General features: G+C 53.4%; 54 protein-coding genes and 2 tRNA genes (2 of these 56 only partly in view). 31 read left to right on the plus strand and 25 right to left on the minus strand.

The genetic code is table 11. From position 1 onward, the window contains the following. Positions 1 to 484, plus strand: the 3' portion of a protein-coding gene (gene hda, locus QT230_RS15230) for a DnaA regulatory inactivator Hda (protein ID WP_308322832.1). It extends 224 nt beyond the left edge of the window; only the last 484 of its 708 coding nucleotides appear in the window; its start codon lies beyond the left edge, outside the window; it ends in the stop codon at positions 482 to 484. A gap of 127 nt (positions 485 to 611) precedes the next feature. On the opposite strand, the gene QT230_RS15235 is transcribed toward hda, so the two are convergent. Further along, a complete protein-coding gene (locus QT230_RS15235) occupies positions 612 to 986 on the minus strand; it encodes a phasin family protein (RefSeq protein WP_308322833.1) in 375 nt (124 codons plus the stop codon). Between the two features lie 233 nt (positions 987 to 1219). Between QT230_RS15235 and QT230_RS15240 the strand changes: the two genes are divergently transcribed. After that, positions 1220 to 2596 (plus strand): class II fumarate hydratase, encoded by a 1377-nt coding sequence (locus QT230_RS15240; protein WP_308322834.1) that lies wholly within the window; start codon positions 1220 to 1222, stop codon positions 2594 to 2596. 25 nt (positions 2597 to 2621) lie between these two features. On the opposite strand, the gene QT230_RS15245 is transcribed toward QT230_RS15240, so the two are convergent. Continuing rightward, positions 2622 to 3692 (minus strand): endonuclease/exonuclease/phosphatase family protein, encoded by a 1071-nt coding sequence (locus tag QT230_RS15245; protein ID WP_308322835.1) that lies wholly within the window; start codon positions 3690 to 3692, stop codon positions 2622 to 2624. A gap of 202 nt (positions 3693 to 3894) precedes the next feature. Here QT230_RS15245 and QT230_RS15250 point away from each other — a divergent pair. Beyond that, positions 3895 to 3971, plus strand: a tRNA-Val gene (locus QT230_RS15250). Positions 3972 to 3995: 24 nt separating this feature from the next. Next, positions 3996 to 4072: transfer RNA gene (locus QT230_RS15255), tRNA-Val, on the plus strand. A gap of 66 nt (positions 4073 to 4138) precedes the next feature. Here the strand turns inward: QT230_RS15255 and QT230_RS15260 are convergent. The 4 genes from QT230_RS15260 to QT230_RS15275 all read right to left on the minus strand — a co-directional run bounded on the left by QT230_RS15260 (position 4139) and on the right by QT230_RS15275 (position 7320). Then, positions 4139 to 4612: a GAF domain-containing protein gene (locus QT230_RS15260; protein ID WP_308322836.1), complete on the minus strand. Its 474-nt coding sequence runs from the start codon at positions 4610 to 4612 to the stop codon at positions 4139 to 4141. A gap of 118 nt (positions 4613 to 4730) precedes the next feature. Then, a complete protein-coding gene (locus QT230_RS15265) occupies positions 4731 to 5522 on the minus strand; it encodes a MetQ/NlpA family ABC transporter substrate-binding protein (RefSeq protein ID WP_008956223.1) in 792 nt (263 codons plus the stop codon). A 105-nt stretch (positions 5523 to 5627) separates the two neighbouring features. Beyond that, positions 5628 to 6281: a methionine ABC transporter permease gene (locus QT230_RS15270; protein ID WP_308322837.1), complete on the minus strand. Its 654-nt coding sequence runs from the start codon at positions 6279 to 6281 to the stop codon at positions 5628 to 5630. Further along, positions 6262 to 7320: a methionine ABC transporter ATP-binding protein gene (locus QT230_RS15275; protein ID WP_308322838.1), complete on the minus strand. Its 1059-nt coding sequence runs from the start codon at positions 7318 to 7320 to the stop codon at positions 6262 to 6264. Before QT230_RS15275 ends, QT230_RS15270 begins: the two co-directional genes overlap by 20 nt. A 315-nt stretch (positions 7321 to 7635) precedes the next feature. Between QT230_RS15275 and QT230_RS15280 the strand changes: the two genes are divergently transcribed. The 10 genes from QT230_RS15280 to moaE all read left to right on the plus strand — a co-directional run bounded on the left by QT230_RS15280 (position 7636) and on the right by moaE (position 15567). Further along, entirely contained in the window at positions 7636 to 8265 is a 630-nt protein-coding gene (locus QT230_RS15280) for a riboflavin synthase subunit alpha (protein WP_308322840.1), read from the plus strand. 237 nt (positions 8266 to 8502) lie between these two features. Then, a complete protein-coding gene (locus tag QT230_RS15285; RefSeq protein ID WP_308322842.1) occupies positions 8503 to 9801 on the plus strand; it encodes an NCS2 family permease in 1299 nt (432 codons plus the stop codon). 54 nt (positions 9802 to 9855) lie between these two features. Continuing rightward, positions 9856 to 10401: an adenine phosphoribosyltransferase gene (locus tag QT230_RS15290; protein WP_308322843.1), complete on the plus strand. Its 546-nt coding sequence runs from the start codon at positions 9856 to 9858 to the stop codon at positions 10399 to 10401. A 6-nt stretch (positions 10402 to 10407) separates the two neighbouring features. Continuing rightward, entirely contained in the window at positions 10408 to 10887 is a 480-nt protein-coding gene (gene gpt / locus QT230_RS15295; protein ID WP_308322844.1) for a xanthine phosphoribosyltransferase, read from the plus strand. Between the two features lie 2 nt (positions 10888 to 10889). Beyond that, the gene (gene ung, locus QT230_RS15300) at positions 10890 to 11573 is read left to right on the plus strand and encodes a uracil-DNA glycosylase (RefSeq protein WP_308322845.1); all 684 of its coding nucleotides are present in this window, start codon (positions 10890 to 10892) and stop codon (positions 11571 to 11573) included. A 95-nt stretch (positions 11574 to 11668) separates the two neighbouring features. Continuing rightward, the gene (gene upp / locus QT230_RS15305; protein ID WP_308322847.1) at positions 11669 to 12298 is read left to right on the plus strand and encodes a uracil phosphoribosyltransferase; all 630 of its coding nucleotides are present in this window, start codon (positions 11669 to 11671) and stop codon (positions 12296 to 12298) included. 86 nt (positions 12299 to 12384) lie between these two features. Continuing rightward, positions 12385 to 13617 (plus strand): uracil-xanthine permease family protein, encoded by a 1233-nt coding sequence (locus QT230_RS15310; protein ID WP_308322848.1) that lies wholly within the window; start codon positions 12385 to 12387, stop codon positions 13615 to 13617. Between the two features lie 62 nt (positions 13618 to 13679). Then, positions 13680 to 14237 carry a molybdopterin-guanine dinucleotide biosynthesis protein B gene (gene mobB, locus QT230_RS15315; protein WP_308322849.1) on the plus strand — a complete coding sequence of 186 codons (558 nt, stop codon included), beginning with the start codon at positions 13680 to 13682 and terminating at the stop codon, positions 14235 to 14237. Positions 14238 to 14293: 56 nt separating this feature from the next. Then, complete coding sequence (gene moaC, locus QT230_RS15320) at positions 14294 to 15091, plus strand: cyclic pyranopterin monophosphate synthase MoaC (protein ID WP_308322850.1); 798 nt, start codon at positions 14294 to 14296, stop codon at positions 15089 to 15091. A gap of 14 nt (positions 15092 to 15105) precedes the next feature. Next, positions 15106 to 15567: a molybdopterin synthase catalytic subunit MoaE gene (moaE, locus tag QT230_RS15325; protein WP_308322894.1), complete on the plus strand. Its 462-nt coding sequence runs from the start codon at positions 15106 to 15108 to the stop codon at positions 15565 to 15567. 5 nt (positions 15568 to 15572) lie between these two features. Here the strand turns inward: moaE and QT230_RS15330 are convergent, their stop codons facing one another. Continuing rightward, complete coding sequence (locus QT230_RS15330; RefSeq protein ID WP_308322895.1) at positions 15573 to 17183, minus strand: ribonuclease J; 1611 nt, start codon at positions 17181 to 17183, stop codon at positions 15573 to 15575. Between the two features lie 300 nt (positions 17184 to 17483). Here QT230_RS15330 and purU point away from each other — a divergent pair, with 300 nt between their 5' ends. Then, positions 17484 to 18338, plus strand: a complete 855-nt coding sequence (gene purU / locus QT230_RS15335) for a formyltetrahydrofolate deformylase (RefSeq protein ID WP_308322851.1) — start codon at positions 17484 to 17486, stop codon at positions 18336 to 18338. Between the two features lie 24 nt (positions 18339 to 18362). Further along, positions 18363 to 19034 (plus strand): energy-coupling factor ABC transporter permease, encoded by a 672-nt coding sequence (locus QT230_RS15340; RefSeq protein WP_308322852.1) that lies wholly within the window; start codon positions 18363 to 18365, stop codon positions 19032 to 19034. A gap of 9 nt (positions 19035 to 19043) precedes the next feature. On the opposite strand, the gene lexA is transcribed toward QT230_RS15340, so the two are convergent. Then, the gene (lexA, locus tag QT230_RS15345; RefSeq protein WP_308322853.1) at positions 19044 to 19721 is read right to left on the minus strand and encodes a transcriptional repressor LexA; all 678 of its coding nucleotides are present in this window, start codon (positions 19719 to 19721) and stop codon (positions 19044 to 19046) included. 267 nt (positions 19722 to 19988) lie between these two features. Here lexA and QT230_RS15350 point away from each other — a divergent pair, with 267 nt between their 5' ends. The 4 genes from QT230_RS15350 to QT230_RS15365 all read left to right on the plus strand — a co-directional run bounded on the left by QT230_RS15350 (position 19989) and on the right by QT230_RS15365 (position 22937). Then, complete coding sequence (locus QT230_RS15350; protein WP_308322854.1) at positions 19989 to 20681, plus strand: TetR/AcrR family transcriptional regulator; 693 nt, start codon at positions 19989 to 19991, stop codon at positions 20679 to 20681. Next, the gene (locus QT230_RS15355; RefSeq protein WP_308322855.1) at positions 20659 to 21195 is read left to right on the plus strand and encodes a L,D-transpeptidase; all 537 of its coding nucleotides are present in this window, start codon (positions 20659 to 20661) and stop codon (positions 21193 to 21195) included. Before QT230_RS15350 ends, QT230_RS15355 begins: the two co-directional genes overlap by 23 nt. Positions 21196 to 21278: 83 nt before the next feature. Then, positions 21279 to 22289, plus strand: coding sequence for a beta-N-acetylhexosaminidase (nagZ, locus tag QT230_RS15360; RefSeq protein ID WP_308322856.1), 1011 nt, complete (start codon positions 21279 to 21281; stop codon positions 22287 to 22289). A 69-nt stretch (positions 22290 to 22358) separates the two neighbouring features. Further along, on the plus strand, positions 22359 to 22937 hold the full coding sequence (locus QT230_RS15365) for a hypoxanthine-guanine phosphoribosyltransferase (protein ID WP_308322857.1): 579 nt from the start codon (positions 22359 to 22361) through the stop codon (positions 22935 to 22937). A gap of 27 nt (positions 22938 to 22964) precedes the next feature. On the opposite strand, the gene QT230_RS15370 is transcribed toward QT230_RS15365, so the two are convergent. Then, a complete protein-coding gene (locus QT230_RS15370) occupies positions 22965 to 23798 on the minus strand; it encodes a pyruvate, water dikinase regulatory protein (protein ID WP_308322858.1) in 834 nt (277 codons plus the stop codon). A gap of 327 nt (positions 23799 to 24125) precedes the next feature. On the opposite strand from QT230_RS15370, the gene ppsA reads away from it, so the two are divergent. After that, positions 24126 to 26501, plus strand: coding sequence for a phosphoenolpyruvate synthase (gene ppsA, locus QT230_RS15375; RefSeq protein ID WP_308322860.1), 2376 nt, complete (start codon positions 24126 to 24128; stop codon positions 26499 to 26501). Positions 26502 to 26640: 139 nt separating this feature from the next. Next, positions 26641 to 28431: a gamma-glutamyltransferase gene (ggt, locus tag QT230_RS15380; RefSeq protein ID WP_308322896.1), complete on the plus strand. Its 1791-nt coding sequence runs from the start codon at positions 26641 to 26643 to the stop codon at positions 28429 to 28431. Between the two features lie 7 nt (positions 28432 to 28438). Here ggt and QT230_RS15385 read toward each other — a convergent pair whose 3' ends face one another. The 3 genes from QT230_RS15385 to acnB form a co-directional block, all read right to left on the minus strand. Then, positions 28439 to 30382: a glycerophosphodiester phosphodiesterase family protein gene (locus tag QT230_RS15385; RefSeq protein ID WP_308322861.1), complete on the minus strand. Its 1944-nt coding sequence runs from the start codon at positions 30380 to 30382 to the stop codon at positions 28439 to 28441. A 42-nt stretch (positions 30383 to 30424) separates the two neighbouring features. Continuing rightward, positions 30425 to 30922, minus strand: a complete 498-nt coding sequence (rraA, locus tag QT230_RS15390) for a ribonuclease E activity regulator RraA (protein WP_374694473.1) — start codon at positions 30920 to 30922, stop codon at positions 30425 to 30427. Between the two features lie 184 nt (positions 30923 to 31106). Next, entirely contained in the window at positions 31107 to 33710 is a 2604-nt protein-coding gene (gene acnB, locus QT230_RS15395; RefSeq protein WP_308322863.1) for a bifunctional aconitate hydratase 2/2-methylisocitrate dehydratase, read from the minus strand. Between the two features lie 588 nt (positions 33711 to 34298). Between acnB and QT230_RS15400 the strand changes: the two genes are divergently transcribed. Both QT230_RS15400 and QT230_RS15405 read left to right on the plus strand, forming a co-directional pair. After that, entirely contained in the window at positions 34299 to 34949 is a 651-nt protein-coding gene (locus tag QT230_RS15400; protein WP_308322897.1) for a tRNA-(ms[2]io[6]A)-hydroxylase, read from the plus strand. A 27-nt stretch (positions 34950 to 34976) separates the two neighbouring features. After that, positions 34977 to 38873, plus strand: coding sequence for an AAA family ATPase (locus QT230_RS15405; protein ID WP_308322864.1), 3897 nt, complete (start codon positions 34977 to 34979; stop codon positions 38871 to 38873). A 3-nt stretch (positions 38874 to 38876) separates the two neighbouring features. Here the strand turns inward: QT230_RS15405 and QT230_RS15410 are convergent, their stop codons facing one another. The 4 genes from QT230_RS15410 to queC are packed head-to-tail and all read right to left on the minus strand — an operon-like array spanning position 38877 to position 41357. Further along, positions 38877 to 39134, minus strand: a complete 258-nt coding sequence (locus tag QT230_RS15410) for a YkgJ family cysteine cluster protein (RefSeq protein ID WP_308322865.1) — start codon at positions 39132 to 39134, stop codon at positions 38877 to 38879. Beyond that, on the minus strand, positions 39131 to 40000 hold the full coding sequence (locus tag QT230_RS15415; RefSeq protein ID WP_308322866.1) for a 6-carboxytetrahydropterin synthase: 870 nt from the start codon (positions 39998 to 40000) through the stop codon (positions 39131 to 39133). Before QT230_RS15415 ends, QT230_RS15410 begins: the two co-directional genes overlap by 4 nt. Continuing rightward, positions 40000 to 40644, minus strand: a complete 645-nt coding sequence (gene queE, locus QT230_RS15420; RefSeq protein WP_308322867.1) for a 7-carboxy-7-deazaguanine synthase — start codon at positions 40642 to 40644, stop codon at positions 40000 to 40002. Before queE ends, QT230_RS15415 begins: the two co-directional genes overlap by 1 nt. Further along, positions 40644 to 41357, minus strand: coding sequence for a 7-cyano-7-deazaguanine synthase QueC (gene queC, locus QT230_RS15425; protein ID WP_308322868.1), 714 nt, complete (start codon positions 41355 to 41357; stop codon positions 40644 to 40646). The genes queE and queC overlap by 1 nt, the downstream gene beginning before the upstream one ends. Before the next feature lie 221 nt (positions 41358 to 41578). Between queC and QT230_RS15430 the strand changes: the two genes are divergently transcribed. After that, positions 41579 to 42004 carry an SRPBCC family protein gene (locus QT230_RS15430; protein WP_308322870.1) on the plus strand — a complete coding sequence of 142 codons (426 nt, stop codon included), beginning with the start codon at positions 41579 to 41581 and terminating at the stop codon, positions 42002 to 42004. Continuing rightward, entirely contained in the window at positions 42005 to 42670 is a 666-nt protein-coding gene (locus QT230_RS15435) for a VTT domain-containing protein (protein ID WP_308322871.1), read from the plus strand. It abuts the gene before it with no gap. A gap of 13 nt (positions 42671 to 42683) precedes the next feature. Here the strand turns inward: QT230_RS15435 and QT230_RS15440 are convergent, their stop codons facing one another. From QT230_RS15440 to QT230_RS15480, 9 genes are all read right to left on the minus strand, one after another. After that, entirely contained in the window at positions 42684 to 42923 is a 240-nt protein-coding gene (locus QT230_RS15440; RefSeq protein WP_308322872.1) for a DUF2789 domain-containing protein, read from the minus strand. Between the two features lie 87 nt (positions 42924 to 43010). After that, positions 43011 to 44081, minus strand: coding sequence for an asparaginase (locus QT230_RS15445; protein WP_308322873.1), 1071 nt, complete (start codon positions 44079 to 44081; stop codon positions 43011 to 43013). A 45-nt stretch (positions 44082 to 44126) separates the two neighbouring features. Then, the gene (locus QT230_RS15450; protein ID WP_308322874.1) at positions 44127 to 45338 is read right to left on the minus strand and encodes an MFS transporter; all 1212 of its coding nucleotides are present in this window, start codon (positions 45336 to 45338) and stop codon (positions 44127 to 44129) included. A gap of 25 nt (positions 45339 to 45363) precedes the next feature. Then, the gene (locus tag QT230_RS15455) at positions 45364 to 45867 is read right to left on the minus strand and encodes a hypothetical protein (RefSeq protein WP_308322875.1); all 504 of its coding nucleotides are present in this window, start codon (positions 45865 to 45867) and stop codon (positions 45364 to 45366) included. A 107-nt stretch (positions 45868 to 45974) separates the two neighbouring features. Continuing rightward, positions 45975 to 47231 carry a DEAD/DEAH box helicase gene (locus QT230_RS15460; RefSeq protein ID WP_308322876.1) on the minus strand — a complete coding sequence of 419 codons (1257 nt, stop codon included), beginning with the start codon at positions 47229 to 47231 and terminating at the stop codon, positions 45975 to 45977. A gap of 280 nt (positions 47232 to 47511) precedes the next feature. Then, a complete protein-coding gene (locus QT230_RS15465; protein WP_308322877.1) occupies positions 47512 to 47994 on the minus strand; it encodes a helix-hairpin-helix domain-containing protein in 483 nt (160 codons plus the stop codon). A gap of 69 nt (positions 47995 to 48063) precedes the next feature. Further along, the gene (locus QT230_RS15470) at positions 48064 to 48666 is read right to left on the minus strand and encodes an ABC-type transport auxiliary lipoprotein family protein (protein ID WP_308322879.1); all 603 of its coding nucleotides are present in this window, start codon (positions 48664 to 48666) and stop codon (positions 48064 to 48066) included. Positions 48667 to 48730: 64 nt separating this feature from the next. After that, positions 48731 to 50461, minus strand: coding sequence for an intermembrane transport protein PqiB (pqiB, locus tag QT230_RS15475; protein ID WP_308322880.1), 1731 nt, complete (start codon positions 50459 to 50461; stop codon positions 48731 to 48733). After that, positions 50454 to 51824 (minus strand): PqiA/YebS family transporter subunit, encoded by a 1371-nt coding sequence (locus QT230_RS15480; RefSeq protein WP_374694475.1) that lies wholly within the window; start codon positions 51822 to 51824, stop codon positions 50454 to 50456. The genes pqiB and QT230_RS15480 overlap by 8 nt, the downstream gene beginning before the upstream one ends. 348 nt (positions 51825 to 52172) lie before the next feature. Between QT230_RS15480 and QT230_RS15485 the strand changes: the two genes are divergently transcribed. From QT230_RS15485 to cydC, 5 genes are all read left to right on the plus strand, one after another. After that, a complete protein-coding gene (locus tag QT230_RS15485) occupies positions 52173 to 53150 on the plus strand; it encodes a calcium/sodium antiporter (protein WP_308322882.1) in 978 nt (325 codons plus the stop codon). Between the two features lie 235 nt (positions 53151 to 53385). Next, complete coding sequence (locus QT230_RS15490) at positions 53386 to 54801, plus strand: cytochrome ubiquinol oxidase subunit I (protein WP_308322883.1); 1416 nt, start codon at positions 53386 to 53388, stop codon at positions 54799 to 54801. A gap of 2 nt (positions 54802 to 54803) precedes the next feature. After that, a complete protein-coding gene (gene cydB / locus QT230_RS15495) occupies positions 54804 to 55805 on the plus strand; it encodes a cytochrome d ubiquinol oxidase subunit II (RefSeq protein WP_308322885.1) in 1002 nt (333 codons plus the stop codon). A gap of 4 nt (positions 55806 to 55809) precedes the next feature. Further along, positions 55810 to 57483 carry a thiol reductant ABC exporter subunit CydD gene (gene cydD, locus QT230_RS15500; RefSeq protein ID WP_308322899.1) on the plus strand — a complete coding sequence of 558 codons (1674 nt, stop codon included), beginning with the start codon at positions 55810 to 55812 and terminating at the stop codon, positions 57481 to 57483. Then, positions 57480 to 57671, plus strand: partial view of a thiol reductant ABC exporter subunit CydC gene (gene cydC, locus QT230_RS15505; RefSeq protein WP_308322886.1) — the beginning only. The gene runs 1521 nt beyond the window's last position; only the first 192 of its 1713 coding nucleotides appear in the window; its start codon is at positions 57480 to 57482; the stop codon falls past the right edge of the window. The genes cydD and cydC overlap by 4 nt, the downstream gene beginning before the upstream one ends.

Below are 57671 nucleotides of genomic sequence, written 5' to 3' on the forward strand. Positions count from 1 at the left end.
TGCACTTTATTTACCCTTGGCCGATTTGGGCCACTTTCCGCCGCTAATGCTGGAAGATATCGAGCGTCTGGATCTTGTCGCCATTGATGATCTGGAGTGTGTAATAGGGCGTAAGCGCTGGGAAGAGGCGCTGTTTCACGCTTTTAACCGGCTCAGAGATGCTGGCAAGAAGTTAGTGATTGTATCTAGCGTACCCCCACGGCAATTAGATGTGGTGTTGGCCGATTTAGCCTCGCGCTTAACGTGGGGCGTTACTTTTCACGTCCATCCTTTAGATGACGACGATGAACGTCTAGCGGCTCTTAAATTACGAGCCAGCGTGCGGGGTTTGCAGTTACCGGATGATGTGGGGCGCTATATTTTGCATCGAGGTCCGCGCGAGTTAGGTGAATTGTGCCGCGCGGTAGAAACCCTAGATAAAGCCTCGCTAACTGCTAAGCGGAAACTGACCATTCCGTTTGTGAAATCTGCCCTTAATTGGTAACGCTGGTTATGCGGCATCCCATTGTTAAGCAGTACAGGGTTAAGAAGCACAGACGCTAAAATGCCACCGTGGCTAGGGCCAACGGTGGCATTTTGTACTACTTACCAGCTTACCCATTCAGTAGCGGTTAAGCAGTTTTGCTCATCTTGCTAGCGGCTGTTTGCGCCTGCTTGACGTTATCTTCAGTAATTTTCTGGCTTTTTTGAATAAAGTCTTGCTGTAGTGAAACGACTTTATCCGCATCGCCTTTGGCGCGCTCAGCCAGCTCTTTAGCGACTTTCTGTTGACCTTCCATGTAGCTGCGAAGACCTTCAGCGTCTTTCACTTCCATCATTTGACGCATTTGCGCAATGCCGGTATCAACGTAGGCTTTGCTAGCATCCATTTGAGCGTTGATCATTTTTTCGCTGTAATCAATGCTCAATGCCATGTAGGCGCGTACGGGTGCCATGAACATATTGTCAAACTGCTGAGTCATTTCGTTAGTATTTAAAGTGCGCATCGTCATACCCTCCAGGGTTTCGTCTTGCCAAAAGCAGCTATCCTGAGGTTGGCGCTGCTTATTAATGAGTTAGCTTTTTAAGCTATCTTGCGGTGCAGCATAGCAAGTCTTTTTGTGCAGCGCAACATTTTCGTTTAGTGCATTGTAATGGCGGTGGTTAACACCCATAACGAACGATATGGCGGTGCTGATCTCAAAGCCTTAACAGCCGCATTTTCAGAGGAGAGCAAGCAATGGCAACACGTATGGAACGCGACAGCATGGGTGAGCTAGCAGTACCTGAGGATGCGCTTTACGGAGCGCAGACGCAGCGGGCAATTAATAACTTTCCTGTTTCTCATTCGCCCATGCCCCCGGCCTTTATACACGCGGTTGCTCGTATCAAACTAGCGGCCGCGCGTGCCAATCAAGCGTTAGGAGAGCTCGATAGTGCGCGGGGTGAAGCTATTCAAAAAGCCGCCCGTGAAGTACTAACCGGCAAATACGACCAGCACTTCCCCATCGACGTATTTCAAACCGGTTCAGGCACCTCGACCAATATGAACGTTAATGAGGTATTGGCGACCTTAGCAAGCAGGGAGGGTGTAGACGTAACACCCAACGATCACGTCAATATGGGGCAGTCGAGTAATGATGTGATACCTACGGCAATTCATCTGTCAGCGGCCATCGCAGTGCATGAATCGCTGCGCCCAGCCCTTGTTCACCTGCGAGATACGGTTGATCAGCGTGCTAGCGAGCTAAGCCATGTGGTCAAAACAGGCCGCACACACTTAATGGACGCCATGCCGCTGCGAATGGATCAAGAGTTGGGCGCCTGGTCGAGCCAATTGAGCCAAGCGATTGAACGCTTCGATAGCACCATGAAAAGGCTTTGCCGTATAGCGCAGGGTGGAACGGCTGTAGGCACCGGTATAAATGCGCCCGCCGGATTTGCCGAGCGGGTGGCTCAAGAGCTAAGTGAGCAGACAGGGTTGATGTTCACTCCTAACGATAGTTTTTTTGCCAGCCTCTCTTCACAAGATGCCGCCGTAGAGCTTTCAGGGCAGTTAAAAGGTTTGGCGTGCGTGATTATGAAAATTGCCAATGACCTGCGCTGGATGAACTCGGGTCCGCTGGCTGGGTTGGGGGAGATAGAGCTTGAGGCGCTTCAGCCCGGCAGCTCTATTATGCCTGGAAAAGTGAATCCGGTTATCCCCGAGTCGGCTGCTCAGTCGGCTGCGCAAGTCATTGGCTTGGATACGGCGATTACCGTTGCCGGGCAAAGCGGCAATTTTCAATTGAACGTGATGCTGCCCTTGGTGGCGTCCAATTTATTGACATCGATTAGTTTGATGAGCAATACCTCAAGGCTGCTTGCAGATAGGGCGATTGCGACCTTTAAGGTGCGGGAGGATAACCTAAAAGGCCCGCTCGCTAAGAACCCCATTTTGGTCACGGCGCTAAATGGCGTCATTGGTTATAACGCTGCTGCCACCATTGCTAAAGAGGCCTATCAAGCAGGACGACCCATTATCGATGTCGCGGAGGAGAAGACCGAGCTTGATCGGGAAACGTTAGAGCGGCTACTCGATCCAGCCGTGTTAACCAAGGGAGGCATACCTGAGTAACGCGGCGAGGTCAGATAGTTGGCGCTTAGGTTTCTTGCTGCTCGGTTTTGCCTTCCTGAATCGTTTCGCTAGCCTCGCTACGCTCCTCGGCATCGGCTTCGGGCGTTTCATGCTCGTCTTTGCGCGAGGGGCGATAGCATAAGGTGGCCAAAATAGGGAAATGATCAGAGCCGAAATAGTTGAGCCGCTGCATGCCCACCAGGGTGAAGTGTTCGGTCACAAAGATGTGGTCCAGAGGCCAGCGCAACATGGGGTATTTGGCATGAAAGGTACTGTACAAGCCTCGCCCTTGACGAGGATCAAGCATACCGCCGATTCGGCAAAATAGCCGCGTAGTACGTGACCAGGCCACGTCATTGAGATCCCCGGCCACCAGCGTCGGCTGAGGGTCCTCGTGAATTTTTTTGCCCACCAATAACAGTTCGGCATCACGCCAAAGAGATTTCTCACTCTCACTGGGAGCCGGCGGGCGGGGATGAAGCGCATAAAAACGAATACTTTCACCGTTGGCAAGCGTTACCCGGGTATGGATGGACGGGATATCATCCTGAATTAGCCACTCCACCGAGGTGTCCGTTAGTTCCAAATGTGAGTAGAGATGCATGCCGTAAAGATTGTCTAACGGGATTTTAACGCTATTGGGCCACTGCTCAGCCAGGGCGGGATCTAACTGGCCTTGCCACCACTGATCAGACTCAAGCGTCAGCACGATGTCCGGCTTGTGCTGCTTGATCATATCGATCAGCGGCTGTGACTGGCGGTTGGGGGTTAGCACATTGGCAATAAGCAGCGTGATGGTTTTATTTGGGTCGTTACTCTCGGCGGACTGAACCTGTACCGGCCACAGCCGTGTCCAGGGCAGAATGTAATAGCATTGAATGATTAACGTGATGCCTGCGGCGAGAAAAGCGCTCCATAGCCATGGGCCAGGCTCGACAAAGATGGCCGTGAGCACCCCGGTGATTAGCGCCAAGCTAGCGATTTGTAGGCGTGGAAATTCAAAACTGCGAATCCACCACCAGTGTAATTCGATGCGCGCAATGATCGTCGCTAACAGTAGTGCAATGGCTATGCATCCTAGCAAAATGCCCAGCATGGCTTATCTCCCTATAGATACCACCAAAACAGTGAAGCGCTTAGACTAGCGCTATAAGGATATAAGTGTCGAATTACCCGGCAATTTATAATCGTGTAGTTTCGCTAGCGAGAGAGGGTTTGCAAAGGAAAATAGCTTGCAATTCAGTGATGAGGGCGTAAAATACGCATCCGTTGCTAGGCATGCTTGCGAATAAAGAAATAGGACCATAGCTCAGTTGGTTAGAGCGCCACGTTGACATCGTGGAGGTCGGCGGTTCAAATCCGCCTGGTCCTACCAGCCTTTAAGACAACACCTCTTTTTAGGACCATAGCTCAGTTGGTTAGAGCGCCACGTTGACATCGTGGAGGTCGGCGGTTCAAATCCGCCTGGTCCTACCAGCTGTTATCAAAAACACCTCGGGTATTGCTGCCCGGGGTGTTTTTGTGTGGGGATTATTAAGATGCTCATCTAGAAGCAGGCAGATCGGTTTGTGCAATAAAAGTTGCCACCAACGATTCAATACCGGCTTGATCTTGTTCTGTGAAGCGCGATTGAAGAGGGCTATCCAAGTCGAGAACCCCCCATAAATAGCCATTCACCACGATTGGAACCACCAGTTCGGAGCGGGAATTGGCATCACAGGCAATGTGGTCGGCCACGGCATGTACATCGTCTACTCGCTGGGTGGTTTGCTGACGCGCTGCGGCGCCGCATACGCCTTTACTAAAGGGAATAGGGTGGCAGGCAGGTTGCCCCTGGAATGGCCCTAAGCCCAGCATCTCTGGCTGGCGCTGAAGATAAAAACCGACCCAGTTGAGGTCGCTAATCTGCTGGTGAATAAAAGCGCAGGTTTGGGCGCTGTTAGTCAGCCAGTCCCGCGTGTCGAGTAGCGCTTCGAGCTGTCGATTGAGGAGGAGATAGTCAACACTGGTTTGCATGGGATGCTCCGTTTCTACTAACGCAACAGGCCGACACTTTTGCATGGCAGTTACCTATGCGTGTCGGCCTGATGTTATTTAAGTATAGCTACTTCTAAGTTATAGCTACTTCGCGGTATTACTCGGTCCAACCAGGAACGGCGGCACCTTTGAACAGTTCTTCGGCTTTTTCAATCACTTCGTCGCGCTGATAAGCGTCGACCAACTGGCGAATCTCTTCGCGCTCTTCATCACCACCACGCACGGCGATCAGGTTGACGTAAGGGGACTCGGGACCCTCTTTGATCAACGCATCATCCAGACTTAAGCCTGCTGGCTGCGCGAATGTATTGTTGATGAACGCCATGTCGACATCGGGCAGTACGCGAGGAAGTTGAGCCGCTTCAATTTCGCGGAAGCGGAAGTCGCGAGGGTTTTCAGCGATGTCGATAGGGGTGGATTCGAGAAATTCGGGATCGTTAAGGGTGATCAGGCCCTCGTTGTGCATCAAAATCAGCGCACGACCTTCGTTGGAAGGGTCGTTGGGTAGGGCGATTTGGGCACCGTCGGGCAGATCGTCAATGCTGTCGTATTTCTCGGAGTAGGCACCAATCGGGTAAACGAAGGTGTAGCCAGCAATGGCTAAGTCGTAGCCACGGTCTTCAACCATCGACTGCAAGTAGGGTTCATGCTGATAAGCGTTGGCGTCTAGGCTGCCATCGGCCAGGGCGGCATTAGGGGTGACGTAATCGGTAAACTCTATGATTTCGACATCCAGATCGTACTCTTCTTTAGCGATACGCGCCGCGACTTCCATTACTTCGGTTTCTGGGCCCGCCACGGTGCCCATTTTGATGCTACGCGTTTCAGCGTTAGCGACGTTAACCGCCAGGGCGAGCGCCGTAAGGCTACCAATAATCAGTTTTTGCATGAAGGTTCTCCAATTGCGTTGAGCGTTAATGGTGCAATGATGCGGCAATAAAAAACGGTTGTCTAATGCGATTTGGTTATATTGATTTATTGAGCTTTTAAACGACTATTTGCGATCACTTTTGCGAACCAGGTAGTCGCCCAAGCTTTGAAAACCTTGCACCATCACCACCAGAATTACGACCGTAATCAGCATAATGGTCGGGTTAAAACGGTTATAGCCGTAGCGAATACCTAAGTCGCCCAGACCGCCGCCGCCAACAGCACCGGCCATAGCAGAGTAGCTGACCAGCGTGACCACGGTAATGGTTAAGCCAGTCATAATTCCGCCGCGTGCTTCTGGAATCAGTACTTTGCAAATGATTTGCCAAGGTGTTGCGCCCATTGAGTGAGCGGCTTCGATTAATCCGGGCGAAATCTCGTTAAGCGCGGCCTCGACTAGCCGCGCGACGAAGGGAATCGCGGCAATGGTCAGCGGTACCGACGCGGCGTTAATACCAATCGAAGTTCCCACCAGCATGCGCGTGAAGGGGATGATTGCCACCATCAGAATAATAAACGGGATAGAGCGGCCAACGTTGGTCACAATGCTGAGCACTTGGTTGAGCACTGGCTTTGCCAATATTTGCCGTGGGCGGGTGACATACAGCAACACTCCAAGCGGTAGCCCGACAAGCGTCGAAATAAGCCCTGAGACAGCCACCATATAAAGAGTGTCCAGCGTGGCTTGTAAAATAAGATCAATCATTGCGCTGGACATGGCCGAGTACCTCTACCTGTAGTTGATGAGATTCAAGATAGGTCATGGCTTGCTGGGTTTGTTCCGGCGTACCTAGTAGTTCTGCGATCATTAATCCCAGGGTGCGCTCCTGAATCGACTCTACTTTTGCTTGCAGAATGCTGACATCGACCCCGCATTCACGAGCAAGCCGCGAAATCAGCGGGGTTGACACCGCGTCGCCTGAGAATGTTAATCGCACCACAGGGTGGGTGCTTTCGCCCGGTACATCAACGAGCCTCTCCATAAGCTCTTTGGGCGGCGTTAGCTGTAGGAAGTCATTAAGAAATTCACGGCCAAGCTGGGTGCGGGGAGCGGTGAAGAAGTCGCCCACCTCCGAGTCCTCAACCAGTTCGCCGTCAGAGATCAGGCTGACCCGGTGACAAATTGATTTAACGACTTCCATCTCGTGAGTGATCAACAAAATGGTAATGCCCAGCTTGTGATTGATGTCGCGCAGCAGCTCAAGTATTGAGCCGGTGGTCTGGGGGTCGAGTGCGGAGGTTGCCTCATCGCACAGCAGTACCTGCGGCTTACTGGCTAGCGCCCTGGCAATCGCAACGCGCTGCTTTTGACCGCCGGAAAGCTGAGCAGGGTACTGATTGGCCTTATCGGCAAGGCCCACCATCTCCAATAGCGGAATCACGCGTTCACGAATGGTATGGCGCTTCTGGCCCATTAGCTCAAGCGGTAAGGCAACGTTGTCGAATACTGTGCGCGTGGTCAGCAAATTGAAATGCTGGAAAATCATGCCAATACGGTGGCGGGCCCGATTTAGCGCGGCGTTACTCAAGCGCGTCATTTCTTGGCCATCAACCGTCACGCTGCCACTCGTGGGCCGCTCTAATAAATTAACGCAGCGAATAAGCGTCGATTTGCCCGCGCCAGAAAGGCCAATTACGCCATGAATGGTGCCTTTAGGTACGCTGAGGTTGGCGTTTTTAAGCGCATGGACAGCATTTGAGTCGCTGCCCTTGGAGCTACTAAAATAGGTTTTACTGACGTTGCTGAGTTCTATCATAGCGTCTGCCTTACTGGTAGGCCGAAGACGAAGTGCGGGAGAGTAGGAGCAGGCGTAGAGCGGGGATAAGAAAGCCACCCTCGTGGGTGGCCATCAACGCTGGACACACCCTTTTAGCTGCACTTCACTAGGCTGCTGGCCTGGTGGACGCCCGCAAGATGGGTACAAATCGGCGTCGTTAAATTTGCGCCAAAAGTCTAAAGATAGGCGACTTGCATGTCAATTGGCAACGAGGTGGCTGCACAAAGATAAGGCACCAGTAGTAAGCTGGCGGATTACATCCATTATTTTTACGAGTTTAAGGAGCAGGGCGCTATGTTTACTGGCATTGTACAAGGAGTGGCCAAAGTAGTGGCGGTGCGTGAGTTGGAGGATTTTCGCGTACACGTGGTGGAAATGCCTCCCTCAATGCGTGAAGGGCTTGAGATAGGTGCATCGGTTGCTCATAACGGTGTGTGCCTGACGGTGACAGCGATTGAAGGCGATAATGTCAGCTTTGATTTAATGCGTGAAACGCTGCGTTTGACTAATCTTGGTGCAGTCACTCAAGGTCAATGCGTCAATATAGAGCGCGCTGCGCGCTTTGGTGACGAAATTGGCGGCCACGCAATGTCGGGCCACATTATTTCAATGGCGGACGTAGTCGCGATTGAAGAGGCTCCCCATAATCGTCGGCTGTGGTTTTCTCTACCGGAAAGGCTAGGCCGGTTTGTGTTTGAAAAAGGCTACATCGGGGTGGATGGGATTAGCCTGACCATCGGCGATGTGCGTCCAGCGGAGGGCGGTGTCGAGTTTAGTGTCAATTTAATTCCTGAAACGTTGTCGCGTACCACGCTGCAAAACCGCGTGCCTGGAGACCAAGTCAATATTGAAATTGATCCGCAAACCCAGGTAATCGTTGAAACCGTTGAGCGCGTTCTTGCTCAGCAAAGCGGGGCCCAATAAAAGTGGACGAACCGTATCAATAAGTAGATTTATTTACCTTGCGTTGACCAATCGGTTAGGTCATGGCCTAAAGATTGCTTTGCATTATGCAGCGGGGCTGTTCCCGCTTACATTGGTCGCCACGCTGAAGCGCTCGCAACTCCAGGTGCCTTTAGGTAGTATGTGCGGCTTTTCTCAGCACCAAAACGCGCGCACTGATGCAGCCATGCGGCGTTAGCGCTAAGGATAAGAAACGCTATGAAACTTCTGGATAACTATTTCAAGCTCTCTGAACACAAAACCAGTGTGAAGACAGAAGTTATCGCAGGGATCACCACTTTCCTGACGATGGCCTACATTATTTTCGTTAACCCGAGCATCCTTTCTGAAGCCGGAATGGACTACGGTGCGGTATTCGTAGCAACCTGCTTGGCTGCGGCGATTGGCTGCTTTGTAATGGGGCTGTGGGCCAACTACCCTATTGCCCAAGCGCCGGGAATGGGCTTAAACGCCTTTTTCACCTACGGCGTGGTGTTGGGGATGGGCTATACCTGGGAGGCAGCGTTAGGGGCGGTCTTCTTCTCTGGTTTAACCTTCTTCTTGCTCAGTATTTTTAAAGTTCGCGAGTGGATCATCAATTCTATACCCATGACGTTACGGTTGGGTATTGCCGCCGGTATCGGTCTGTTCCTGGCGATGATCGCGTTGAAAAACGCCGGTATTGTGGTTGCCAATCAGGCTACCTACGTGACGCTTGGGGATCTGTCTCAGCCGCCGGCTATTTATGCGCTGCTAGGCTTCTTTGTGATTACCGCGCTTTCTTACTTGCGTGTTACCGGTGCGGTGATGATCGGCATTTTAGGGATTACCGTGATCGCGATGGTGCTTGGTCATAACGAGTATGGTGGCCTGATGTCGATGCCACCCTCTATTGCCCCTACCTTTATGGCGATGGATTTAATGGGCGCGCTGGACATAGCGATGCTCAGCGTGATTTTTGCTTTCCTGTTTGTGGATCTATTCGATACCTCTGGCACGCTGGTCGGTGTTGCCCATCGAGGTAAACTGCTCGATAAAGATGGTAAGTTACCGCGCCTAGGGCGTGCCATGATGGCAGACAGCACGGCCTCCATGGCAGGTGCCGCGTTGGGTACCTCAACGACGACCAGCTATATTGAATCAACGGCAGGTATCGCATCGGGCGGCCGTACTGGGTTAACCGCGGTGGTCGTTGGCGGTATGTTCCTGTTCAGTCTATTCTTCGCGCCGTTGGCAGGCTCTATTCCCGCCTATGCGACGGCTGGTGCGCTGCTGTATGTGGCGGTGCTGATGGCAGGCAGTTTGGCGCATGCTAATTGGGAAGACCCCACCGATGCCGCTCCGGTGCTGATTGCCGCTTTGGCGATGCCGCTAACGTTCTCGATTGCTGAGGGGATTGCGCTAGGCTTTATTAGCTATGTTGCGATCAAGGCCTTATCAGGCCGTTTCAGCGACCTAAACCCGGCGGTAATTATCTTGGCATTGTTGTTTGCAGCAAGGTACCTATTCTTGGTCTGATCGGCTTTATGCCGTTTTTACTGCTTAACTTTTTACTACTCAATGAGAGACGCGATGAGCATCTACGGCGATTACATTAAGTCCGTTATTCGCACGGTTCCAGACTGGCCTGAGCAGGGCGTGAATTTCCGTGATATCACCCCTTTGCTGCAAAATAGCGCTGCCTTTCGCAAGCTGATTGATAGCTTCGTGCACCGCTACCAGGAGATGGACCTAGATGCCATCGCGGCTATTGATGCACGGGGGTTTATCATTGGCGCGCCGTTGGCTTATGAGTTGGGATGTAGCTTTGTGCCCGTTCGCAAGAAGGGCAAGCTGCCCTTTAAAACTATCAGCGAGACCTACACGCTGGAGTATGGGCATTCTGAGGTTGAGCTTCACTCCGACGCTTTTCAGAAAGATGACCGCATTTTGCTAATGGATGATTTGATTGCCACCGGCGGCACGATGCTGGCAGCGGCTAATCTTATACAGCGCAGCGGCGGTCAAGTCGTCGAAACGGCCACTATTATTGATCTGCCTGAGCTAGGCGGTTCGAAGAGAATTCGCGATGCTGGCTACAGTGTTTTTGCCGTTTGTTCTTTCACTGAAGACGAGTAACTCTCCATGAGTAGCGATCGCTATCACCAACACTTCACTGTCTCCTGGGATCAGTTACACCGTGACGTGCGCACCCTTTGCCACCAGATGATTGAGCGCGACTTTAAAGGCATCGTCGCGATTACCCGTGGTGGGTTAATCCCCGCTGCGCTGATTGCCCGTGAACTCAACATCCGACTGATCGATACGGTATGCATTAAAAGCTATGACCATATGGATCAAGGTGGCCTGGATATTATGAAGGGCGTCGATCATGACGGCGACGGTTGGCTACTGGTCGATGACTTGGTGGATACCGGCAAAACGGCGCGGGCAGTTCGCAAAATGCTGCCTAAAGCTCACTTTGTGACGATTTACGCCAAGCCAGATGGTCGTCCGTTGGTGGATCAATATCTGACAGAAGTCGCTCAGCAGTGCTGGATTCAGTTTCCCTGGGACATGGGCGTTGCCTACGTTGAGCCGCTTGTCGATCAAATAAAGAGGTAATGATGGCCAATCCACTTCCGGAAGGTTGGAGTCAGTGGCTGGGTAATGAGTTTCAGGCTGACTATATGCTGTCGTTAAAAGCGTTTTTAGCGCAGCAAAAAGCAGCCAAAAAAATTATTTACCCGCACTCCTCACAGTGGTTTCGTGCCTTTGAGCTGACGCCGCTGAGCGAAGTGAAGGTGGTCATTCTAGGGCAGGATCCTTATCACGGCCCGAATCAGGCCCATGGGCTGTGCTTTTCCGTACAGCCAGGGGTTCCCGTTCCTCCATCACTGGTCAATATCTATAAAGAGTTGGCCACCGATGTCGGTTTTACGCCTGTGCGTCACGGCCATTTGGAAGCGTGGGCAAAGCAGGGCGTGCTGCTATTAAACACCTCGCTGACCGTGGAGCAGGGCAACGCGGCGTCGCATCGGGGAAAAGGGTGGGAGCCGTTCACGGATCGCGCGATCGAAACCGTCAGCCAGCACGCGCCGCCGTGTGTGTTCTTATTGTGGGGCAGCCATGCGCGCCAGAAGAAGGCATTGATTGACCAGGATCGTCATTTGATTCTCGAAGCGCCGCACCCTTCTCCGCTCTCCGCACATCGGGGTTTTTTTGGTACCCGACATTTTTCCCAGGCAAATCAATTCTTACAAGCGCAGGGAAGAACTCCAATCGAGTGGCAATTGCCGCAAACCCCTTAACCTCGTAAGGGGTTTGCGGGTAGAATATGGCCAATTTTGCGCCTAGTGTTACACCCCAGGTTGCTATTCTGAATCCCCTGCAGTGAGGAAGTCCCATGAGTGTTTACGCCATAAACCATCCGCTTGTTCAACATAAGCTGGGACTGATGCGCGAGGCTGATCTGAGCACTAAGAGCTTCCGTGAGCTGGCAGGTGAAGTCGCCAAGCTGTTGACCTATGAAGCCACTAAAGGCCTAGAGCTTGAAGATCATGAAATTCAGGGTTGGAACGGCGAGCCAATTGCGACCCGTCGGCTGAAGGGTAAAAAAGTCACGGTCGTGCCGATTTTGCGTGCAGGGCTTGGCATGCTGGAAGGGGTCACTGATCTGATACCCAGTGCGCGGGTTAGCGTTGTGGGCCTGTACCGTGACGAAGAGACCCTTCAGCCGGTGCCTTATTTCGCCAAGTTTGCCAACGATATTGAAGAGCGTATGGCGATTGTGATTGATCCCATGCTGGCCACTGGCGGCTCCATGGTAGCCACGCTCGATATGCTGCGTGAGCGCGGCTGTGAAAGCATGAAGGTCATTGTGTTGGTGGCGGCGCCTGAAGGGATTAAACGAGTGCAGGAAGCGTATCCCGATATCGAAATTTATACCGCTTCAGTCGATGACTGCCTCGATGAAAATGGCTACATCGTCCCCGGGTTGGGTGACGCCGGTGATAAGATTTTTGGAACGCGTTAAGCGTCCTCCACTACATTGCCCCTTACGCTTCGCGTTAGGGGCATTTTTTTGCTCCCTTGCTCACCCTCAAACCTCAGGAGTTCCCAATGAGTGAAGCTGCCAGCCAGGCTGAGTCTTGGCCAAAAGTACTGCTAACCGGAGCACAAATGCTGTTCGTCGCGTTTGGTGCCTTGGTGTTAGTACCACTTTTGACCGGGCTTGACCCTAGCGTTGCGCTGTTTACGGCCGGCGTGGGCACGCTGGTGTTTCACGGGGTTACCAAGCAAAGCGTGCCGGTGTTTTTGGCCTCGTCGTTTGCTTTTATTGCGCCCATTCAAGGCTCGGTGGCGAGCTTCGGCGTGCCGGCCACAATGGGCGGATTAATGGCAGCGGGGCTGGTATACATTGCGATCTCTCAGGCAGTGCGGTTAAAAGGTACTGCCTGGCTGCACCGTTTATTGCCTGCCGTCGTAGTGGGGCCGGTTATTATGGTGATTGGTTTGGCGCTGGCGCCTGTGGCGGTGAGCATGGCGACTGGTGAAACCAGTGACAATATTGGCTACGGTGCGGCAATTTTCTTATCCATGACCAGTTTGATCGTGACGTTAGCACTCGCGGTATTTGGACGTGGATTGCTTCGCTTGGTGCCCATTATCGGCGGCATCGTCACCGGCTATTGTTTAGCGCTACTGATGGGCGTTGTGGACTTTAGCCCGGTGCACGGGGCGGCGTGGCTATCGGTGCCAACCTTTACGGCACCCAGTTTTCACTGGGCCGCTATTCTGTTTATGATTCCGGTTGCTATCGCCCCGGCGGTTGAGCACATTGGTGATATGGTCGCGATTGGCTCGGTAACCCGCAAAAATTACCTGGAAAAGCCCGGCCTTCACCGCACCCTGTTGGGCGATGGGTTGGCGACCAGTGTCGCGGCCCTGTTCGGCGGCCCGCCGAACACTACCTATTCAGAAGTCACTGGCGCGGTAACCCTGACCCGCGCGTTTAATCCCAAATATATGATCGTAGCCGCGATTATCGCCATTATATTGGCGTTTGTGTCTAAGCTTGGCGCGTTGTTGCAGACTATTCCCGGCCCAGTCATGGGTGGCATTATGACGCTCTTGTTTGGCTCAATAGCGGTGGTCGGTATGAACACCCTGGTGCACGCAGGGCAGTCGCTGACGGCGCCGCGCAATTTAGTCGTCGTTTCACTCATACTGGTGTTCGGGATTGGCGGTATGCAGTTTGGTGGTGGTCAGTTTACCCTGCAAGGTGTCAGTCTGGCTGCCTTGGTGGGCATAGCGCTGAACTGGCTATTACCCCGCGAGCAAGAGGGCGAGTAGCGTCATCGCCTGTAACGCAGTTAGAGCAGTCGCGTTTAGTGATATTCAGGAGTCTTGGCCGCATGGAAAAAGAACTAACTGCATCCTTTCCCATACTAGGGATTGCTGCGTGGAGCGGCACTGGCAAAACGACGCTGCTTGAGAAACTGTTACCGCAGCTTGGCGAGCTTGGGTTGAAAGTGGCGGTGATCAAGCATGCTCACCACTCATTTGAAGTGGATCAGCCTGGCAAAGATAGTTATAAGCTACGCAGTGCTGGGGCAGCGCCGGTGCTGGTAGCCTCCCGTCAGCGGTTCGCGCTCATGCAGGAAACCCCCGGTCAGGATGAGCCTGATTTAGCCCAGTTGATTGCCATGATGACACCGCACCATCCTGATCTGGTGATTGTCGAAGGCTTTAAGGCGTCGCCGATACCCAAGCTGGTGCTTTACCGTAATGGCATTGGTGACGCAACTATCTTAACCGGACCGTGGGTAGAAGCCGTCGCGCTAAGTGCGTCTGCGCCCATTGAATTAGCCGACTCGGTGGTTCAGTTGAATCTCGACGATAGCCAAGCGATTGCCGATTGGATAGCCATTTGGGTGAACGCGAAAAATAACATGCTTGGTTTAAGAAACTAGCTTTCAAGCTCTTTGTCTTCAAGCTCTATGCCTTCAAAACAGAAACGGTGACAAACATGCATCTAACCCACCTCAATACGCGTGGCGAAGCCAATATGGTGGATGTCGGCGATAAACAAGAAACGCGTCGTGAAGCTGTCGCTTCGGGGCGTATTGTGATGCAGCCGGAAACTCTGAAATTACTAAGCGACGGTGAATTGCCCAAGGGCGATGTGCTGGCTACCGCGCGTATCGCCGGTATTCAGGCGGCCAAACGCACCCATGAACTGATTCCTCTTTGTCACTCATTGGCCCTTTCAAAAGTGTCGGTTGAGTTTGAGATCGATTTTGCCGATACCTGCGTTCACGTAACGTCACTGTGTCGCTTGAACGGCCGTACCGGGGTTGAAATGGAGGCGTTAACGGCTGTCTCAGTGGCCTGTTTAACGCTTTACGATATGTGTAAAGCGGTCGACAAAAATATGCACATTGAGGCGATTCAGCTTGATAGCAAGCAGGGTGGCCAGCGCGGTGACTATCAGCGGATTAGTACTCAGGCTCCCATTGTCACTGGTGACGGTATGGTCGGTGAAGTCAGTTTGGGCGATCGTTGCTCATCGTCCGGTGTGCGGGTTAAATTTTTGGCTGAACTTCGCGAACGAGTAGGTGAGAGTGAGGCGGTCGTCAGTCTTGATCAACTGACTAGCCGTGACATCAGCGGATTGAAAGCGGCGCTGGCCGAGCGCGATGAGCGATTCAAACAACTCACCGACCAACGTACGCTATGCGCCATCAACCAAGTGATGGCAAACGATGACGCACTGGTGACCAATGATGATGAAGTCGCGTTTTTTCCACCGGTCACAGGGGGCTAAGTGGGGCTATGAAGATGGATATCAAGGTGGCGATTCAAGCAGCGCCTTTCCCCATGCATGACGGCTATGACGATGTTTTGACTGGCCGTAGTGATATTGGCGCGGTGGTGAGCTTTACCGGGCTGGTGCGTGATTTTAATGAAACGCCCGATGTTACTGGGTTGACGCTTGAACACTATCCTGGCATGACCGAGCGCACCTTAATGGAGATTGGTGAACAGGCTTGGCAGCGCTGGTCGCTACAGACGGTGCGCATTATTCATCGAGTAGGCTACTTGCAGCCGGGCGACCCTATTGTGCGAGTACTGGTGGCCAGCGCCCACCGTCGGGAAGCGTTTGAAGCCTGCGATTTTATTATGGATTATCTCAAAACCCAAGCGCCTTTCTGGAAGAAAGAGCACTCTGCACACGGTGAATATTGGGTCAAAGAGCGCCACTCCGATCAACAGGACGCGGCGCGCTGGGCTAGTGATTAGCTGGTTTAGCGATTAGTTATGCTATCTAGGTCGGCGAATTCCGGCATCTCGGCGGCCATAATTTGTAGATGTACGTCGGGCAGATGTTGCATATGATCCGCTAGCCAGCGCACTAGGCGCGGCTGTAGTGCTTGGCGTAAGTCAGCGAGGGTGTCAGCGACTATTTCGTCAAGTTGATCATCCAGCCAATCGCTAAAGCTATCTTCATCCAGCGGGCGGGCGCCCGACGTATCGAGCATTAGGCGGCCAATTCGCGTCCAGCCCGTATCGCTGGCGGTAACCGGTAACGCTAAGTAGAGGCTGCCCCGGCGTGCCGCTTTCGTATCGCTCACCTCTAAGCCAGGGTGGGGGATCACGCTATTCTGGCTGACAATGCAAGGAGGCTGTGGATAGCGTGCTTCGCAGCGTAATCCGTGGCTATCAAAGCAGAGTAGATCACCATTGATTGGCGCTAACGGTGCGCTAATGCCTAACTGTTGAGCAATGGCCTGATGAGACTGCTGGTGCCGCGCTTCGCCATGCACAGGCATCAAGTGTTTTGGTTGAACCCATTGATAGAGCTTAATTAACTCTTCTTGAGCAGGGTGCCCGGTGGCATGGAGTTCAGGGTGGGTAAACTCATCGTATATACGGACCCCTAGATGGGCTAAGCGTTTTTTGAGTTGCTCAATAGGGCGTTCATTGCCGGGAATGGCTTTAGCCGAAAATATAACGTTATCGCCTGGCTGTAGATCGACAAACGGGTGACGCCCCTGCGCAAGGCGCTGAAGCGCTGCGCGCGGCTCTCCCTGACTGCCGGTGGCGATAATCACTACTTCATCCGGGGGTAAGTACCCTAGATCATGGTTGGGCACCAGTGGTGGTAAGTCGTCCATATAGCCCAACCCGCGTGCCACGCTGACCATGCGCTCCATTGAGCGGCCCATTAAGCTAATGCGCCGTCCACACCGCTGCGCTGCGCGGCCAATAGCGAGTACCCGGGCAAGATTACTAGCGAAGCACGAGACCACCACACGGCCCTGACACTCACTGAGGGTTTTTGATAACGCCCGGGCAACATCCCCTTCGCTGCCAGAATGGCCAGGCATAGGGGCGTTGGTCGAGTCACCGACCACTAAATCGATGGGCGCAAGCGCTCTAAATTGCGCGGCGTTTATCGGTGTTCCAATAAGCGGCTCCGGGTCAAGCTTCCAGTCCCCGGTATGTAGAACCCGGTAACCACCCGCGAGCATCATTAGCGCACAGCTTTCCGGTATTGAGTGTGTCAGCAGTAAATAGCGCAGCGTAAAGGGCCCGCTTTCTAGCGCCTCGTTGGGTTCAATAACCTGAATGGCGGCGCTGCTGAGTTGGTGCTCGGCAAACTTCAACCTTAATAGCCCTGCTGCGAGCGGGGTGGCATAGATCGGGCAGTTCCACATGGGCCAGAGCCAGGCAACTGCACCGATATGATCTTCATGGCCGTGGGTAATAAATAGTGCTTTAGGCGTGATGCCTAATGCTTTTGGCGTATCAAGGTTGGGCACTTGAAGCGGAGAGTTAGGTAGATCCTGGCGGATCATCATGCCGCAGTCGACGGCGATCCAGTGATCGTCATAGCCATAAAGCGTTAGATTCATTCCAATCTCACCGCTTCCTCCCAGCGGCAGGATGCGCAGCGGGGGACGACGACGGGGACGAATTTGAACGCGTGGTGAATGCATCAGTAATGAAAAGCCTAAAAAGTAATGCTTTAACTATACGGGAAGGCAGGGGCGGCTAACAATCACCCTTGGCCTTCCGATACACTATGTAGCTTAGTCACCATGCAACTCAGGCACGATGCAACTCAGCTAACGTCTCAAGCCGCTGGTTCAGCGTACGCTTTGTTATGTTGGTTTTTTTATTAGTCAGGTCGAAATAGGTCAAAAGAAGCTCTTATGTCTCATTATTATCGTTTAGTGGTTTCCTGTCCTGATCGGGTCGGTATTGTCGCTCGCGTCTCAAGTTTTATTGCCCAGCAGGGCGGCTCCATCACTGAAGCAAGCCAACACTCCGATCTGGAAACCGGCTGCTTTTTTATGCGTTATGAAATTCTGGCGGATTCGGTAGGCATGTCGGTGGAGGCTCTGCGGGCAGCCTTTGAGCCGGTAGCGAGTGAATTCAATATGCAGTGGGCATTGGTCGATACTCAGAAGCGTCGGCGTGTCGTGTTAATGGTGTCGCGAGAGTCACACTGTTTGGTAGATCTACTTTATCGTTGGCAGGCGGGCGAGTTGGAGTGCGATATTGTCGGGGTAATATCCAACCATGACGATATGCGTTCGCTGACCGAATGGTACGGTATTCCTTACCACTATGTGTCGGTAGACCCTGACAATAAGGAGGCATCTTTTGCCAAGGTTCAGGCAGAGATCGACAGCGCTCGCGCTGACTGCGTGGTACTAGCACGCTATATGCAAATCCTGCCACCCGAGCTGTGCGCGCGCTATACGGGCCGCGTGATCAACATTCACCATAGTTTCCTGCCCTCTTTTGCGGGCGCGAAACCTTACCATCAGGCTTACCAGCGGGGCGTTAAGCTGATTGGCGCGACCTGTCATTACGTGACTGAGGAACTCGATGCAGGCCCCATTATCGAACAGGATATCCATCGTGTTAGCCACTGCCATACGCCTACAGATTTAGTTCGATTTGGGCGCGACGTAGAGAAATCAGTGCTTGCTCGCGGTCTCCGCTGGCATTTAGAGGATCGTGTGCTGGTGCACGGTAATAAAACGGTAGTTTTTAGCTAACGCTCGATAACCAGCGAGGCCGTCATGTCTTTTGCACAAAGCGTATTAGCGCCCTGGGCGCTGATACTCACCTGGCTACTCTCTTTGGGGGTTGTTGGCTGGGCGCTTTCGAGGCGGCCATGGCAGGCATTAATAATGGATCCTGCGCTTCAGCACCGCTGGTTAGGTGCTACGCTAGCGGTAGTGCTGATGTGGCAACTGCGCGCTCAGGCGGTTGACTGGCTGACCCTGCACCTTGTTTTCACCGTATTAATGACACTGGTCTTTAAAGTGCCGTTGGCGTTGATCAGTAACGTGCTGATTAACGTATCGATGGTGGTCATCGGACGTAATGAATGGCTGATGCTGGGTGCGAATGTGCTGGTGACTGGGATTGTGCCTGCGGCGATTATTGGCGCGGTATGGCGGCTGGTCGATCGCCGCCTACCGGATAATTTGATGGTGTTTCTATTTGCCTGCGGCTTTTTTGGCGCAGCTTTGGCCACGCTGGGAACGGGGCTTGCAGCCGTATTGCTGATCATCGTCGCGGGGGCTGACCCTGAAGCAGTTTATCTGGCCAAAGAGTATGCGCGCTTCTTACCGCTGCTAATGCCTTCCGAGGCGTTTATCACCGGTATGCTGCTGAGCATTCTGTTGGTCTACCATCCGAATTGGGTGGCCACTTTTAATGACCACCGCTATATCGACCTGCAGTAGTGTCAGTTACTAGCCGAGCGCCTGACCGTTGCCGCCACGGATCACGCCAACGCCGACGCCTTCGATATCAAGCGATTGTGAGCGTAAATCGATTACGATTGGTGCAAATTCGGCATTCTCAGCAAACAGTGTTACTTGGTGCCCTTGGCGTTTGAAACGTTTTACCGTTACTTCATCCTCCAAGCGGGCAACCACAATCTGGCCATCGCGTACCCGGTCGGTGCGATGTACAGCCAGTAAATCGCCCTCCAAAATGCCAATATCTTTCATCGAAAGACCCCGCACGCGCAGCAGATAATCGGCCTTCGGGGTGAAATACTCCGCGGGTAACGGGCAGTAACGGTCAATATGCTCAGCGGCTAAAATGGGGCTGCCAGCCGCCACTTCGCCAATCACCGGTAAGCCTGTCGGCAGTGTCTCAACATTGGTGGGCAAGGCTGTGACGGGGGAGTCCAGGGCCTCTTGCGGCTCTTGATTGGGCAGGCGGATACCGCGTGAGGTATTGCGAATGATGCGAATAACGCCTTTCCGCTCCAGTGCGCGCAGGTGCTCTTCAGCGGCATTTGGCGAGCGGAAACCAAGCGCTTTGGCAATCTCTGCGCGAGTAGGAGGGTAGCCGAATTCGCCCATTGTCTTAACGATAAAATCAAATACGTGCTGTTGGCGAGAGGTTAGGGGACGCGACATACCAAGCTCCATAAATAGTGAATAGACAGTAACGAATTAAATGACGATTTAGTCTACAAGTGGTTAAGTATACAGTATGTTCCTCTGTCCAGTATATGGCTTGTCAATAGCCATTTTTTGCGACCCGATAATTTTGCTAATTGTTTAAAACTAAGCTTTTCCTTATACAAGGCACCGCCTTTAGTTGGTAAATCAAGCGTTGAGACTGCCTGGGTAATGGAATAGTATTTTACAATGTTTTAAACACCCGTTTCCCTGGAGAACAAAATGGCACAATCTGATACGGTGACCCGTATACTCGATACCGCCGAAGTGCTGTTTGCAGAGCGTGGTTTTGCCGAAACGTCGCTGCGCAACATCACTAGCAAGGCGCGCGTCAATTTAGCCGCAGTGAATTACCATTTCGGCTCTAAAAAGGCGCTTATTCAAGCTGTTTTCTCCCGCTATCTGGATCCCTTTACTCAGCGCTTTCATACCGCGCTTGATGAACTTGAAACTCAGCACGCAGGGCGTGTTATCCCGCTTGAAACACTGCTTGAAAGCATGGCAAGCACGGTGCTTGCAGTGCCTGCCGAGCGCAACAGTTTAAAAGTGTTTATGCGCTTACTGGGCCTAGCTTATAGCCAAGCGCAAGGACATCTCAGGCGCCATATTCAACAAGAGTATGGCGATGTGTTTACCCGCTTTACTGAACTTGTCCGTCAGGCCACCCCTGACTTGCCTGACGCCGAACGCTTTTGGCGGCTACACTTTATGCTCGGTACGGTGATATTTACGCTCTCCGGCCTTGATGCGCTGCGTGATATTGCGGAAAAGGATTACCATGAGCATGTTACCGTGCGTGATTTGGTAAGGCGCTTGCGGCCAGTGGTCGTGGCGGCCATGAATGCACCGTTACCAATGGCCCTTGACGCTGGAAAGCTTGAAGAAGGAAAACATGCGAACGCCCACACTAGCTGAACTACCCCCTATCGAAGATATCTGGTTGGAAATTGACACCACCCAGCAACGTTTGCGCTGTTGGCGAGGGCCGAAAGTGCTGCACGAGTGTTCGATATCGTCAGGTGCAGCGGGTATTGGAGAGCGTGAGGGCAGCGGTAAAACGCCTCATGGGTGGCACTATATACGCGCGGCGATTGGTGGTGATAGGCCGGAAAACGCGGTGTTTCGTGGCCGTCGCTGGACAGGGGAGGTGTATTCGAATGCACTTGCCGAGACGCATCCTGAGCGTGACTGGATTTTGACTCGTATCCTATGGCTGTGTGGTTTGGAAAAAGGCGTCAACCGCGGGGGGCAGGTTGACTCCCAACGGCGCTATATTTACCTGCATGGTACACCTGCCGATCAGCCCATGGGGATGGCCGCTTCCCACGGTTGTATTCGTTTACGTAACCACGATTTGCTGTATATCTTTTCATTAGCGCTGCCGGGTACCGCCGTTTGGCTACACGGTGGTCGGCAATCGTTTGACTGATTTTTGCAGCGTTGTTTCGACTTAAATGTGGACACTGTTAGCTGATCGTCTAGAATCATCCCCCTTTTAATGGACCCATCACCATGACTCAACCGTTAGGCCCGGTCATGCTCGACCTTGAAGGCCCGAAATTGACGGCCTCAGAAAAGCGTTTGTTGCTTGAACCGACGGTAGGGGGCGTCATTTTGTTTGCCCGTAATGTCGAGGACGGGTATCAAGTGCGCCAACTGTGTAGTGACATTCGCCGTGTACGAGCTGATTTGTTGCTTGCCGTTGACCAGGAAGGCGGCCGTGTTCAGCGCATTAAAAAGGGCTTAACCCGTCTCCCTGCGATGGCGCGCATTGGCGAGTGCTATCGCACTAACCCTGAAGATGGTCTGGCATTAGCAAAAGATGCTGGCTGGCTACTGGGGATGGAAATGGCGGCCTGTGGGCTGGACCTGAGTTTTGCCCCTGTGTTGGATGTAGAGAGCGGTATATCCAGTGTGATTGGCGATCGAAGCTTTAGCAGCGATCCCCAGCATGTAGCACAGCTGGGTAGTGCGTTTATCCAAGGGCTTCACGATGCTGGCATGGCTGCTGTCGGCAAGCACTTCCCTGGCCATGGCGGTGTTGCCGCCGACTCTCATGTGGCCCTGCCGGTGGATGACCGCCCTCTAGAGGTGATTAAACACCACGATCTTGTGCCGTTCACCCATTTAGCCGCGCAGCTAGAAGGGGTCATGCCTGCTCACGTGATTTATAGTGCTTTTGATACGCGCCCAGCAGGTTTTTCACCAAGCTGGCTAGGTATGCTGCGTGAGTCGTTGGGTTTCAAAGGCTGTGTGTTTTCTGATGATTTAAGTATGGCGGGCGCTCATGAAGCGGGTGACCCCAAAGCACGTGCCCAGGCGGCGCTGGCAGCAGGCTGCGATATGCTGCTGGTGTGTAACGACCGAGCCGCCGCGCTTGATGTGATGGAGGCGTGTCAAGGTATTAATACCAAGCGTCCTGCCAAACTGCGTTATAGCCGTGCGCGGCCTGACCTTGATGCGTTAAGCGCGCTGGGCCGTTGGCGTCGTGCTCACGCTAAGTTAGAAGCGCTGGCGGGTTAGACAACGCGCGACGCTATATAAATACTTGTTTACCTCAATGAAATTGATACCCCGCTCTGGAGTTGGTAGATGTCAAAGTTGGATAAAGAGGCGTTAGAGTCGTTGGACTCAATGCGTGAGTTGATGGATAACGCCGACTGTTTGATTTCGCAGCACGAGGTAGAGCGGGCACTTGATCGCATGGCGGAAGAGATTACTCGGGATTTAGGTGATAAGCTGCCGGTATTTTACTGCGTCATGAACGGTGGCTTGATTACCACGGGCCACTTGCTTACCCGTTTAGGCTTTCCACTGGAAGTCGACTATTTGCATGCCACGCGTTACCGCAACGAGCTACGTGGTGGCGAGCTTTTTTGGCGGGTTTCTCCCGAAGTGCCGATGGCCGGTCGTCATGTGGTTATCGTCGATGACATCTTAGACGAAGGCGCTACTCTGGCGGCGATTTTGGCTTACTGTGAAGAAGCTCAGGCGGCGAGTATCACGACCGCCGTGCTGGTCGATAAGCAGCACGACCGTAAAGCAGTGCCTGGTTTGAAGGCCGACTACTGCAGCTTGGAAGTCGCCGACCGCTATGTGTTTGGCTTTGGGATGGATTACAAAGGCTACTGGCGCAACGCCCCGGGTATTTTTGCACCCAAAGGCATGTAAGCTTGAATAGCTAGCGATTTACCCTGCTTAGCGGGGCGAAAAGCGCCTCGCTAAGCCGGTTTCAGCAATCATGCGGGTAGAAATTTCCTCGACAGAAAAGCGCGTCGCATCGATAAACGGTATGTGCATAGTGCGATAGAGTGACTCTGCTTGCTCTACCTCTTGAAGGCACTGATCCATTGAGCTATAGCGGCTATTGGGGCGACGCTCGTTGCGTATCGCCGACAAGCGTCGCGCATCAATCGTTAAGCCAAACAGCTTTTGCCGATGAGGCACTAGTGCCTTGGGTAGTTTCAACATACCATCTTCATCTAAATCGTCTTCCGTCAGCGGGTAGTTAGCCGCCCGAATACCAAACTGCAGCGCCAGATAGAGCGAAGTAGGGGTTTTGCCACAGCGCGAAACGCCGACCAGAATAATATCTGCTTTATCGTATTGGTGAGTGCGCGCGCCATCGTCGTTATCTAGCGCGAAGTGCACGGAGTGGATGCGATCCATATAGACGTCATCGCTGCCAATCGAGTGAGTGCGACCCACGCTATAGGATGAGTGCGTCTCCAGCTCCTGCTCCAGAGGTTCGAGGAATGTTGAAAAAATATCGACTTTGAATCCCGATGCTTGACGAATAACATCGCGAATTTGTTGGTCAACAATGGTGTCGATGATGATTGGACGATACCCGTCCCGATCAGCCGTCGCTTCAATGATGGACGCCAGCGCCTGGGCTTTTTCTACCGTATCGATGTAGGGCTTGGTCTGCATATCGATATCGACATCGCTGAATTGGGCTAGCAAGCTGCGCCCCAAGCTTTCCGCTGTGATGCCGGTACCATCAGAAATAAAAAAAGCCGTGCGCGTCATAACAAAATCCACCCGTGAATAGTTCAGCACATTGTGTGCCGAGCGATTGGTCAGCACAACTGATCTGTGCAGCTAAACGGACCAACTTAACAGTCCAGGTTATCTGGGAAGCTCAGTCCAATATCACAACGGATAATGCGGCTGACTACATAAGTGGTCAAAAAAAGCCTGCTGTTGTAAAAATCCTCCACTCTGTTCGCTATTAGACCAATGGCGAATGCATTGCCGCGGTGCTAGGGTGTCCTAGTGAGTTATCCATGGCCCATTGTCTATGCCCTTAGTGGCTTTATGAGTGGCCGTGCCGATGTCTAAGAGCGAGGGGGTTACGTGGAAGAGTACATTCTGTGGTTCGACCAATTGGGCATGGACGACGTCGAACGCGTAGGTGGTAAGAACGCTTCGCTGGGTGAAATGATCTCTAATCTGTCCGATGCTGGCGTGACGGTTCCCGGTGGCTTTGCTACCACCGCCCATGCTTACCGCGAATTTCTCTCTCATGAAGGGTTGAATGAGCGTATTAATGCTACTTTGGCTCGTCTGGACGTAGACGATGTCAAGGCCTTGGCAGAAGCTGGCCGTGACATTCGCCAATGGATCATCGACACGCCGTTACCCCCTACGTTTGAAGCAGCCCTACGCGATGCCTACGGACTGCTGCAGCAACAGCATCCCCAGTTAAAAGTCGCCGTGCGCAGCTCGGCGACGGCAGAGGATCTACCCGACGCTTCTTTTGCGGGTCAGCAGGAAACTTTTCTTAATATTGAAGGTTTCGACAATATTAAGCGTGCGGTGCACGAAGTATTTGCCTCACTCTTTAATGATCGCGCTATTTCCTACCGCGTGCATCGCGGCTATGCCCATGAGAATGTCGCTTTGTCCGCAGGCGTGCAGAAGATGGTGCGCTCTGAGACCGGCGCGGCAGGTGTCATGTTTACATTAGATACCGAATCCGGCTTTAAGGATGCCGTTTTTGTTACTGGTTCCTGGGGCTTGGGCGAGACCGTGGTGCAGGGCGCCGTTAACCCTGACGAGTTCTATGTACACAAACCGACCCTGGCGGCGGGCCGTCCAGCGGTGCTGCGCCGCAACCTAGGCTCCAAACTGATCAAGATGGTTTATGGCCAGGACGCCAGCGCGGGTAAATCGGTGGAAACTGTCGATGTACCCCATAGCGACCGTGGTCGTTTCTGTATCAATGATCAGCAGGTGATGGACCTGGCCCGTCAGGCGATGACCATTGAGGAGCACTATCAGCGGCCTATGGATATTGAGTGGGCGCTGGATGGCGATGACGGCAAGCTGTATATCGTTCAGGCGCGTCCTGAAACGGTGGTCTCTCAGCAGGAGGGCGGCAAGCTTGAGCGGTTCCAACTGCGCGAAAAGGGGCGCACGCTGATTACCGGAAGGGCGATTGGTCAGCGCATTGGGCGTGGTACCGTGAAAGTGGTGCTCAGCCCTGACGACATGGATAAGATTCACGACGGCGATATTCTGGTCACCGATATGACCGACCCAGATTGGGAGCCGATCATGAAGCGGGCCTCCGCGATCGTTACCAATCGCGGTGGGCGTACCTGCCATGCGGCGATCATTGCCCGCGAGCTAGGAATTCCAGCGGTGGTCGGGTGTGGTGACGCGACGACCCAATTGAAGGAGGGTATCGACGTCACGGTTTCGTGCGCGGAAGGCGACACCGGAAATGTGTATGAGGGGCTGCTGGAGTTTGAGTGCAAAGTCTCCAGTGTCGATGCAATGCCTGAAATCCCCTTCAAAATCATGATGAATGTGGGCAACCCTGATCGCGCTTTTGGTTTTGCCAGTTTGCCCCACGCAGGCGTCGGTTTGGCGCGACTCGAATTTATCATTAACCGCATGATCGGCGTTCATCCCAAAGCGCTGTTGGAGTACGACACGCTGCCGGTGGATTTACAGCAGGTAATCGATCTGCGTACTGCGGGCTATAGCGACCCAGTCAGTTTCTATGTCGATAAATTGGTCGAAGGTATCTCCACACTAGCCGCTGCGTTCCATCCCCAGCGTGTCATCGTGCGGCTATCGGACTTCAAATCCAACGAATACGAAAACCTGATTGGCGGCAAGCTCTATGAACCGGGTGAAGAGAACCCCATGTTGGGCTTCCGGGGGGCGTCGCGTTACATTTCAGAGGCTTTCCGTCCCTGTTTTGAGCTTGAGTGTCGTGCTCTGAAGCGGGTGCGCGAAGAGATGGGCTTTGAGAATATCGAAATCATGGTGCCCTTTGTGCGTACCACCGACGAAGCGCGGGAGGTGGTAGACCTGTTGGCAGCGAACGGTTTGGAGCGTGGCGGCCCGACCGGGTTAAAAGTAATTATGATGTGCGAGCTGCCCGCCAACGCTTTGCTGGCTGATGAGTTCCTAGAGTATTTTGATGGCTTCTCCATTGGTTCAAACGATCTGACTCAGCTAACGCTAGGCCTGGATCGTGACTCGGGTATCGTGGCGCACCTGTTTGACGAGCGTAATGGGGCAGTCAAAAAACTGCTGGCCATGGCAATTCAAGCCTGTAAAGCAAAGGGGAAATATGTCGGTATTTGCGGGCAGGGGCCGTCTGATCATCCCGATCTGGCTAAATGGTTGATGGAGCAGGGTATCGATTCTGTGTCACTCAATCCCGACGCGGTATTGGAAACCTGGTTTATGCTCGCAGGACAAAAAATCGAGTAGTTATATTTATTTTGACTAATTTACGCCCGGCCATTGTGCCGGGCGTTGATGTTTTTATAGGCTACTCTGTTGTAGTTGGTTTTACGGTTTTAAAAATAACCAGATTCTGATGTTTCACAAGTCGCGGGAGAACGCTGTGATGTCCCCAAAACGGGTTAAGTTTGCGCTGCCAAGTTTGCTGGTTTTACCGCTTTATAGCTGGGGGTTTAGCTATGAGGCGCCCTCCATTTCCCCTGAAAGTGAGTCGGGCTATGAAGAGAAGCCCGGTTGGTCAGCTGAGTCGTTTGCTGTGGCTGCAGCTAATCCGCTGGCGACCGATGCGGGTTATCAGGTGCTCAAAGCCGGTGGTAATGCCATCGATGCCGCCATAGCGGTACAGATGGTGCTGAATTTGGTTGAGCCGCAATCGAGCGGTATTGGTGGTGGTGCATTTTTGATGCACTACGACGGCGAGGATGTTCGTGCCTATGACGGTCGCGAAACCGCACCGCAAGGCGTTACCGGTGAGCTATTTCTAGAAAATGGCGAGCCTTTGACATTCAACGACGCGGTCGCAAGTGGTCTTTCGGTAGGCGTGCCCGGCACGCTGAGGATGCTTGAAAAAGCGCACGCTGAGCACGGTGAGTTAGCCTGGGAAGAGTTGTTCACGCCAGCGATTACTTTGGCGGAAAAGGGCTTTGCTGTTAGCAATCGGTTGCATACCAGCCTTGCCAGCGATGAGTTTCTGTCGGAAGACGCTTTGGCGAGCAAATTTTATTACGATGCTGAAGGCGAACCCATCGCCGTGGGTGAAACGCTCAAAAACCCTGCCTTGGCAGAAGTTTTCCGCCGCGTGGCAACGCAAGGCAGTGCCGCTCTCTATGAAGGCGCAGTGGCAGAAGATATTGTCCAGCGGGTGCAAAATCACCCTAAGCGCCCAGGTAGTTTAACGGTTGAGGACATGAGCGGTTATGAGGCGCTTGATCGTGAACCGATTTGCACTCCCTGGCAGCAGTGGGAAGTGTGCGGTTTTCCCCCGCCTTCTTCGGGGCATCTCACTGTAATGCAGATTTTGGGTATGCTTGACCAACAGCCGATGCTTGAAGCGCCGTTAGATAATGGCGTTTCAAGCAGCGGGTGGCTACATCAGTTTTTAGAGGCTTCACGTTTGGCGTTTGCTGATCGAGGCCGCTACATAGCCGATCCTGATTTTGTCGAGGCGCCGGGCGGTGACTGGTCGTCGATGCTGGCTCCCGCATATCTAGAGCAACGCAGTGCCCTGATTAAAGAGATGAGCATGGGTGACAGCGCTGAACCGGGCAACCCTGGTGAGCTGGCCGTTAGTTGGGCTAGTCAGCCAGAACAGCCTGAGTACGGTACCAGCCATATCAGTATTATCGATGAGGATGGTAATTCGGTTGCCATGACTACCACCATCGAGCAGGCGTTTGGTTCGCGGATTCTTTCGGATGGAGGGACAGGTCTAGCCGGTGGTTTCTTGCTTAATAACGAGCTCACCGATTTCTCGTTTGAGCCTGAAGTGGATGGCGCACCGGTCGCTAACCGAGTGGAGCCTGGTAAGCGGCCGCGTTCCAGCATGAGCCCCACGCTGGTGTTTGATCAGGAAAGCGGTGAGTTAGTGGCGAGCTTGGGGTCACCCGGTGGTGCGGCGATTATTCACTACACCGCTCGTACGCTATTAGCGCTGCGTGATTGGGGGCTGAGTGCACAGGAGGCGCTGAATCTTCCCCATGCGATTACGCTAGGCGGCGATGTGTTTGTCGAAGAAGGACGTTTTCCTGAAACAACCATCGACGCGCTGCGCGAACGAGGCCACACGGTGAGCGAACGTGAGCTAACCAGCGGCCTTCAGGCAATCATGCGCCTTAAAGACGGCACTCTGTTTGGTGGGGCTGACCCGCGGCGTGAGGGCGTGGTGATGGGCGATTAAGTCAATCCTATTGGCGCAGCCAGTTGCGCAGCTTCACCAGCATTAACGCACCGTCGCTTAATTCGCGGCGGTCATGAATAAGTTCGGTTAAGCGATCTGGGTAGTCGGTAATGATTGCATCGACACCCAGATCGATCAGCGTCGACATTCGGGCGCGATCATTGACTGTCCAGGCGTGTATTTCGTAGCCATATAGGCGCGCTAAGCGTATTTCCCCTTGCGTGATACGGTTATGCCGTAGACCCAGTGCATCAAAGTCGCGCCGATCCAGTGTGCCGGGCAGAATAAGCTGGGCCAGTAAGGTAACGCGCAGCGCTGGCGCGTGGTCATTAAGGTATTCCAACAGTGATGGCGACATGGTGGCCATACGCATGTCCATTAGCGCATTAGGGAAACCGCAAGCCGTATAACCGTCGAAAGCGCTTTGTTGGGTCGCCCAGCAGCGATAGCGCACGTCACTCTCTGCATTCAAGGCGTCAATAACGGCATCGGCCAAGGCCTGCTCTTGGCCTGGTAGAGGCTTGATATCAATCATTAACCCCGCTTTGCCACGAACGCTTTTGAGTGCCTCGTCCAAGCCGGGAATGTTCTCGCCTTGAAAAGCATCGCCAAACCAACTGCCTACATCGAATTGGCTAAGTTGCTCTCGGGTCAGTTCTCCAAACTCGCGATTATCGCCGGTTAACCGTGCCATGCTGCGGTCATGATAGAGCATTACCTGGTGGTCGCTGCTCAAACGCACGTCAATTTCAATATAGTCAGCGCCATCGATCAGCGACTGCTCCAACGCGGCCAGGGTATTTTCAGGCGCCACCATGGAACTGCCGCGATGAGCAATGACTGCGACGTTGTCGCGTATTTCAAAGCTATTCAGAATCCACCACGCTTGAAGGCCGGCAAAAATAAGCACACTGAGTTCAACCGCCCAGGCCAGTTTGCCTGCGTTAATGTCCCCAGCAGGAGCCGCTGGGCGGGGTTCGCTGTGGGCCAACTGCATATACAGACAGGCGGAAAGCAGCGCATTGGCGGCAATACCGATAAAAGTAATGGCCAGAGTGACCAGCACATAGCCGAGTAAGTAGGCGAGCATCGCCGGGATAAGCACGGCATTATGCTCAGGTAGCCACCACAGCAGCGGCGTAAATAGCCGGTCAAACAGTAGTGTCACCAACAGCGGCAAACTGACAATCAGCACTAAGAGTAGAAGCACCGCAGCGCCAATGGAGCGACGCCAGCCTCGAGTCAGGGTTACGCTGCGTTTGAGTGCCTGCCACGGGTTGCTGCGTTCAAGGGCTACTAGGGGCAGCGCTAGTAGCCAACGCAGGTAGAGCCATGCCGCTGCCCACATCCAGGCGATAATTAGCGGCAGTGCGCAGGCAATGAAATACCACAGTGCGGGAGGGCGCACACGTTGTAGATAGTAGGGGTCTATACCGCTTAGCCAGATATCGTAAAGCCATGCCAGCCCGGTCATAAAGGGGGCCAGCAGTAATAAGTGGGTGCCTACCTGGAGTATGACCAGGCCCGTTAGAGCAGGCAGCCGTCGGGTGCTCAGCCAGAGTGCTTCGAGGGCTAGCCGATAGTGGTTGTCGCGGGGCCTGACGGCCACCTGCAGCATGCCCGCCTGCTGCCAGTAAATAATCACAAAAGTGAACCCAAGACCTACCAGCATGCCGACCAGTCCCAGCGGGCTGAAGAGTAGCGCAATCAACTCGCCGTTGGTGACCACGGTGCGGTTGAGCTGGGCCAGTAGTCCACGCGTCACCCAGGTGATCGCTGGCAGCAGTAAGGCTGAGGCGAGTAGGGTAAAAAATAGGTGGTAGGCGATCAGTGGGCGAAGATGATCGCGCAACGTGCGTAGTAAGGCAGAGCCAAGGTAGGTCAAAGGCTGCATCGTCATTAAACGGTAAGGATGAGCCACCAGGGTGGCAGTAACCGCCACACCTGGCAAGGGGCTCTATTTAAAACAAACTTCGTCAATACAACGTTGTTGTTAAGCAAGCAGCAGCTCATGCTCAGCAACAATAATGCCGTTGTTATCTGCGTACAGCCACTGGCCGGGCCGCAGGGTGACACCGGCAAAGGTGACATCCATATCACGCTGTCCTTCGCCGCGTTTTTCACTTTTGCGCGGGTGGCTGCCCAGCGCCTGAACCCCGATCGGTAGGGTGGCGAGTATATCCACATCGCGCACGCAGCCGTACATGACGACGCCCGCCCAGCCGTTGGCAACGGCCTGCTCGGCGAGCATATCGCCCAGCATGGCGCAGCGGTGTGAACCTCCCGCATCAACCACCAGCACCGCGCCGTTGCCCGCCTCGGCGACAGCTTGCTTCACCATTGAGTTATCTTCAAAGCACTTTATCGTACGAATAGGGCCATAAAAGGCGTCAAGGCCGCCAAAGTTGGCAAACAAGGGTTCAAGTACTGCCACTTCTGGATGTGCATCGCAGAGATCGGGCGTCACTATTTCAATCGAGTCCGTCATCATGTGCTCCGTTTAGAGTGTTTAGTGTCAGCATAGGCAGCTAACCGGGCCGTGCAAAAAAAACGCCCCGCCCTGTAGAACAGTGGCGGGGCGTTCGGTCATCGACTCAGAAGATGCGACGGGTCACATCGTCTGCGATGGTGCGAGCATCGGCGATGGGGCGGTCTCTCTCAAGTGCTTAACAAGCTTAAGCTTCCTGAGCGACCGGAATCACGTTTGAGGCGATCTTTTGATACTCCTCAATCTCGTGAAAGTTCATATAACGATAAATCTCGCCCGCCATAGCGTCAAATTCACCCATATAGCGTTGATACTCTTCAACACTGGGTAGGCGTCCTTCTACTGCGGCAACGGCCGCCAGTTCCGCAGAGGCTAGGTACACATTGGCACCGTCACCCAAGCGATTCGGGAAGTTACGTGTAGACGTAGACACCACGGTGCTCTTAGCGGCAACGCGAGCCTGGTTACCCATACACAGTGAACAACCCGGCATCTCCATGCGGGCACCGGCACGGCCGTAAATGCCGTAGTAGCCCTCTTCGGTCAGCTGATGCTGATCCATTTTCGTCGGTGGTGCCAGCCACAGCCGGGTTTTTAAACTGCCGGCAGGCTGCTTCTCAAGCAACTTGCCCGCAGCCCGAAAGTGGCCGATGTTGGTCATGCATGACCCGATAAAGACTTCGTCGATTTTCTGGCCTGCCACTTCAGACAGCAGGCGCGCATCGTCCGGGTCATTCGGCGCACACAGAACCGGCTCTTTAATTTCAGCCAGGTCAATTTCGATAACTTCGCTGTACTCGGCATCCGGGTCAGCACGCATCAGGCTGGGGTTGGCCAACCACGCTTGCATGCCTTCAATACGACGGCTAATGGTGCGCTCGTCGCCGTAACCGTTGGCCATCATCCACTTCAACAGAGTGATGTTGGACTTCAGGTATTCGGTAACGCTCTCTTCAGAGAGGGTAATGGTACAGCCTGCGGCGGATCGCTCGGCAGACGCATCAGAAAGCTCAAAAGCTTGCTCAACGGTTAAGTCTTCCAGGCCTTCAATTTCCAACACGCGCCCCGAGAAGGCGTTTTTCTTGTTGGATTTATCAACGGTCAGTAGGCCTTGCTTAATCGCGTAGAGCGGAATGGCGTGAACCAGATCGCGCAGGGTTACGCCAGGCTGGCGCTTGCCCTTAAAGCGAACCAGTACCGATTCCGGCATATCCAGCGGCATGACGCCGGTAGCAGCGGCAAAGGCAACCAGGCCCGAGCCGGCCGGGAACGAGATGCCGAGCGGAAAACGGGTGTGCGAGTCACCGCCGGTACCCACTGTGTCGGGCAGCAGCATGCGGTTCAGCCAACTGTGGATGATGCCATCGCCGGGGCGCAGCGAAACGCCGCCACGGTTCATGATGAAGTCGGGCAGCGTATGGTGGGTATCTACATCCACCGGCTTCGGGTAAGCGGCGGTATGGCAGAACGACTGCATGACCAGATCTGCCTGGAAGCCCAGGCAGGCAAGGTCTTTCAGCTCATCACGGGTCATCGGGCCAGTGGTGTCCTGTGAGCCAACGGTGGTCATCTTGGGTTCGCAGTACATACCGGGGCGAACGCCGTCCATGCCACACGCTTTGCCAACCATTTTCTGAGCTAAAGTAAACCCTTTGCCGGTATCTTTAGGTTGGTCAGATAGGCGGAAAACGTCAGAGGGCGGTAGGTCCAGGGACTCACGTGCCTTGCCGGTTAGTCCACGGCCAATGATCAGGGGAATACGGCCGCCAGCGCGTACTTCGTCCAGAATCAGCTGCGTTTTAAGCTCAAAGGTGGTGATAACGTCATCGCTATCGTGTTTGCACACTTTACCCGCGTAGGGGTAAACATCGATGACATCGCCCATGTTCAGATTGGTGACGTCCATTTCAACCGGCAAGGCGCCTGAATCTTCCATGGTATTAAAGAAGATCGGGGCAATTTTGCTGCCAAAGCAGAAGCCGCCAGCGCGCTTGTTGGGGGCGTAGGGGATATCGTCGCCGAAGAACCACAGTACAGAGTTGGTGGCTGACTTACGCGATGAGCCGGTGCCGACAACATCGCCTACGTAGACGACCGGAAAACCTTTGGCTTTAACTTCTTCGATCTGCTTAAGCGGGCCAGTGGTGCCTGGGACGACAGGCTCAATGCCGTCACGCTCGTTTTTAAGCATGGCATTGGCGTGGAGCGGGATGTCCGGGCGTGACCAGGCATCCGGCGCGGGAGACAGGTCGTCGGTATTGGTTTCGCCAGGGACTTTAAACACACTTAGGGTGATTTTTTCAGCCAGTGCAGGCTTAGACAGGAACCACTCGGCGTCTGCCCAGGACTGAATAACCTCTTTAGCAATGCTATTGCCGTTCTTGGCGCGGCTTTCCACGTCGTGGAAAGCATCAAACATCAGCAGCGTGTGCTTGAGCTGTTCACCCGCTTCACGAGCAAGCTCTTCATTATCGAGGAGCTCAACCATGGAAACAATGTTATAACCGCCCTGCATGGTGCCGAGCAGCTTAACGGCGTGAACCTTGTCGATCAGCGGAGAGCTTGCTTCGCCTTTGGCGATCGCGGTGAGAAAACCGGCTTTTACATAAGCGGCTTCGTCAACACCCGGTGGGACGCGGTTGGTGATTAAATCGAGGATGAACTCCTCTTCACCGGCTGGTGGTGTTTTCAGTAGCTCAACCAGTGAAGCTACTTGTTCGGCGGTTAGTGGTTTGGGCGGGACGCCCTCGGCGGCACGTTCCTCGACATGTTGGCGGTAAGCTTCAAGCACGTTGGGGCCCTCTCTTTGATGTTCTCATTTACTTTATGGTGACGCCCACACGTTGCACGGTGTTCGCCGCGCAGCATTACAAAGTGGAACTGGTCACATATGACATACGCTTGACAACTGCGTGTGATTGAATGACAGATATTCTACGCCAAACTGTCGACAATGTTAAGCTGGCAAGCAGAGACGGCTGTTGTACTTTATGTTGATGCCACGATTTGAACTGATCAAAAAAGCGCTTTTTATTAGCCCATTGGCTCAAAGTCGGGAAGGTTTTTTCCCTTTTGTCAGTTAACCGCCCGCTGCGGGAGGGTGATTACGGGTGTGATTATGGTTACAGCGCGTTACCATAGTCCTCACTTTATAACCATAGTGTCACGCTAGTGACCGGGGTGCCTGTATCTGCGTGTTGAACGAAAGTGTGTGGAGCATTTTTAAATGCGCAACTACATTAGTTATAGACGATGCAGACTATGAAGAACGCAATGCAACAGGGAACAAGCGTCCTGAATGCTTATATGTTGTACAATAATGAGATGTAGGCTTGGTGATGGTATTATGTTGATACAACCTGGAGTGTCACACTCCTCTATGCAAGCGAGTGCCTTGCGAACGGCTGATCACGCGGTGAAAGCGGATGATCTATTGCCGGAAAGTTTGCATCAGTTTTTGGCTTGTGCAACGCCTGACGCCTGGCTGCAGTGGGCGCTCGAAAACCCCGATACACTGCTGATTGACCATGCTCAGTGTGAAAAAAAAGCCGCTTCAACGGCGATGAGTCTGCTCTACCGCTACGTAGACCAGCCGATATTGTTGAGCAAAATGTCTCAATTAGCGCGCGAAGAGCTGCTGCATTTTGAGCAGGTGGTTGTTCTGATGGAGTCACGCGGTGTGGCCTATCAGCATTTAACAGCCTCTCGCTACGCCGAAGGGCTCAGACGCCACCTGCGCAGTAATGACCCTGAACGGCTAATTGATGTGCTAATCATAGGTGCTCTCATTGAAGCGCGTAGCTGTGAACGCTTCGCTTGCTTAATTCCTTACTTAGACGAAGAGCTCGCCAGGTTTTATCGCACCTTGGTGAAGTCTGAAGGTCGTCATTTTGAGGACTATTTGTTACTGGCGCGTCAGCAAACAGCTGACTCGATCGATGAGCGGATCGCTTTTTTTGTGGCGCGTGAAGCGGAGCTGATTACTTCGCCCGATACGGCTTTTCGTTTTCATAGCGGTGTACCAGCTTAAGCCGCTTAGCCCGGCAGGATGTTTATCATGCGCGATGCTCGTGAGAATGACCAATTAACTCTTTTTGGGCATTTTTCGCTTACTCAAGGCGAAGATGTTTTAACCCATTTTAGCTACGACAAAGTGAAGGCGTTGCTCGTTTATCTACTGCTGCATCGTCAGCCGGTTAATCGAGCCGCCTTGGCGGAGCTTTTGTGGCCTGACCAAGGGCTGTCGTCGGGTAGAACTAATTTGCGTCACGCGCTGCACTGTTTACGTCAGTCGTTAGGCGAGAGCGCTGACCAAGTGTTAAGCGTCTCACGGCAAACGATTGCCTTTCAGTTACCCGCCAATTGGCAAGTAGATCTGCATACGCTTCAGCAGTTACTTGAAGGCCCCCGCGACTTAGATACCCTTGAAGCCTTGATGGTCTGCTACCAAGGCGACCTGATCGAAGAACTACAGCTAGCAAACTGCAGTGAATTTCAGCGCTGGTTAGTGCAGGTCCGCAATGAGTGGCGTCAACGGGTTATTCGGTTTGCAGAACAGGTGCTTGAAGCGCACGCCGATGTTCCTGACCCCATCTTGGAAACCCTGGTCAGCCGCTTTTCTGGCTACGGTCCTTTTCATGAGCGTTTGGTACGCCAGTTGGCCGAACAAAATCAAATGGCCGCCGCGCACGAACAATATAATAGTTACTTGCAACTATTGGCATTGTCGGGCCAGCAGCCAGAGCCCAGCTTTTTACAGCTAGCTAGCTACTGGTCTGACGGCCATCACGACCCGCGCATGATGAGCCCTCAGGGGGCTTTTTCACGCGCGTTGGCCGCAGACAGCAAGCCGCTGCGTGAAGATGAAATTGAGCTGCGTCAGCTCTCTGTTATGGCAATACGCTTGCGCTTGAAAGGTGATTGGCAAGATCGCGCTGCGACGCGTCACTGCCTCGCTCTGCAGATTGAGTTATTGCGCTGGTTAGAGCAGCAGTGCCATCACCTGGGCGGTTTTTGGTTGCCTGGTGCCACCGGCGGTTTAGGCTTGGCCTGTTTTGGTACCCATGGCCCCGCTCATCAGCTGGCTGAATTGGTAGCGCTCTACGAGCACTGCCGCCAGGCGTTGCCTCAAGAGAGTGCGCGTCACTGGGTCGGCGAAGGCGAAGTGCCGCAATTTGAGCTGGCCGCTGGTTTGCACAGCGGCCGGGTGGTTTATTTGCCTGAGCGGCAGTTGGCCGACCCCCTGGGGCAAGTCACCCAAACGTCATTAGAACTAATGAGTGCCGCTGAGGGCAGTGAGCTGGTGATCTCACAAGAGGCTAGCCAGCACATGCCACCGGCGCTTGACCTTCAGCCTCGACTGGCGTCGCGGCTGGTTGCCAGCGATGGCCGGGTTCGCTTACGCGCCCTGGTACTGGGCCACAACGAAGGTGGCCGAGATGCGCTGCCGCCTAGCTTGGTAGGACGTGAAACCTCGCTACGCACTCTGCGTGATGCGCTAGCGCGGGCGGGCATTGGCTTGCGGCAAAGTGTCTTAGTGCGTGGGGCGTCTGGAATGGGTAAATCGGCGCTAATGGTCGGTTTTCGCCAATTTGAGCTTAGCCGCGATGCGGTTATTTGCTGGCAGCCCACCACGCGACTGTCGGTGCTAGATCCTTACGGCGTTGCTCGGACACTGATCAGTTGGTATCTCCAGCAGACGCTAACCATTGAGGCCATTCATGAGCTCCAAGCAATGTTGGAATTTGATCAGCTTGAGCCAGATCGCCAGCATTTGTTGGAAGAGGCGCTTGGCGTTCATGACGTTCAGGAGATTACTCAGCTTGCTCAAAGTGGTGAAGCTGTGGAGCTAGTGGTGATGCTTCTGCATCGCTTAATAGAACGCCAAGCCACTACTCATACGCTGGTATTGATGATTGACGATCTACAGTGGCTTGATGAACCCTCCTTTAAAGTTTTAGCAGGCCTGCAGGCGCGTTTACCGATCAATACCGCCTTTATGCTAGTGGCTAGCCACCATGGACGGGAGCTGCTGCCGGTGAAACTGCACTGGGATCAGCAAATAAGTTTAGGCAATTTAGACGCGTCGCAGTCTTCGCGGCTACTGTCTCAGTTGTCTCGCCGTTATCGTATTCATCTGAGTCCACGGCTGCGTAATCAAATTATCGAGCGCTGTGATGGTGTGCCACTGTATATGCAGGAGATCTGCCGACGCTTGGACATGGATCGCCGAGAAGGGCGCAGCGTAGAGTTCGATGAATTGCCCAAAGGACTCTTAGGTCTGTTGGCAAGTCGTATTGATCAGTTAGAAAGCGATCGCGAAATTGCCCATGTAGCGGCGGTGTTGGGTAAGCGTTTCCGGCTGGATTTTCTGCTTGAGTGCTGCGGTTGGGAAAAAGGCCGCCTCAACCAAGCGCTTGAGCATATGCGGACATTGGAAATTGTTGAGCCGGTTGAAAAAGACAGCGGTGAACACGAGTATCAATTCAGCCACCAACTGCTGCAGGAAGCGGCCTATCTCTCTTGCCCACGGGATGTACGGGTGAAGCTTCATCAGCAGGTGGTGACTTTGATTGAAGAGCGCTTCCCTGTTTGGATAAGTCGCCACCCCGGTGACTTTGCCACTCATTTACGGCGCAGCGGCCACTACGCTCGAGGTGCACGCTACTTTGAACTAGCTGCCCGGGAGGCTTTAAAAGTCAGCGCTAACCGAACGGCGCTACGTATGGCCGATTTCGGCTTGGCCAGCCTGCGCCACGTAGAGCACGAAATTGAGCGTGAAGTAAGTCTGCTGACCGTGCGTGGCCAGGCGGCGTTTTCGTTGGAGGGTCATGGTTCGCCGATCGCCCACGAAAGCTTTGTGCGCGCCCGCGAACTGCTGCGTGAATCGGGTAGCGATAGCTTGGAAGATTCCGAAGATTTAGAGCAAATATTCCTGGTTAAGTGGGGGCTCTGGGTAGGGCGTAGCCAGCGTTACGCCCATGCGGATGCTTTTGCGCTCGCTTCGACCCTCGCGGATATCGCTGGACGGCTTGAAGATCCACGCTACCGGCGTTTGGCTGACTATGCTCGCGCTAACTGCGAATATTGGGCTGGACGTATTCAGCAGGCCCATGATCATTTAGATGAAATTGATCCGCTCAATGTGCCGATGATGATCGAGTGGTTGCCGTTCTCCGATCATCCGCAAGTATCTGCTGCCTGCTTCCAGGGCTGGGCACTGTGCCTGCGGGGTGATTATCAGCGCGCCGAGCGCCAGGTTTCGGCGGCGATTCGGTTGGCGGAGAAAATTGCACATCCCGGCACTTTGGCGCTGGCGCTACTATTTGCTGCTGCACTATATCGTCAGCTTGGCCATGTCCATCTGGCTGTCCGGCACGCAGAACGTGCGGTGGCAATGACGGGTACGCCGGATTTACAGCTGTGGCAGATTGCCGCCCAAAGTATTTTGGGTTGGCAACGGGCGCTAGCGGGGGATGTAGCCGGACTAACTCAGGTGCGCGACAGCTTGGACCAAATGGCGGAGCTGAATGGACGGGATCGCTATCAACGACCGGTGCTGTGGTACTCGGATGCCTGTATTGAGCTTGGTGAGTTAAATGCTGCGGAAGACTACCTGGACCATTGTTTGGTCATTGCCCGTGAGCGTACAACGCTGTTTCTACCCGAGTTAGCCACTCAGTTGGCCAAGGTGCGCGATCTGCTAGGCCACCCTGCCAATGAAGTGAAGGCACTTGCCGAAATGGCGATCAACCAATCCCGCGAACACGGTAATCGTCACCAGGAGTTAGCAGCGCTTGAGCTATGGTTAACGCGTATTGAACCCAATGACCAGCAAGCTAAAGAGAATTTTAGGCGGTTATTAAGTGAAGTCAGCCACAGCGATGCACCGGTGCTGACCCGCTGGATCAGCCTGCTGGAGCGCCGCTTGCCGCATCCGGTTGACATTGATTGATGGCTAGCAGGTATCCTGTTCTAACCAGATTAGTGTGGCTAGCGCCTCATCACGGCGCTCCCCACACACGCTGGCGTCAAACTTAAAGCGTTCGCACACCGCTGGGCGGCTAGGGTCGCCAAATAGACGACATAAATTATGCTCATCTAACTGTGCGCAGCGGACGCCGGCTGGCTTGCCATTAGGCATTCCGGGAATAGCTGAGCTAATGGAGGGCGCGATGCAGCAAGCGCCACACCCCGCTCTACAGCCTTCACTCATGGCATAGCACTTGAGTTAGCACTTGAGTTAGCACTAAGTGGATACATGGCAATCGCCCCTTTATTGACACCCTCGAATGCTTGAATACGTGTGTCGAGCCCGTTCTGGCTGGCGACCTCTTTCGCTAACCAAGCAGCTATATTTTCGACGGTAGTGGGGCCTGGCAGGACTGAGCACAACGATTTGGGTAGGGTAATCGCAAACTCCCCCTGAGCGGCCTGATATCGACAGGTAATAGTGTCGCTATCGTGTGCTGCAATATCGGCCTCTTCAAGTAGGTAACGATTATCCAGCCATGCCGCCCACTGCTGTTCCAATAGCGGCTGACGTTCGCTGTTCTGCCAGATATACAGTCTTGACCGATGGCCGTGGGCAATGCGCTGGCAGTTGCCGGTATGCCGTTTCAAGCCGTGGCTATAACCGTAGGCTGCGCCTTCAATAGCCTCGTCGCTTAGCGTTAGAGTGACTTGATGCACGTTAGTGGGCCGCTGCTCGGTTAGCTGTTGGCTTAAATGCTCGGCGATGGTGTCCAGCGTAATGGCGTGCCAGGGGAGCAGGCTAAATGCCTCTTGAGGCCCACGTACCTCCATTGGGTAGGGTGTCGTCGTGGTAATACACAGCCCTTCAGGGCATTCAGTCACGTTGACACCCTGCGCTTTGGTAGGTACTAGCAGCGTATGATCGAGGCCGCTATCTAGCGTGCGCTTGATCCACGGTTTGACTTCACCAAAGTCGAACAGCATGCCATCTTCACCCAGCTCGCCATCGAGTACTGCGTCTACCTGCCAGCTACAGCCGACTAACCCGCGCTGGGGACACCAGAGGGAGACATCAATATGGGTCAGTTGTTGAACAAATAAGGACATTAATCAAAACCTGCTAATTTGTGCATTTGCAGCGACAAACGCCACTGGGGGTTAGCCATACAGTAAGCGGTCGCTTCAGCGACGGTGCTCTTAGCCTGGTCGAGAGGGGCAAGATCCATCGGCTGGAGAAAAAAGTGGCGAAAACCAAGGCGTGAAAACTGCTCTGGGGGAGCGCCTGACTGGGGGTAAACGAGCTTTAATTCGTCGCCTCGGGTAACCGCCAGCGGATTGCTGCCCTTGGGGCTTACACAGAGCCAGTCAATGCCAGGGGGCGGCTTCAGTGTACCGTTGGTTTCGACAGCCACCTCAAACCCATGGCTATGTAAAGTGGCAATCAACGCTGCGTCAAGCTGCAGCAAAGGCTCACCGCCGGTAAACACCACATAGGGCGTCGCATTGTCGTTCTGGCTGGGCCAGAGCGCAGCAATATGCTCGGCCAGGGCCGTGGCGGTGACAAACTTTCCGCCATTAATGCCGTTAGTGCCGATAAAATCGGTATCGCAAAAGGTGCATTTTGCCATTGGTCGATCAGCTTCGCGGCCCGACCACAGGTTGCAGCCGCTAAAGCGACAAAAAACGCTGGCTCTGCCTGCCTGAGCTCCTTCCCCCTGCAGGGTATAAAACGCTTCTTTGACCTGATACATCAGCGTTGGCCTGCTGCGTTGTCTACGCTGTAAGCCAATGGATCGGTGACCCCGTTGGCTGCAAAGGCGGCCAGCCGTTCGCGGCAACTGCCGCATACTCCGCAGGCGAGTTCACGGCCCTCATAACACGTCCAGGTCTGGGCGTAATCCAACCCCATGGCGAGGCCCTCGCGCAGAATGTCGGCCTTACTGGTGTGTAGATAGGGTGCGTGTAGCTTTACCGGTTCGAAGTTGGCGATGCCGGCTACTTGATTCATCGCTTCGACGAATTCAGGGCGACAGTCGGGATAGAGGACGTGGTCGCCGCCATGGGCGCCATAGTCAACGCGTTCTGCACCAATATTAACGGCTTTGGCAATCGCCAAAGAGAGCAGAATCATATTGCGGTTAGGCACCACGGTAGTGTGCAGATTGTCCGCGTCATAGTCACCCTGGGGCATTGCTTGGTCTGGATTGGTCAGTGCTGAATTGTCGATCAGGCCGTGAATCGCTCGGATATCGATGACTTGATGGGGCACGCTAAGTGAAGTGCAAACCTGACGTGCCGTGTCGAGTTCGCGAGCATGCCGTTGGCCATAGTCAAATGAAAGTGCGTGCACGGTAAGGCCTTCACGCAGCGCACGGTGAAGCACGGTATAAGAGTCCATTCCACCGGAGTAGATAACAACGGTCGTGGTTGCTGTGTCAGCAGCCACTGGGGGTATTGATGACATGAGAAAACACTCTTTGTCGGAGAATTTATTAATCGCGAGCAGCGGTTAGCTGGCGCGGCGTTCCGGGGTCCGGTCCGGAAGGACGGCAGTTTACGCAAAAGCCGTTAATCTGACTAGTTCTAGCGACTATTGATGTCACCATTAGCGCTTAAAAGTGCGTTGGCGGGCAGCATTAATATCAACATGCTACGCTAACCATCCACGCTGTTAGAGGGAAACCAATGGCTACCATTGAACACAGTGAAATCGTTAGCGCACCACCCGAGCGCGTATTTGAACTCTTACGCCGTATTGAAGACTTTGCTGATTACTCTGACCTAATTCGCTCTATTGATTCATTGGGAGAAAACCGCTATCGCTGGCACGTGCGTGCAGTGGGTATGGACTGGGCATTTGATGTCATGGTGACTGAAGTTCAGCCCCCCAGCGTGCTTGCTTGGGAGTCGCTAGATGGGGTTAAAAATCAGGGGCGTTACCAGCTTCGCAGAGTGCCGGAAGGTACTGAGGTGGCGTTGACTCTCAGCTATGAAATTCGCAATCGTTTAATGGAAAAGGCGGTCAATAAAGCCGCCAAACCCCTAGTGGGTAAAGTGAGCGGTCAAATCCTTGAGCGTGTAGAGGCACGTTTAAATGATAAGCACGCTTGAATGAACGGCTCACCAAAGTATCCTTGGCGCTGGGCGTTCGGTTTTGCATGTCTCGCTATGCTGGCCTACCTGTGGCTTTGGTATTCGCCAGATTTGATGGCGGCTAAACAGTGGGCTGCCCAAACGACGCATCATCCTGTAGTGATTATAGGGGTGATGGTAATTATGGCCGTTACAATGGCGATAGGATTGCCCGGCAGTATTGGGCTATGGCTTATTGCGCCTTTTTATCCCCCGCTGATCGCTACGGTAATGCTGACACTAAGCAGCGTGGTAGGGGCGTTGGGGGCTTATCAATTAGCAGCGCGAGCAGGCCAGCGTTGGAACCCTAAAGGACTGACGTTGAAAGTCATGCAGATGTTGGAACAACGCAGTGATTTAATGACACAGTGCGCACTGCGGATATTGCCTGGCTTTCCCCACTCAGTTATCAATTTCGCTGCAGGTTTGCGCAGTATCTCCCTCAGAACGTACCTTTTGGCAGCGGCGCTTGGTTTATCGATAAAGTGGGGCGTCTATAGTAGTGCGATTTATGGCACCTTAGAGGCTATCGAAGAGGAGAATGCTCTGCAGTTTGATGTTGTGCTACCGCTGATAGCCTTAGCGGGGTTGCTGCTGGCAGGTGCTTGGTATAGGCGCCGCGTAGAAGCGGCTCGAGATGCATGAAGAGCAGCTAATTCTAGTGAGGCTTATGCATTGAGGCATCAAGGTGATCGACCACCTCTGCCCAATCGGCGTCTTCATCTACAGCTTCTTTTAGAAACTCGGCCTGCCCTTCGTTCCAGCAAGGAGCTTCAGCCAGCGGCATTGTTTCAGGTAGCGGAGCGTTACGCTGTATGAAGCGCTCAATGGAATCTGCATCAGAAGCCAGCCCCAACTGCTCGAATAGTTCGCTAAAATGGTGTACCGGTTGTTGCATAATCTGGTGCTCCTTCAAACTGTTAGGTTGTCCCCTATACCATAGCCTGAATTTGAGCTTCCGCCAGCTCTCAAGTACCTCGATGGGTTAACGCTCACCCACAAGCGAGGTTAAAAAGCGTCGGCGCTGATCCTCTAAAGAGATCGGCTGAGCGAGCAAATGGGTTAATTTGGTGAAGGCTGCCTCGGGCGTCATGCCATCGCCGGCTAAAATGCCTGCATCGCTGAGTCCATGGCCTGCTGCATAAGCGCCCAGTTGAACGCTTCCCTGCGGGCACTGGCTTATGGCGGCAAGCAATTTGCCTTCGCCGCTGGCTTTAGCCAACACTGCCAGCAAGCCAGGATCATCGGGTATGTTGCCAGCACCCCAGAGCTGCAGAAGGGCTCCTTTAACACGCGAATCAACCAGCCAAGCTTCCAACTGCCAAGCCGATATCCCCGGCCACAGAGCTATGCGTACCACCTCGCCTTGATTAACTAGGCGGTAGTCGGGTAGCTCAAAACGGGGAGCGCCGCGCTGTTGCAGGCCAAGCCCTAGGCTCGGGTAATAAATAAAATCGTCACCTACTCGCTCGCCGAGGAGGGGGTAGTTGGGGCTAGCAAAAGCATCGGGTGCTTCGCTGTGCTGTTTAATGGTTCGTGCACCTCGCAGCAGCTGTCCGGCGAAGTAGATTGTCACCTCTTGCAACGCTGGCTGGGCAGCAAACTGTAATGCACCGTACAAATTTTCTAAGGCGTCACTTGCGGCGGCTTCTAATGGACGCATAGAGCCTGTTAAGACCACCGGTCGATCTAATCCCTGCAATTGATAGGCTAAGCTGGCAGCGGTCCAACTAAGAGTGTCCGTACCATGAATAATCACAAAGCCAGTGTAGGCGGTTAGTTGGTCATGAATGTCGAGGGCGAGCTGGTGCCAGCTAAGCGGTGTAGCAGCGCTTGAATCTATTAGCGTGGCATAGCTAATAACCTCATAAGTCGGAAGGGCTTGCTGTTGGGCAAGCGGTAACTGATTAAAGGCAGTGGCCATGCGGGTAGCAAAGTCACCGCTCGGCGCCAAACCATGGGCGTGCTGCTGCATGCCGATCGTCCCTCCCGTATAAATAACCAGAATACGATTTTCACCGGGCGGCGTTTCAGTTAAAGGAGAGTGGATGCTCATGGCCTTTTCCTGGATAGTCAGTAAATGCGATTCAGTAAATGCGATTCAGGGAGTACGGGTAACATGCTCTACCAAAAGTCCGCCACTTTGGTCATCCAGGCGTCGATTGCGTCCAGCCATTAACGCAAAGCCACAGCAAACTGAGATCAGTAAAATTAACAGCCAGGCAATATGTGAGGTGCTGGCGCCTGATTGAAGCATAACCCCCACACCAAATGGCCCGAGCGCTGCCAGTGTATAGCCACCGCCTTGGACAAGCCCTGAGAGCTGGCCAGCAAGGCGAGAGTTGGCCGTGCGTAAAACTAACAGGCTTAGTGCTAGGCTGAAGCTGCCCCCCTGGCCGATACCCAGCAGGGCGGCGCCTGGCCATTTCCAGACCAGTGGCGCTATCAGCAGCATCCAAAGCCCCATGGCGGTGCTTAAGAGCACCAATAGTAATGCGGGGCGCTGGTCTTTTCCCATGCGGGCGAGCCAGGGAGCGCTCAGCGCGGAGGCCAACTGACACATGATGGAAACCGCCATGGTCCAGCCCGCATCGGCCTCGTTATAGCCGCGGTCGACTAGTAGCGTTGGCAGCCAGCCAAAGACGATATATGCCATTGAAGATTGAATGCCCATGAACAGCATGACCTGCCAGGTAAGCGGCTGTTTAAGCAAGCGTAAAATGCCGCTTTTAGACGGGGCGGGTTTGTTTGAGAGAGCCGCGCGAGGCATCTGTAAGTGCCACAGTACCAGCGCGAATAGCGCCAGTAATGACCAACTCATCAAGCTTGCCTGCCAACTACCAAGCAGTTGGGTGAGTGGTACGCTAAACCCAGCCCCCAGGGCCCCCCCTAAACAGAGCGCCATGGTGTAAAGCCCGGTAAGCAAGTCAGCGCTTTCAGGAAGTTCACGTTTGACCAAGGCAGGCAGCAGTGTGCCGCCAATGCCAATCGCGCAGCCCGCCATGGCTGAGCCGACAAATAGCACGCTAGGGAGTGGAAGGCCTCGCAAAATAAGCCCTGCAGCAAGCAGTATCAGCGCCATGCTTAGCGCTCTTTCGCTACCGATGCGTTTTGCAAGCGCAGGGGCAAGCGGCGCGGAGAGGCCCAAAAACAGCACGGGAAGCGTGGTGAGCAGACCCGCGGCGCTAGCTGAAAGCCCTGCGCTTTCCTGTAGGCGAGTTAGTAAAGGGGCCACCGAAGACATGGCGGGGCGCAGATTTAGCCCCACCACAACCATTAGCAAAATAAACGTACTCGAACGACGCGATGCCATATATATGCTTACTTAATACCAACGCTTACTTTAGGTGCGGGCGCAAGTCTCCGCGAACGGCATCAAGTAGCGTAATGAAGTGGTAATCCTGTGGGGTGTCCAAGCAATCAACTCTAACGTTAGTGCGCATCCCTTTATCCATATTCAACTGGTCGAATATTTCTAACGTTAGCTTACGTGCAGGCTTATCACCTGGCGCCAAGATGCCATCTTCCAGAGTAAAGGTTTCAAGCAGGGTAACCCGTAAACGGGTGCTATTACCTTCACTAAGCACGCGGCGAACAAACAGCCAGCCTTCGCAGGGCAGGGCGTGATTGTCGTCGCGTTGGCGCAAGAACAGCGTGCGGTAGCAAGCGCCTTCAACAGACGCTTTTTCAGCCATGCTGCGATAAGCCTGAACCACTTGATTAGCCGAGGCGCGGGCATCTTCTAATCGCTGCACAATCCCTTGATGTTCGCGGCTGAGCTGCTCTTGACGTTGAAACGTCAGCCATTGGCGGTACTCGGCCATAAGTTGGGAAGACGCCATAGTCACTCCATGAAAAATTGTTCATGCCTAAAGGCTAAAAGTAGATGCTGAAAACAGCTGCTTGGAATATGCAAAGGCGACACCTTCGCATATTCCTGGTCTGGGAGCTAGCGGCGGGCGCTTCGTTTACGTTCGCCACCCGTATTGGCACTCTGGCCTTCGGGTTTACGTCTAGCACGTGGCTGGCGCTGGTTGCGTCGACCATTTTCGATAGGCTCAGGCTTAATGCTGGGATCAGGCTCAAAACCGGGCACTATATGCTTTGGCAGTGTCTGTTTAATCAGTCGCTCGATATTGCCGAGCAGAGCATGTTCGTCGACACACACTAGCGAGACTGCCTCGCCGTTGCTACCAGCGCGCCCTGTGCGCCCTATGCGGTGGACATAATCTTCGGCGACGTTGGGTAGATCAAAATTGACTACATGAGGTAACTCATTGATATCGAGGCCTCGGGCCGCGATGTCGGTCGCTACCAGCACCTGTAGGTCACCGCTCTTAAACGCCGTTAACGCGCGAGTGCGTGCTCCCTGGCTTTTATTGCCATGGATAGCCATGGCGGGGATGTCTTGCTTAGAGAGCTGTTCGGCTAGCCGATTAGCACCATGCTTAGTGCGGGTGAACACCAGCACTTGAAACCAACCATTCTGTTGGATTAAGTGGGCCAGCAGTTCGCGCTTTTTCTCACGATCTACCCGGTAAATCGCCTGCTCGATTTTCTCTGCCGTCGCGTTACGCGGCGCCACTTCAATCATGGCGGGGTTATCAAGCAGCTGTTGAGCCAGGGTTTGAATCTCATTAGAGAACGTAGCTGAGAACAGCAGGTTCTGGCGCTTTTTAGGTACTAAGCGCAGCAGGCGCTTAATATCGTGAATGAAGCCCATGTCCAGCATACGGTCAGCTTCATCCAACACTAGGATTTCAACTGCGGAGAGATCGACATGTCCTTGTTGGTGAAGATCCAACAGGCGGCCTGGGGTGGCCACAAGCACATCTAGGCCGGCTTTTAGCGCGTCGATCTGGGGCTGCTGACCCACGCCGCCAAAGATGATGTGAGAGCGCAGCGCAAGATGCTGGCCGTATGTCGAAACACTTTCGCCCACCTGAGCGGCAAGCTCGCGGGTAGGGGTTAGCACCAGCGCACGCACCTGACGTTTTGCAGGACGTTTGCCCGTGCTTAGGCGCTGTAGCATTGGCAGCGTAAAGCCAGCGGTTTTGCCAGTGCCGGTTTGGGCGCTAGCTAACATATCACGACCTTCTAACACGACAGGGATGGCCTGTCGTTGAATCGGGGTAGGTTCGGTATAACCTTGCGCTGTGACAGCGCGTAACAAATCGGCGTGCAGGCCAAGTTCAGAAAAGCTCATGCGTTCTCCGCAGTCACCTAGTGATTCAGTACCAGTAAGTAGTTGTTGCCACTAGATATAATGTTCAAAAAGCGAGGTTGATTCATCTTCGCGGCGGCGAAGTGTGCCAGATATCCAAGCGTGCCGCGATGGTCGTTGATTAGCCGTGGTTGACGTGACAGCTACAGCTCGAAGAGCGCTGAAATCTGGTGCGCGTGGACACACCAGAGACTTTCATGTCAGTAATAAGCTGAATAGTGTAACACGATTATGGCTTGGCAGCTTGTTAAGCTGTCACGTGTCAGTGTGGGTGATGGGCATGCAAAGGGATTAGCCTAGCCAGTGTTGCTGGTGACAGTTCGAGCTTGGCTAATGCTTCTGGCGTTAATGCAAAAAACTGTTCTGGGGTATGAATGCCTTGTTGAAAAAGTTGTTGTGCCGTTGCCGGCCCAATGCCGTCCAGGGCCAGCAGCCGGCGAGCAAATATTGAAATAAAGCGGTTGGTTTGCTGTTCGCCTAACTGAGCGCTTTCAGCTAGATAGTAGTCCCCAGCGCGCAAGGTAATGAATTGCTCGATTCGCTCAAGCGCGGCGAGGGTAGAGGCATCTAGGGAGTGAGCGACTAATTGATCAAGTAGCGTATTATGGCTAATCAGAGCAGTTTCGAGGGCTGCTAACGTTGTTTCGCCCTCGAGCAGCGTGGTTACTGTTTGCATCAGGGCACTGACCCCGTCGCGTAGTTGCTCAACAGGTAATACGGATGTTTGGTTGGCTTCGTCTGTCATGTGGACATCCCTGTGAGGGGTTAGCATTTAGCCAAGTGCAGAAAATTGGTTTTAAGCAAGCGCTACTAACTAGTCGAAATAATTGCCCTGGCGTATTTGGCTGGCGATAAGTTCGGCGGCCCGTTCCCAGCTAGTGCCCAATGCGCGTACCAGCGCCGGGTAACCATCTTCTTCAAGCGTAGTTTCCACATGGAAATTTTCCATAGCGAGCAGTTCACTCTCATCGTCCAGTAATTGCCACTGACCACTGGCAACGGCGACGCCGTCAAAACGGCCCTGAAACTGGTCAACGTCAAGGCGCAGTGTCAACGCATTGGGTTGGTCGCCCTCCGCGCGGATAACTCTTAGCGTGGGTAGCGCTTGCGAGAGGTTGGAGCGCATTTCACGCTCTAGCTGCCGGTTCAATCCTTCTGCCCACTGGTGTTCACGAGCGGCGTTCAAGGTAATGTCGTCGAGCTGCATAACGATGCCATCAACATCCAGGTAATGCGCAAGCCGAGGGGCACTCAGTTGGAGGGTGCCCTCTGGTTGGCGGGGTGTGCTGGCTGACTGGTCGCTCGGCAGCATGTAGCGCGCGGGCGGCGTAACGCTGCTGGCGCAGGCAGATACCAGCAAACAGAGTATCAGCAGCAGTAGATACTTTATCTGAATCAGCTTATTTCTTAGTTTCATCTAGCTTCTCCCTCTCAACAAGCTTGTCCCTTTGAACCTTGTCTTTTTAAACATAGTGCGTCCCTTAATCACGCGGGGCGCGCGGAATGGGGTCTTGGGCATCCAGGTTATCAAATAGCAGCGCTCTAGGGTTGTCGTTTAACGTGCGAGTCAGTGGCTGAAGGTCGCGCATTAAACGATCCAAACGTTCAATCGCCGCAGTTAGGTCTTGGTACGCGGGTGATGAGGGAGATAGCCCTTGCAGTGTGCTCCGCATCTCCTCAAGAGTCGCGTTCAGGTTGCCGCCAACGGCCTGCGTCTCTGGGTCATTGAGTAACTGATTGATCGAGGCGCTCACGTCACGAACTTCATGTAGCACGCCTTCAGAAGCTTGGAGATTACGATCCAATCTGGTCAGCAGCGGTTCTACTTCCAACGCATTTAGCTTATCGAGTAAGTCGGTAACCTGTGCCTGTATCTGCGCAAAGCCGCCCGCCACCGTTGGGAATACGGTGCGGTCAGAAAACTGCTCTGCAACGTACTGTTCATCAAGGTCACGCTGAAAATTTAAGTCGACAAATAGAGCGCCGGTTAGCAGACTGCCACTTTTGAGCGAGGCGCGCAGCCCTAGGCTGAACATACGCTCAAAACGCTCTTCCCACTCGTCTAAATTAATATCATTATTTTCAATTCCTAAACGCTGGGGCTCAATTCTTATCAGCACTGGAATCGCGAAGCGTGCGCGAGAGTCGGGTTGGGGAGCGGTAAATCGCCAAGGTACGGCAGCCACAGTACCCATTCGCACACCACGAAACTCTACTGGCGCTCCTTTGGAAAGGCCACGTACGGTTTCATCCACTAGCAGCACATACTCTAGATAGCGATTAAACGTTCCTTCTCGGGCGGCGTCTTCATCGGCATACAAGGTAAAGTGCGTATTGGCTTCAACAGGTTGGCCCATGGGCAGCTCTTCGGGCACGCCAAAGGTTACGCCGCCGCCAAGAAGCGCCTCTATGGATTCTACGTTAATCCTCACGCCATCAGCGCCTATACGAAAATCGACGCCGCTGGAGGACCAGAAGCGTGTGCTATCGGTGACTAGGTTGGTATAAGGCTCTTCAATAAATACTTGGTGCTGCATGGTGCGTGATTGAGGCTCAAAGCTGTTCTCCTCGATACGCCCAACGGTGTAACCCTGATACGAGACCGGGTCTCCTACACGCAGTGAATTACCTAACTGACTGGTTAAGCTAAGCCGCAGCCCGGCTTGGCCAGCCGGCGCCACTGGGGGGGTATCGCTGACGGGGAATTCTCGGCGCGGCGCCTCTTCAGTCCCAGGCTCTAGCTGAATATAGGCACCTGATAATACCGTGCCCAAGCCGCTGATCCCTTCCCGACCAATGCGTGGTTTCACCACCCAGAAGCGGCTGTCTTCACGCAACATATCCTCTACTTCTGGTTGAATACGCGCGGTCATCACGGCGTGGGAGAGATCGTCTGACAAGCGCACGCTTTGCACCCGGCCAATCTCAACATTACGGCTGCGAATCAGCGTGTTGCCTGCCTCAATGCCTTCGGCGCTGTCCATGGTAAGCGTCACCAGGGTGCCGCGGCTTGAGTAGTTGTCGTAAACCAGCCATAAGCCAATGGCGATAGCGACAATGGGCACTACCCAAATAGGCGAGAGGCGTGTCTGGCGCGATGTTTTGGCCTTATTTAGATCCGCCTCAGTAGCCGAATCGGTACTTGCCTGATCCTTGCTCTTTTGGTTTGTGCTGTTTTGATTGTCGCTGGGCGGTGTAGTTTCATTAGCCATCAACAGGTTCCTTGGTGGCCGTTTTACGGCGAAGAAGAGAGAGACGAGAAGAGTTTCGTTGCGGGAGGGGCGTGTCCCAAATTAAGCGCGGGTCAAATGTCATCGCCGCCAGCATGGTTAACACCACTACGGAGCCGAAAGCGAGGGCTGCAGGTCCTGGGGTAATTGACATCAATGAGCCTGCGCGAATCAAGGCTACTAAAATAGCCACCACAAAGACATCCACCATTGACCAGCGGCCAATGAATTCTGTTAATCGATAAAGTCGGGTACGGGTATTAGCGTTGAGTGCATCACTGCGTTTAACCACCAGACAAAGCCATGTTAACGCCACTAATTTCCCCACTGGAACAATGACGCTGGCAATAAATATGACGGCCGCGATGGGCCATGACCCCATTTGAATCAATTGAACCACACCGCCGATAATGGTTGAGGGCGATGAATTGCCAAGGCTGGTGGTCGTCATAATAGGGTATACGTTGGCAGGGATATACATAGTCGCCGAGGCGCCAAGAAGTGCCCAAGTACGTTGCAAGCTGTGTGGTAAGCGTTGGTGAAGCTTTTCGTGACAGCGCGTGCAGTGGCTTCGCCCTCGAGGTGATAGGCGATTAATCAGCCCACAGGTAGGACATCCGGTTAGACCTTGAACAGCAGCAGTGGCCCCCGTTTCTGTTCCTTCCGGGGCGAGTGGCTCCCCTTCCAACGAGAACCACATCCAGTCGGCATCAATGGATTGTGTTGTCATCAGCAAAAGTAGCGCAAATGCGCAAAATGCCCAGAACGATATACCTAGCTGAACATCGGCGAGGCCAGCAATTTTTATTAGGCTCACCAAGGCGCCGATAATAAACACGTCAGCCATCATCCAGGGTGTTAAGTACGATAGCGAGCGGGCTATGTCTCGGCTAAAGGGTAGGGGGTGGTCGCGTAATAGCCCAAACTGAAGCCACACTATGCCCAGTAGATACACCGCTGGCAGCACGACGATTGTCATTATAACGGCGATCGCGACCACCGGTTGGTGAAAGCCTATCAGCGTCGTCGCGGTCTGAGTCAGCTCAATGCGGTTGCTCACACCACTGACCGTGAAACTGATAAATGGAAATGAGACTGCCACTATTAAAGCGATAAGCGACGCGATTGCCAAAGCCATGCTGCGTTGCGCTGGGTAACGGTGACGTTTGACTAAAACATGTGAACAGCGTGGGCAGCTTGCCTTTTCGCCTGAGTTTAACGGTGGCAACGCTGATACCCAGTCACATTCATGACAGGCACGCAAGCGCCGCCGCTGAGTTCTGGCCTCTGGTGGCGATTGGTCAACGAGTGGTGTGTTGACCGATAATGTGCGGCGTTTTATCAATCGTTGTTGGGGCAAAAACAAAACTCTCAGTGCGAATTCCCAGTAAAACTACTAGGATGTGGCGAATTAAGCTGTTGAACACGCGCTTTAACAAACCTATGTTGCTGAAATAATAATTAAAAATATAGCATAGGCGCTTGACCAATGGGTCTGTTTAGACAACGATGCGGCAGCACAATGAAAGCTGTCAGAGACGGCTCGATATGTTGCTAAACAGATGACGAGCCGAGTACAGCAATATAGTAGCTATCATCGTCTAGTAATAGCATCTTACAACAGCTCTTAATAAGTGATACCAAGGATAAGACCTGTTAACAGTACCCCTCATTATGTCACGAAGGAAACGAAATGTTGCTTCCCCTATTAGCAGTTTTGGTTGGATTGGTGATGTTGGTTTGGAGTGCCGAAAAGTTTATCGACGGCGCTGCAGCAACGTCCCGTTGGCTGGGGCTCTCACCGCTTCTAATCGGAATATTAGTCATTGGGTTTGGTACCTCTGCTCCCGAAATGATGGTGTCGGTACTGGCTGCACTTGACGGCAATCCAGGATTGGCGGTGGGCAATGCTTATGGCTCAAATATTGCTAATATTGGGTTAATACTGGGCCTCATAGCCCTTATTTCTCCCCTTGCTGTACATTCCAGCGTTATTAGCAAAGAAATGCCGATATTGATGCTGGTTATGCTGGCCACGGGGTTAATGCTGCTAGACGGTTTCGTCGCACGTTGGGAGGCGGTGTGCCTGTTGCTTGCGCTGGTGGCTTTTATCGTTATGAGTATTGTTCGCTCGCGCAAACAGTCCGAAGATTCACTGGTAGCTGAAGTGGCTGAAACCCTGGACAGCAAACAAATGTCACGGGGTAAATCCATCATTTGGACGTTGGTGGGGTTGGTGCTTTTGATTGCTAGTTCACGGCTGCTGGTATGGGGGGCGGTTGAAATCGCGATACGTTTTGGCGTAAGTGACTTGATTATCGGCCTGACCGTGGTGGCCATTGGCACCTCATTGCCGGAGCTTGCTTCTTCTATCACCGCTTTACGTCGTAAAGAGCACGATATGGTGTTAGGCAATGTGGTCGGCTCTAATTTATTTAATAGTTTGGCAGTGGTCGGTCTAGCCGGGGTGATTGCACCAATTGAAGCGGGCCGGGAGGTGTTGGTCCGTGACTGGAGCGTAATGACGGGGATGACGCTGCTGATGATTCTGTTTGCGTTCTCCTGGCGTGGGCGCCCTCGGCGAATTAATCGCTTAGAAGGTGGCATCTTGCTCGCGCTATTTATTGCCTATACCGGCTATATGGTGAGCATCGTTGTAATGTCTAGATAGCTAGTCGAGGCTTGGCAATCACCGTGATGCTGCTTCGTGCGTCAATGCGACACATCTTAGACGGTTAGCTACTATTATATGATGATTGTCAAAGTTGGTGCACTTGCATCAGGTTAAAAACAGTTTGTAGAAATAGGCTTAGTGCTTATAACTAAAAGTGCCGTGCCAAAAAGGCTCAACTAAGCTTGTGAGAACCCATGTATGGGATGCCGCTTCCAGGTCTTAGGAGAGTGAAATGGAACTTGATCCTCTAGTCTTATCGCGATTGCAGTTCGCTTTCGTTGTGTCGTTCCACGCCATATTCCCAGTGTTTACGATCGGTCTGGCGTCGTATATTGCCTTGCTTCATGGTCTGTTTTTCAAGACCAAGAACCCAGCTTGGGATCGCCTTTCACTTTTCTGGACAAAGGTGTTCGCCGTCGTTTTCGGCATGGGGGTAGTGTCCGGCATTGTGATGTCGTTTCAGTTCGGCACTAATTGGAGCAATTTCTCACAGGCTTCTTCGAACTTCCTTGGTCCTATGCTCAGCTATGAGGTTGTGACCGCCTTCTTCTTGGAAGCAGCGTTTTTAGGCGTATTGCTGTTTGGACGCGGTAAGGTTCCGCAAGGTGTTCATCTGTTTGCTGCCATTATGGTGGCGGTTGGTACGTTCATTTCCTCGTTCTGGATTTTATCGGCTAACAGTTGGTTGCACACACCTGCAGGCGTTGAGCTGATCGACTTTCGCTTCCATGTCACTTCCTGGCGTGAGGCAATCTTTAATCCATCTTTCCCCTATCGTTTTATGCATATGGCTGTTGCCTCTTTCTTAACGGGTGGCTTTGTTGTGGCAGGGGTGAGCGCATGGTTTCTATTACGTGATCGTGATCCGGAAGCGAATCGCCGGGCGCTCTCTATGTGCCTTTGGTTGCTGCTTTTTTTAGCGCCGACGCAGGCGGTGATTGGTGATTTTCATGGGCTAAATACACTTGAACATCAGCCTACCAAAGTGGCTGCGATGGAAGGGCACTGGGAGACCTCTACCAACGTGCCACTGCTGCTGTTTGCTATTCCTGATCAGGAGGCGCAAACCAACCACTTCGAGCTGGGTATTCCTAGCCTTGCCAGCATCATCTTGACCCATTCACTGGATGGTGAAATTCCTGGCATTAGTGAAGCGCCGCCCGAAGAGCAGCCTCCGGTAATCATCGTGTTTTGGGCGTTCCGGGTCATGGTTGGCATTGGTCTTTTAATGATTGCAGTGTCATTAACCGGATTGGCTTTACGTCGTAAAGGGCGCATTTTTGAGCAGAAGCTGTTTTTAAAAGGCTTAACCGCGATGATCCCTATGCCATTTGCCGCTGTACTCGCTGGCTGGATTGTCACTGAGTCGGGCCGTTCTCCATGGCTGGTTTACGGCATGATGACCCATGCAGAGGGCTTAACGCCTTCGTTGACTGGCCCAATGGCGTTATTCACTCTGATCGGCTATGTCTTGGTTTACGGCGTGGTGTTTTATGCGGGCATCTATTACCTCACGCGAGTGGTTCGCAACGGCATGCTGCCTGAAGAGGAGCGTGAGACCACCGACGAGAACTTCCATCGTCCAATGCGTCCGATGTCGGCTGCACATACTCCTTTTGACGATGATGTTGAACCGGCGAGGAACTAAACATGGAAATGTTTGATTTAACGTTAATCTGGGCCTTTATTATCGGTTTCGGCATCATGATGTATGTATTGATGGATGGATTTGACCTGGGATTGGGGATTCTTTATCCCTTTGCTCCTGATGAAGATGCCCGCGATGTAATGATGAATTCGGTCGCGCCTATATGGGATGGCAATGAGACTTGGCTAGTGCTGGGCGGAGCCGGTTTGTTGGGCGCTTTCCCACTGGTTTATTCGGTATTTTTACCGGCGCTCTATATCGGTGTTTTCCTTATGCTGGCGGGGCTTATATTTCGTGGCGTCGCCTTTGAGTTCCGTTTTAAATCGCGGCGCAATCGACGCTGGTGGAACCGTGCCTTTTGCTGGGGGTCGGCAATTGCCGCCTTTGCACAGGGTGCTGTCGTGGGTGCCTATATTCAAGGCTTTCCGGTTGAGAATTTTGCTTATGTTGGTGGCGCGTTTGACTGGTTAACGCCATTCTCAGTGTTAACCGGGCTCGGCCTAATGGCAGGCTACGCCTTGCTAGGTGCTACTTGGCTGATACTGAAATCTGAAGGCCATGTACAGGATTGGGCTTATAAAATCACTCCGATGCTACTTGTATTAGTGCTTTTCGTTTTTGGTGTGATCAGTATTTGGACCCCGTTTATTAACCCGCTGGTATGGGAGCGTTGGTTTGGCAATATTCAACTGATTTGGATATTCCCATTTCTGGCTCTGGCCTGTGCGTTTACCGTATATCGTTCGGTACAAAAGCGGCGTGAAAGCGTGCCTTTCCTGGCTACTATCGGTATTTATGTCTTTACCTATTTAGGGCTGATTGTCAGTAAGTGGCCTGTTATTGTGCCGCCGGATTATACGCTTTGGGACGCTGCTTCCTCGCCTGAATCACAGCTCTTCCTGTTGGTGGGTGTGGTGTTCGTTATTCCGATTATCTTGACCTATACCGCGTGGACCTATTGGGTTTTCCGCGGCAAGGTGCGCGTCGGTGAGGGATATCACTGATCGCATGGTAACGGGAGAGGCGCCTTCTATTACAGCACGTAGTTGGCTACAAACGCTGGCTAGAGGGGAGCGTAAGCGCCTACTGGGGTCAGCGATTTTCGGTGTTTTGGCAGGCAGCCAAACCATCGTGGTGGTAGTGGGGCTAGCGTGGCTCATCGGGCAGCTAGCGGTAGAGCATCGATCCCCTATGGCGCTCTTACCGATATTTGCCTTGCTGGCGAGTAGCGTGTTGTTACGCGCTGTTTTTCAGTGGGGGCATGAAAGCCTAAGTTTAGAAGCAAGCCTTCGGATTCGTCAGCGCGCCAGGGCTCAGTTGCTGGATAAGTTATCCGCATTGGGCCCGGTTTGGCTTACCACGCAACACAGTGGTTCACTTGCCAATCAAGTGGTTGAGCATGTGGATGCGCTGGAAGGTTACTTTGCACGTTTTTATCCCCAATTGCGGATTACGCTATTACTACCACTATTAATATTAATGGTGGTGTGTTGGTTAGATTATTTAGTGGCTGTTTTTTTGCTACTTTCTGCTCCGTTAATCCCGCTTTTTATGGCGCTCGTCGGTATGGGGGCTGAGCGTCTCAATCGCGATCAGTTTGTCGCCGTATCGCGTTTATCAGCGCATTTTATTGACCGCGTTCGCGGCATGACCACGCTCCAGCTATTTGGCCGAACGGCAGACGCGCAACAGGATGTTTGGTACGCCACCGATGGCTATCGGCGCCTTAGCATGCGTACGCTTCGGTTGGCTTTCCTCTCCTCAGCGGTGCTCGAGTTCTTCGCCTCAGTGGCCATTGCGGTGGTCGCTATGTATGTCGGTTTCGGTTTGCTGGGCTACATCGAGTATGGGCCCTCTATTTCTCTGACACTTTTTTCCGGCCTTGCGGTCCTGCTACTCGCGCCAGAGTTCTTCCAGCCATTGCGGACACTTTCGCAGCATTATCATGATCGTGCTGCTGCATTGGGCGCTGCCGAAAGCGTCGTTCACATTCTCAATACACCTGCCATGGTGGGCGCTAATGAAGCTAAAACGCCGCTATCGGGGCAGTCAGTTATTGAGTTAGCGGCGGCGAGCGTTGCCTATCCTGGTCGCGGACAAGTGATTGGCCCTATCGATCTTTCTATTCAGCAGGGTGATGTAGTGGCAATTAGCGGCGCCTCAGGCAGTGGCAAGTCGACACTGCTAGCGTTACTTGCAGGCTTTTTACCGCCGAGTGCCGGTGAGTATCGGCGTCAAGAGTACAGCCAGTGTGCTTGGTTAGATCAGCAGCCTTGTTTACTGCACGGGAGTTTGGCCGATAATCTTCGTTTGGCATCACCGCTCGCGTCTCGCGAAGCAATGACGGTTGCGTTGCAGCGTGTTGGCTTCGGGCCTTTATTGGCCCAATTGCCGGAGGGGTTAGATACGTTAATTGGCGAGCGTGGGGTTGGGCTTTCGGGAGGGCAAGCTCAGCGCTTAGCCCTTGCCCGTGTTTATCTCAGCAATGCTCCCCTGGTGTTGTTAGACGAGCCGACCGCAAGTTTAGATTTAGATACTGAGCAGTTCGTGATAGCGGCCCTGCTTGAGTTAGCTCAAGAGGGGCGGACCTTGGTGATTGCAACCCACCACCCTGCAGTGATCAATGCTGCCAAGCGCCATTTTTTCTTTGAGCATGGTCGCTTGAAGAGGGGCGTTGCATGATGGCCATTTTCCGCGAATTCCGCCCTTGGTTAACGCTGTTAGTGCAACGGCGTCGGCGCTTTATATTAGGCGCTTTGCTGGTTTGGATTACGCTGTTAGCAGGTCTTGCTTTACTGGGGTTGTCTGGTTGGTTTATCACCGCTAGTGCATTGACGGGGATTGCATTAGCGCAGGGTATTCCGGCGCGC

Source organism: Halomonas sp. SpR8 (assembly GCF_031010195.1).
Lineage (GTDB): Bacteria > Pseudomonadota > Gammaproteobacteria > Pseudomonadales > Halomonadaceae > Vreelandella.

Coding starts and splice junctions, on each gene's coding strand:
- moaE (WP_308322894.1), top strand. CDS start 15,106: ATGGATATCAAGGTGGCGATTCAAGCAGCGCCTTTCCCCATGCATGAC.
- QT230_RS15235 (WP_308322833.1), bottom strand. CDS start 986: ATGCGCACTTTAAATACTAACGAAATGACTCAGCAGTTTGACAATATG.
- ung (WP_308322845.1), top strand. CDS start 10,890: ATGGCCAATCCACTTCCGGAAGGTTGGAGTCAGTGGCTGGGTAATGAG.
- QT230_RS15440 (WP_308322872.1), bottom strand. CDS start 42,923: ATGCAACAACCGGTACACCATTTTAGCGAACTATTCGAGCAGTTGGGG.
- lexA (WP_308322853.1), bottom strand. CDS start 19,721: ATGTCGCGTCCCCTAACCTCTCGCCAACAGCACGTATTTGATTTTATC.
- QT230_RS15470 (WP_308322879.1), bottom strand. CDS start 48,666: ATGAAACTAAGAAATAAGCTGATTCAGATAAAGTATCTACTGCTGCTG.
- queC (WP_308322868.1), bottom strand. CDS start 41,357: ATGTCATCAATACCCCCAGTGGCTGCTGACACAGCAACCACGACCGTT.
- cydD (WP_308322899.1), top strand. CDS start 55,810: ATGGTAACGGGAGAGGCGCCTTCTATTACAGCACGTAGTTGGCTACAA.
- mobB (WP_308322849.1), top strand. CDS start 13,680: ATGGAAAAAGAACTAACTGCATCCTTTCCCATACTAGGGATTGCTGCG.
- ggt (WP_308322896.1), top strand. CDS start 26,641: ATGTCCCCAAAACGGGTTAAGTTTGCGCTGCCAAGTTTGCTGGTTTTA.
- QT230_RS15245 (WP_308322835.1), bottom strand. CDS start 3,692: ATGCTGGGCATTTTGCTAGGATGCATAGCCATTGCACTACTGTTAGCG.
- QT230_RS15435 (WP_308322871.1), top strand. CDS start 42,005: ATGAACGGCTCACCAAAGTATCCTTGGCGCTGGGCGTTCGGTTTTGCA.
- QT230_RS15240 (WP_308322834.1), top strand. CDS start 1,220: ATGGCAACACGTATGGAACGCGACAGCATGGGTGAGCTAGCAGTACCT.
- purU (WP_308322851.1), top strand. CDS start 17,484: ATGTCTCATTATTATCGTTTAGTGGTTTCCTGTCCTGATCGGGTCGGT.
- QT230_RS15270 (WP_308322837.1), bottom strand. CDS start 6,281: ATGTCCAGCGCAATGATTGATCTTATTTTACAAGCCACGCTGGACACT.
- queE (WP_308322867.1), bottom strand. CDS start 40,644: ATGTATCAGGTCAAAGAAGCGTTTTATACCCTGCAGGGGGAAGGAGCT.
- nagZ (WP_308322856.1), top strand. CDS start 21,279: ATGACTCAACCGTTAGGCCCGGTCATGCTCGACCTTGAAGGCCCGAAA.
- QT230_RS15285 (WP_308322842.1), top strand. CDS start 8,503: ATGAAACTTCTGGATAACTATTTCAAGCTCTCTGAACACAAAACCAGT.
- QT230_RS15460 (WP_308322876.1), bottom strand. CDS start 47,231: ATGAGCTTTTCTGAACTTGGCCTGCACGCCGATTTGTTACGCGCTGTC.
- QT230_RS15485 (WP_308322882.1), top strand. CDS start 52,173: ATGTTGCTTCCCCTATTAGCAGTTTTGGTTGGATTGGTGATGTTGGTT.
- QT230_RS15310 (WP_308322848.1), top strand. CDS start 12,385: ATGAGTGAAGCTGCCAGCCAGGCTGAGTCTTGGCCAAAAGTACTGCTA.
- moaC (WP_308322850.1), top strand. CDS start 14,294: ATGCATCTAACCCACCTCAATACGCGTGGCGAAGCCAATATGGTGGAT.
- QT230_RS15260 (WP_308322836.1), bottom strand. CDS start 4,612: ATGCAAACCAGTGTTGACTATCTCCTCCTCAATCGACAGCTCGAAGCG.
- QT230_RS15445 (WP_308322873.1), bottom strand. CDS start 44,081: ATGAGCATCCACTCTCCTTTAACTGAAACGCCGCCCGGTGAAAATCGT.
- QT230_RS15340 (WP_308322852.1), top strand. CDS start 18,363: ATGTCTTTTGCACAAAGCGTATTAGCGCCCTGGGCGCTGATACTCACC.
- upp (WP_308322847.1), top strand. CDS start 11,669: ATGAGTGTTTACGCCATAAACCATCCGCTTGTTCAACATAAGCTGGGA.
- QT230_RS15415 (WP_308322866.1), bottom strand. CDS start 40,000: ATGTCCTTATTTGTTCAACAACTGACCCATATTGATGTCTCCCTCTGG.
- QT230_RS15365 (WP_308322857.1), top strand. CDS start 22,359: ATGTCAAAGTTGGATAAAGAGGCGTTAGAGTCGTTGGACTCAATGCGT.
- QT230_RS15490 (WP_308322883.1), top strand. CDS start 53,386: ATGGAACTTGATCCTCTAGTCTTATCGCGATTGCAGTTCGCTTTCGTT.
- QT230_RS15290 (WP_308322843.1), top strand. CDS start 9,856: ATGAGCATCTACGGCGATTACATTAAGTCCGTTATTCGCACGGTTCCA.
- QT230_RS15450 (WP_308322874.1), bottom strand. CDS start 45,338: ATGGCATCGCGTCGTTCGAGTACGTTTATTTTGCTAATGGTTGTGGTG.
- QT230_RS15280 (WP_308322840.1), top strand. CDS start 7,636: ATGTTTACTGGCATTGTACAAGGAGTGGCCAAAGTAGTGGCGGTGCGT.
- QT230_RS15430 (WP_308322870.1), top strand. CDS start 41,579: ATGGCTACCATTGAACACAGTGAAATCGTTAGCGCACCACCCGAGCGC.
- QT230_RS15350 (WP_308322854.1), top strand. CDS start 19,989: ATGGCACAATCTGATACGGTGACCCGTATACTCGATACCGCCGAAGTG.
- cydB (WP_308322885.1), top strand. CDS start 54,804: ATGGAAATGTTTGATTTAACGTTAATCTGGGCCTTTATTATCGGTTTC.
- QT230_RS15355 (WP_308322855.1), top strand. CDS start 20,659: ATGCGAACGCCCACACTAGCTGAACTACCCCCTATCGAAGATATCTGG.
- gpt (WP_308322844.1), top strand. CDS start 10,408: ATGAGTAGCGATCGCTATCACCAACACTTCACTGTCTCCTGGGATCAG.
- QT230_RS15465 (WP_308322877.1), bottom strand. CDS start 47,994: ATGACAGACGAAGCCAACCAAACATCCGTATTACCTGTTGAGCAACTA.
- QT230_RS15455 (WP_308322875.1), bottom strand. CDS start 45,867: ATGGCGTCTTCCCAACTTATGGCCGAGTACCGCCAATGGCTGACGTTT.
- QT230_RS15330 (WP_308322895.1), bottom strand. CDS start 17,183: ATGAATCTAACGCTTTATGGCTATGACGATCACTGGATCGCCGTCGAC.
- QT230_RS15410 (WP_308322865.1), bottom strand. CDS start 39,134: ATGAGTGAAGGCTGTAGAGCGGGGTGTGGCGCTTGCTGCATCGCGCCC.
- rraA (WP_374694473.1), bottom strand. CDS start 30,922: ATGATGACGGACTCGATTGAAATAGTGACGCCCGATCTCTGCGATGCA.
- QT230_RS15370 (WP_308322858.1), bottom strand. CDS start 23,798: ATGACGCGCACGGCTTTTTTTATTTCTGATGGTACCGGCATCACAGCG.
- QT230_RS15265 (WP_008956223.1), bottom strand. CDS start 5,522: ATGCAAAAACTGATTATTGGTAGCCTTACGGCGCTCGCCCTGGCGGTT.
- QT230_RS15400 (WP_308322897.1), top strand. CDS start 34,299: ATGCAAGCGAGTGCCTTGCGAACGGCTGATCACGCGGTGAAAGCGGAT.
- QT230_RS15275 (WP_308322838.1), bottom strand. CDS start 7,320: ATGATAGAACTCAGCAACGTCAGTAAAACCTATTTTAGTAGCTCCAAG.
- QT230_RS15405 (WP_308322864.1), top strand. CDS start 34,977: ATGCGCGATGCTCGTGAGAATGACCAATTAACTCTTTTTGGGCATTTT.
- pqiB (WP_308322880.1), bottom strand. CDS start 50,461: ATGGCTAATGAAACTACACCGCCCAGCGACAATCAAAACAGCACAAAC.